Annotated in this window: 46 protein-coding genes and 1 pseudogene (1 of these 47 running past the window's edge); 33 read left to right on the top strand and 14 right to left on the bottom strand. The window is 67.7% G+C overall.

The features are described 5' to 3' along the window. The 7 genes from G3N98_RS11695 to G3N98_RS11665 all read left to right on the top strand — a co-directional run. Nucleotides 1–1,074 carry the 3' portion of a choline dehydrogenase gene (locus G3N98_RS11695; protein ID WP_206148268.1) on the top strand. It extends 582 nt beyond the left edge of the window, so only the last 1,074 of its 1,656 coding nucleotides appear in the window; its start codon lies off the left edge, out of view; the stop codon is at nucleotides 1,072–1,074. 127 nt (nucleotides 1,075–1,201) lie between these two features. Beyond that, a complete protein-coding gene (locus G3N98_RS11690) occupies nucleotides 1,202–2,506 on the top strand; it encodes an MFS transporter (protein WP_089474574.1) in 1,305 nt (434 codons plus the stop codon). 515 nt (nucleotides 2,507–3,021) lie between these two features. Continuing rightward, nucleotides 3,022–4,437 carry an FAD-binding oxidoreductase gene (locus tag G3N98_RS11685; RefSeq protein ID WP_206148267.1) on the top strand — a complete coding sequence of 472 codons (1,416 nt, stop codon included), beginning with the start codon at nucleotides 3,022–3,024 and terminating at the stop codon, nucleotides 4,435–4,437. A gap of 180 nt (nucleotides 4,438–4,617) precedes the next feature. After that, nucleotides 4,618–6,039, top strand: coding sequence for an amino acid permease (locus G3N98_RS11680; RefSeq protein ID WP_206148266.1), 1,422 nt, complete (start codon nucleotides 4,618–4,620; stop codon nucleotides 6,037–6,039). Nucleotides 6,040–6,290: 251 nt separating this feature from the next. Next, nucleotides 6,291–9,227, top strand: coding sequence for a molybdopterin oxidoreductase family protein (locus tag G3N98_RS11675; protein ID WP_206148265.1), 2,937 nt, complete (start codon nucleotides 6,291–6,293; stop codon nucleotides 9,225–9,227). A gap of 16 nt (nucleotides 9,228–9,243) precedes the next feature. Then, complete coding sequence (locus G3N98_RS11670) at nucleotides 9,244–9,990, top strand: 4Fe-4S dicluster domain-containing protein (protein ID WP_206148264.1); 747 nt, start codon at nucleotides 9,244–9,246, stop codon at nucleotides 9,988–9,990. Nucleotides 9,991–10,031: 41 nt separating this feature from the next. After that, nucleotides 10,032–10,979 (top strand): DmsC/YnfH family molybdoenzyme membrane anchor subunit, encoded by a 948-nt coding sequence (locus G3N98_RS11665; protein ID WP_206148263.1) that lies wholly within the window; start codon nucleotides 10,032–10,034, stop codon nucleotides 10,977–10,979. A 32-nt stretch (nucleotides 10,980–11,011) separates the two neighbouring features. On the opposite strand, the gene G3N98_RS11660 is transcribed toward G3N98_RS11665, so the two are convergent. After that, a complete protein-coding gene (locus tag G3N98_RS11660) occupies nucleotides 11,012–11,764 on the bottom strand; it encodes an IclR family transcriptional regulator (protein WP_206148262.1) in 753 nt (250 codons plus the stop codon). Between the two features lie 187 nt (nucleotides 11,765–11,951). Here G3N98_RS11660 and G3N98_RS11655 point away from each other — a divergent pair, with 187 nt between their 5' ends. Next, a complete protein-coding gene (locus G3N98_RS11655) occupies nucleotides 11,952–12,941 on the top strand; it encodes an AAA family ATPase (protein ID WP_206148261.1) in 990 nt (329 codons plus the stop codon). After that, nucleotides 12,938–14,659, top strand: coding sequence for a cobalt chelatase (locus tag G3N98_RS11650; protein WP_206148260.1), 1,722 nt, complete (start codon nucleotides 12,938–12,940; stop codon nucleotides 14,657–14,659). Before G3N98_RS11655 ends, G3N98_RS11650 begins: the two co-directional genes overlap by 4 nt. An 88-nt stretch (nucleotides 14,660–14,747) precedes the next feature. Here G3N98_RS11650 and G3N98_RS11645 read toward each other — a convergent pair whose 3' ends face one another. The 6 genes from G3N98_RS11645 to G3N98_RS11620 form a co-directional block, all read right to left on the bottom strand. Next, a complete protein-coding gene (locus G3N98_RS11645) occupies nucleotides 14,748–15,515 on the bottom strand; it encodes a sulfite exporter TauE/SafE family protein (RefSeq protein ID WP_089427825.1) in 768 nt (255 codons plus the stop codon). Then, nucleotides 15,512–16,546 (bottom strand): phosphate acetyltransferase, encoded by a 1,035-nt coding sequence (gene pta / locus G3N98_RS11640; protein ID WP_089474582.1) that lies wholly within the window; start codon nucleotides 16,544–16,546, stop codon nucleotides 15,512–15,514. Before pta ends, G3N98_RS11645 begins: the two co-directional genes overlap by 4 nt. A 129-nt stretch (nucleotides 16,547–16,675) precedes the next feature. After that, nucleotides 16,676–18,493: a sulfoacetaldehyde acetyltransferase gene (xsc, locus tag G3N98_RS11635; RefSeq protein ID WP_089427823.1), complete on the bottom strand. Its 1,818-nt coding sequence runs from the start codon at nucleotides 18,491–18,493 to the stop codon at nucleotides 16,676–16,678. 160 nt (nucleotides 18,494–18,653) lie between these two features. Then, nucleotides 18,654–19,052 (bottom strand): nuclear transport factor 2 family protein, encoded by a 399-nt coding sequence (locus tag G3N98_RS11630; RefSeq protein ID WP_206148259.1) that lies wholly within the window; start codon nucleotides 19,050–19,052, stop codon nucleotides 18,654–18,656. 375 nt (nucleotides 19,053–19,427) lie between these two features. After that, on the bottom strand, nucleotides 19,428–22,313 hold the full coding sequence (locus G3N98_RS11625; RefSeq protein ID WP_241025868.1) for a GH92 family glycosyl hydrolase: 2,886 nt from the start codon (nucleotides 22,311–22,313) through the stop codon (nucleotides 19,428–19,430). Nucleotides 22,314–22,793: 480 nt separating this feature from the next. Next, entirely contained in the window at nucleotides 22,794–24,320 is a 1,527-nt protein-coding gene (locus G3N98_RS11620) for a PLP-dependent aminotransferase family protein (RefSeq protein WP_206148258.1), read from the bottom strand. Nucleotides 24,321–24,591: 271 nt separating this feature from the next. Between G3N98_RS11620 and G3N98_RS11615 the strand changes: the two genes are divergently transcribed. Then, nucleotides 24,592–24,933: a GNAT family N-acetyltransferase gene (locus tag G3N98_RS11615; RefSeq protein ID WP_175238391.1), complete on the top strand. Its 342-nt coding sequence runs from the start codon at nucleotides 24,592–24,594 to the stop codon at nucleotides 24,931–24,933. Between the two features lie 44 nt (nucleotides 24,934–24,977). Next, nucleotides 24,978–26,432 (top strand): phosphonoacetaldehyde dehydrogenase, encoded by a 1,455-nt coding sequence (phnY, locus tag G3N98_RS11610; protein WP_206148257.1) that lies wholly within the window; start codon nucleotides 24,978–24,980, stop codon nucleotides 26,430–26,432. A gap of 45 nt (nucleotides 26,433–26,477) precedes the next feature. On the opposite strand, the gene G3N98_RS11605 is transcribed toward phnY, so the two are convergent. Beyond that, the gene (locus G3N98_RS11605) at nucleotides 26,478–28,718 is read right to left on the bottom strand and encodes a TonB-dependent receptor (protein ID WP_206148256.1); all 2,241 of its coding nucleotides are present in this window, start codon (nucleotides 28,716–28,718) and stop codon (nucleotides 26,478–26,480) included. 322 nt (nucleotides 28,719–29,040) lie between these two features. Here G3N98_RS11605 and G3N98_RS11600 point away from each other — a divergent pair, with 322 nt between their 5' ends. Continuing rightward, nucleotides 29,041–30,105: an asparaginase gene (locus G3N98_RS11600; RefSeq protein ID WP_206148255.1), complete on the top strand. Its 1,065-nt coding sequence runs from the start codon at nucleotides 29,041–29,043 to the stop codon at nucleotides 30,103–30,105. 88 nt (nucleotides 30,106–30,193) lie between these two features. Here the strand turns inward: G3N98_RS11600 and G3N98_RS11595 are convergent, their stop codons facing one another. After that, the gene (locus G3N98_RS11595) at nucleotides 30,194–31,168 is read right to left on the bottom strand and encodes a LysR family transcriptional regulator (RefSeq protein ID WP_089474592.1); all 975 of its coding nucleotides are present in this window, start codon (nucleotides 31,166–31,168) and stop codon (nucleotides 30,194–30,196) included. Between the two features lie 142 nt (nucleotides 31,169–31,310). Between G3N98_RS11595 and G3N98_RS11590 the strand changes: the two genes are divergently transcribed. Next, a complete protein-coding gene (locus G3N98_RS11590) occupies nucleotides 31,311–32,717 on the top strand; it encodes an aspartate ammonia-lyase (RefSeq protein WP_175238387.1) in 1,407 nt (468 codons plus the stop codon). A 108-nt stretch (nucleotides 32,718–32,825) separates the two neighbouring features. After that, the gene (locus G3N98_RS11585) at nucleotides 32,826–34,337 is read left to right on the top strand and encodes an amino acid permease (RefSeq protein WP_206148254.1); all 1,512 of its coding nucleotides are present in this window, start codon (nucleotides 32,826–32,828) and stop codon (nucleotides 34,335–34,337) included. A gap of 61 nt (nucleotides 34,338–34,398) precedes the next feature. On the opposite strand, the gene G3N98_RS11580 is transcribed toward G3N98_RS11585, so the two are convergent. Next, a complete protein-coding gene (locus G3N98_RS11580; protein ID WP_206148253.1) occupies nucleotides 34,399–35,082 on the bottom strand; it encodes a phospholipase in 684 nt (227 codons plus the stop codon). Between the two features lie 215 nt (nucleotides 35,083–35,297). Here G3N98_RS11580 and vapB point away from each other — a divergent pair, with 215 nt between their 5' ends. The 4 genes from vapB (at nucleotide 35,298) to G3N98_RS11560 (ending at nucleotide 38,266) form a co-directional block, all read left to right on the top strand. Further along, nucleotides 35,298–35,540, top strand: a complete 243-nt coding sequence (gene vapB / locus G3N98_RS11575; RefSeq protein ID WP_206148252.1) for a type II toxin-antitoxin system VapB family antitoxin — start codon at nucleotides 35,298–35,300, stop codon at nucleotides 35,538–35,540. Next, a complete protein-coding gene (locus tag G3N98_RS11570) occupies nucleotides 35,537–35,944 on the top strand; it encodes a type II toxin-antitoxin system VapC family toxin (RefSeq protein WP_206148251.1) in 408 nt (135 codons plus the stop codon). The genes vapB and G3N98_RS11570 overlap by 4 nt, the downstream gene beginning before the upstream one ends. 286 nt (nucleotides 35,945–36,230) lie before the next feature. After that, the gene (locus G3N98_RS11565) at nucleotides 36,231–36,539 is read left to right on the top strand and encodes a DUF485 domain-containing protein (RefSeq protein ID WP_043179330.1); all 309 of its coding nucleotides are present in this window, start codon (nucleotides 36,231–36,233) and stop codon (nucleotides 36,537–36,539) included. Then, entirely contained in the window at nucleotides 36,536–38,266 is a 1,731-nt protein-coding gene (locus tag G3N98_RS11560) for a cation acetate symporter (RefSeq protein WP_175238370.1), read from the top strand. Before G3N98_RS11565 ends, G3N98_RS11560 begins: the two co-directional genes overlap by 4 nt. Nucleotides 38,267–38,425: 159 nt before the next feature. Here the strand turns inward: G3N98_RS11560 and G3N98_RS11555 are convergent, their stop codons facing one another. Further along, nucleotides 38,426–38,665 carry a hypothetical protein gene (locus G3N98_RS11555; protein ID WP_205813934.1) on the bottom strand — a complete coding sequence of 80 codons (240 nt, stop codon included), beginning with the start codon at nucleotides 38,663–38,665 and terminating at the stop codon, nucleotides 38,426–38,428. Nucleotides 38,666–38,722: 57 nt separating this feature from the next. Here G3N98_RS11555 and G3N98_RS11550 point away from each other — a divergent pair, with 57 nt between their 5' ends. The 5 genes from G3N98_RS11550 to G3N98_RS11530 are packed head-to-tail and all read left to right on the top strand — an operon-like array spanning nucleotide 38,723 to nucleotide 43,831. Then, nucleotides 38,723–41,104: an MCP four helix bundle domain-containing protein gene (locus G3N98_RS11550; RefSeq protein ID WP_206148250.1), complete on the top strand. Its 2,382-nt coding sequence runs from the start codon at nucleotides 38,723–38,725 to the stop codon at nucleotides 41,102–41,104. 22 nt (nucleotides 41,105–41,126) lie between these two features. Then, a complete protein-coding gene (locus G3N98_RS11545; RefSeq protein ID WP_206148273.1) occupies nucleotides 41,127–41,855 on the top strand; it encodes a methyl-accepting chemotaxis protein in 729 nt (242 codons plus the stop codon). Continuing rightward, on the top strand, nucleotides 41,852–42,433 hold the full coding sequence (locus G3N98_RS11540) for a hypothetical protein (protein WP_206148249.1): 582 nt from the start codon (nucleotides 41,852–41,854) through the stop codon (nucleotides 42,431–42,433). Before G3N98_RS11545 ends, G3N98_RS11540 begins: the two co-directional genes overlap by 4 nt. A 32-nt stretch (nucleotides 42,434–42,465) precedes the next feature. After that, nucleotides 42,466–43,425, top strand: a complete 960-nt coding sequence (locus G3N98_RS11535) for a chemotaxis protein CheX (protein ID WP_206148248.1) — start codon at nucleotides 42,466–42,468, stop codon at nucleotides 43,423–43,425. Nucleotides 43,426–43,465: 40 nt separating this feature from the next. Further along, the gene (locus G3N98_RS11530) at nucleotides 43,466–43,831 is read left to right on the top strand and encodes a response regulator (protein WP_031401467.1); all 366 of its coding nucleotides are present in this window, start codon (nucleotides 43,466–43,468) and stop codon (nucleotides 43,829–43,831) included. Between the two features lie 40 nt (nucleotides 43,832–43,871). On the opposite strand, the gene G3N98_RS11525 is transcribed toward G3N98_RS11530, so the two are convergent. Beyond that, nucleotides 43,872–44,402, bottom strand: a complete 531-nt coding sequence (locus tag G3N98_RS11525; RefSeq protein WP_206148247.1) for a DMT family transporter — start codon at nucleotides 44,400–44,402, stop codon at nucleotides 43,872–43,874. A 90-nt stretch (nucleotides 44,403–44,492) separates the two neighbouring features. Here G3N98_RS11525 and G3N98_RS11520 point away from each other — a divergent pair, with 90 nt between their 5' ends. From G3N98_RS11520 to G3N98_RS11505, 4 genes are all read left to right on the top strand, one after another. Next, nucleotides 44,493–45,398, top strand: coding sequence for a LysR family transcriptional regulator (locus G3N98_RS11520; protein ID WP_206148246.1), 906 nt, complete (start codon nucleotides 44,493–44,495; stop codon nucleotides 45,396–45,398). A gap of 144 nt (nucleotides 45,399–45,542) precedes the next feature. Continuing rightward, on the top strand, nucleotides 45,543–46,130 hold the full coding sequence (locus G3N98_RS11515; protein ID WP_089474604.1) for a hypothetical protein: 588 nt from the start codon (nucleotides 45,543–45,545) through the stop codon (nucleotides 46,128–46,130). Between the two features lie 10 nt (nucleotides 46,131–46,140). Further along, on the top strand, nucleotides 46,141–46,593 hold the full coding sequence (locus G3N98_RS11510; protein WP_089474605.1) for a DUF3592 domain-containing protein: 453 nt from the start codon (nucleotides 46,141–46,143) through the stop codon (nucleotides 46,591–46,593). A 144-nt stretch (nucleotides 46,594–46,737) separates the two neighbouring features. After that, the gene (locus G3N98_RS11505; RefSeq protein WP_206148245.1) at nucleotides 46,738–47,532 is read left to right on the top strand and encodes an enoyl-CoA hydratase; all 795 of its coding nucleotides are present in this window, start codon (nucleotides 46,738–46,740) and stop codon (nucleotides 47,530–47,532) included. 153 nt (nucleotides 47,533–47,685) lie between these two features. Here the strand turns inward: G3N98_RS11505 and alr are convergent, their stop codons facing one another. Further along, nucleotides 47,686–48,807 (bottom strand): alanine racemase, encoded by a 1,122-nt coding sequence (gene alr / locus G3N98_RS11500; protein ID WP_206148244.1) that lies wholly within the window; start codon nucleotides 48,805–48,807, stop codon nucleotides 47,686–47,688. A 301-nt stretch (nucleotides 48,808–49,108) separates the two neighbouring features. Between alr and G3N98_RS11495 the strand changes: the two genes are divergently transcribed. Further along, nucleotides 49,109–49,480, top strand: coding sequence for an MAPEG family protein (locus tag G3N98_RS11495; RefSeq protein ID WP_089474608.1), 372 nt, complete (start codon nucleotides 49,109–49,111; stop codon nucleotides 49,478–49,480). 27 nt (nucleotides 49,481–49,507) lie between these two features. Here the strand turns inward: G3N98_RS11495 and G3N98_RS11490 are convergent, their stop codons facing one another. Beyond that, entirely contained in the window at nucleotides 49,508–50,482 is a 975-nt protein-coding gene (locus G3N98_RS11490) for a LysR family transcriptional regulator (protein WP_206148243.1), read from the bottom strand. Nucleotides 50,483–50,601: 119 nt separating this feature from the next. Between G3N98_RS11490 and G3N98_RS11485 the strand changes: the two genes are divergently transcribed. The 5 genes and pseudogenes from G3N98_RS11485 to G3N98_RS11465 all read left to right on the top strand — a co-directional run. Further along, nucleotides 50,602–54,141, top strand: a complete 3,540-nt coding sequence (locus G3N98_RS11485; protein WP_206148242.1) for an ABC transporter ATP-binding protein — start codon at nucleotides 50,602–50,604, stop codon at nucleotides 54,139–54,141. A 177-nt stretch (nucleotides 54,142–54,318) separates the two neighbouring features. Beyond that, nucleotides 54,319–55,368 (top strand): C45 family peptidase, encoded by a 1,050-nt coding sequence (locus tag G3N98_RS11480; protein WP_206148241.1) that lies wholly within the window; start codon nucleotides 54,319–54,321, stop codon nucleotides 55,366–55,368. A 15-nt stretch (nucleotides 55,369–55,383) separates the two neighbouring features. Then, nucleotides 55,384–56,718: an aspartate aminotransferase family protein gene (locus G3N98_RS11475; protein ID WP_206148240.1), complete on the top strand. Its 1,335-nt coding sequence runs from the start codon at nucleotides 55,384–55,386 to the stop codon at nucleotides 56,716–56,718. A 32-nt stretch (nucleotides 56,719–56,750) separates the two neighbouring features. After that, nucleotides 56,751–57,305 (top strand): carboxymuconolactone decarboxylase family protein, encoded by a 555-nt coding sequence (locus tag G3N98_RS11470; protein ID WP_089457971.1) that lies wholly within the window; start codon nucleotides 56,751–56,753, stop codon nucleotides 57,303–57,305. Nucleotides 57,306–57,466: 161 nt separating this feature from the next. After that, nucleotides 57,467–57,671: pseudogene (locus tag G3N98_RS11465) on the top strand (extensin); the annotation flags it as partial.

The raw sequence follows: 57,671 nt of genomic DNA, 5'->3' as shown, positions 1-57,671 counted from the left end.
TGCTCGACGGCGGTGGCGTACCTGAAGCCCGCGCGCGGGCGGCCGAACCTGCATGTCGAAACCGATGCGCAGGCGCTGAAGGTGCTGTTCGACGGCGCGCAGGCGTCCGGCGTGCGGTACGTCCAGCATGGCAAGGTGCGTGAGGTGCGCGCGCTGCGCGAGGTGATTCTCGCGGCCGGCGCGCTGCAATCGCCGCAACTGCTGCAGGTGTCGGGCGTCGGGCCGGCCGCGCTCTTGAACCGGCACGGGATTCCGGTCGTCGCCGATCGCGCGGGCGTCGGCGAGAACCTGCAGGATCACCTGCAGATTCGTCTGATCTACGAAGTGACGAAGCCGATCACGACCAACGACGAACTGCATTCGTGGATCGGTCGCGCGAAGATGGGGCTGCAGTGGGCGCTGTTCCGTGGCGGCCCGCTCGCGATCGGCATCAACCAGGGCGGGATGTTCTGCCGTGCGCTGCCGGACGAATCGGCGACGCCGGACATCCAGTTCCATTTCTCGACACTGTCGGCCGATTCGGCGGGCGGCAGCGTGCATCCGTTTCCCGGCTGCACGTATTCGATCTGCCAGCTGCGGCCCGAATCGCGCGGCACCGTGCGCATCCGCACCGACGATGCGCGCGACGCGCCGTCGATCCAGCCGAACTATCTCGACACCGAGCGCGACCGCCGCACGACGGTGGCCGGCGTGCGCTTTGCGCGCCGCGTCGCGGCCACCGAGCCGATGGCGCCGCTGATGAAGCGCGAGGTGCGGCCGGGCGCGGACGCGCAGACGGACGACGAGCTGCTCGAGTTCTGCCGGGAATACGGGCAGACGATCTTCCATCCGTCCGGCACCGCGAAAATGGGCGTCGCGAGCGATCCGCGCGCGGTCGTCGACGAGCGGCTGCGCGTGTACGGCACGCGCGGGCTGCGCGTGGTCGACTGCTCGATCATGCCGACCGTCGTATCGGGCAATACCAACGTGCCGATCGTGATGGTCGCCGAGAAGGCATCCGACATGATCCTCGAGGACGCGCGCGCGGCCGATCGCGGCCACAGCGTCGCGCCGGCCGCCGAGGCGCTCGCGTAGGGCGTCGCAACTTATCACCCGCGTGGCCCGTGCGCCTGCGCCCGGACGGCCGCCGCGCGTTCATCGATGCCCCCGCCGGCAAGGCGCCGGGGCAGGTTGCGGCGCATCCTTACCTGGAGAAGCTCGCATGGCAATCGATTCCCGGGTCGTCCGACGCGTGGCCGCGGCCAGCGTGATCGGCGCGACCGTCGAGTGGTACGACTTTTTCCTGTACGGCGTGGTCGCCGGCATCGTGTTCGACAAGCAGTACTTTCCGGCCGGCGACGCGTTCGTGTCGACGATGCTCGCGTATGCGACGTTTGCGGTCGGCTTCATCACGCGGCCGCTCGGCGGCTTGCTGTTCGGCCATCTCGGCGACCGCGTCGGGCGCAAGTCCGCGCTGATCCTGACGATGCTGATCATGGGCGTGTCGACGGCCGGCGTCGCGTTCCTGCCGACTTATGCGCAGATCGGCATGTGGGCGCCGGTGCTGCTGCTGACGCTGCGCGTGCTGCAGGGCATCGGCCTGGGCGGCGAGTGGGGCGGCGCGGTGCTGATGGCGTATGAGTACGCGCCGCCGCACCGGCGCGGGCTGTATGCGAGCCTGCCGCAGATCGGGCTCGCGATCGGGCTGTGTCTCGCGGCCGGCGTGGTCGCGGCGCTGTCGCGTGCGCTGCCGGATGCCGCCTTTCTCGCGTGGGGCTGGCGCGTCGCGTTCGCGGCGTCGCTGCTGCTGGTCGCGGTCGGCTTCTACATCCGCACCCGCGTGGCCGATACGCCCGAGTTCGTCGCGCTCAAGCGCCAGCGGCGCGATACGAAGCTGCCGGTCGTCGAGTTGCTCGCCAACTATCGTGAGGCGATCCTGCTCGGGATGGGCGCGCGCTATATCGACGGCGTGTTCTTCAACGTGTTCGCGGTGTTCTCGATCGGCTACATGACGCGCAACCTGTCGATCTCGCGCGGCGACGCGCTGCTCGGCGTGATGAGCGCGGCGGTCGTGATGTGCGTGTTCATCCCGGTGTTCGGCGGGCTGTCCGACCGGCTCGGCCGCGCACGCGTGTACCGGTGGGGCGCGACGCTGTGCGGGCTGTCGGTGCTGCCCGCGTTCTGGCTGTTGCAGACGCAGTCGACCCACCTGCTCGCCGTGTGGCTCGCGCTGGTGATCCCGTTCGGGATCTTCTACGCGATGGCGTACGGGCCGGAGGCCGCGCTGTTCGCGGAGCTGTTCGACGCGAACGTGCGTTACACGGGCATCTCGTTCGTCTACCAGGTGTCGGGCATCTTCGCGAGCGGCCTCACGCCGATCGTTGCGACCGCGTTGCTGCGCGTGAACGGCGGGGCGCCGTGGCTCGTCGGGGTTTACGTGATGTTGTCTGCACTCCTGTCGATCGTGTCCGCGCGGGCGATCGAGAAGCGCGGCGGCGTGGACGGCGTCGCAGTGCGCGCGATGTGACAGCGGGTGGGGCGGGGCGCGGGGTCGTATCGGCGGGGCGGTCGTCGGTCGGTGCCATGCCCACACCTGAGCCGACACCCGAGCCAACGACGACGGCCACGGCTACGCCAACGCCCATGCCCATGCCCACGCCTCTGACCGCTGCCGTCAGCCGGTCGTCCGATGCTGCCGGCTGATCGATCTCCCGGTGGTGCCAGGCTCGCGCCGCGTCCCCCTGCCGATCGCGACCCACCACCGTCTGCCCGCCATTCGGCCGCCCACGCGCTGGTCCAAGCGAATCCGGTCCACTGGCCCTACCTGCGAAAAATCGGCCTGCCTACACTTTCCTCGACAGATCGCCGCATTGAAGCATCTGCACACGATCGACCCGAAGAGAACGATCAGGAGACAGGCATGACCAACAGGCAGTCGGCAGCATTCGCCCGTGCGGCGAGCGTGCGCCCCGCATCAGTCAGTCGAATCGCCTCGCGCGCCCGTTGCGGCGCGGCAGGCCAGCCCGCGTCGGAGGTCTGAGCATGTCGACCCCTTCCATCGAACGCACCGCGAGCGGCTTCGCCGGCGGCCGGCCGAACGATACGCGTTACGACCCGACCTACGATCCGCTCGTGTCGCCGGGGCCCGGGTGCGGCCGGCAGTACGCGCCGACCTACTGGGTCGCGACGGCCGGCACCCCGCCGCCCGACGACGGCCCCGTTACGCGCGATCTCGATGTCGACGTCGCGATCATCGGCGCCGGCTACACGGGCCTCGCGACCGCGCTGTGCCTCGCGCGGGACCACGGCATCAAGGCCGTCGTGCTGGAAGCCAACCGCACGAGCTGGGGCTGCAGCAGCCGCAACGGCGGGCAGGGGCAGAACGCATCGGGCCGGCTGTCGCGCTCGCAGTGGATCGAGCGCTGGGGCAAGGACGTTGCGCTGAAGATGCACGACGAGATCCTCGAAGGCTTCGAGAACTTCAAGTCGCTCGTGGCGGAAATCGACTGCGACCCGCAGCCGGGCGGCCATTTCCTGATCGCGCATCGTCCGCGCATCATGGCCAAGCTCGCGGCCGAGGCGAAGGTGTGGAAGGACGTATTCGGCTATCCGTCCGAGCTGCTGAGCGCCGAAACCTTCCGCCGCGAATTCATCAACGACCACGAAGCGGCCGGCGCGCTGCACGAGCCGGAAGGCATCGGCATCCACGCGCTGAAGCTCGCGTTCGGCTACCTGCGCCTCGCGCGCGAAGCCGGCGCGAAGGTGCATACGAGCAGCCCGGTGCTCGGCTTCGAGACGATCGACGGCGTGCATCACCTGCGCACGCCCGGCGGCGTCGTGCGGGCCCGTGCAGTCGGCATCGCGACCGGCGCGTACACCGCGCAGACGCTGCATCCGTCGCTGCGCAGCAAGGTGATGCCGATCCTGTCGAACTCGATGGTCACGCGCCCGCTCACCGACGCGGAGATCGACGCGTGCAATTTCCGCACGACGCAGGTGCTGACCGATACGCGTACGCTGCGCTTCTACTATCGCTTCCTGCCGGATCGCCGCTTGCAGATCGGCAGCCGCAGCGCGATTACCGGTGACGATGCGCCGAACCCGCGTCACTTCGAATTGCTGAAGGACGGGATGGCGCGCAAGTTTCCCGCGCTGCGCGGCGTGGAGATCGACTACTCATGGTGGGGCTGGGTCGACGTGAGCCACGACATGATGCCGCGCGTGTGCCAGCCCGACCCGCGGCAGTCGGTGTACTACGCGCTCGGCTACGGCGGCAACGGCGTGTCGTACTCGCAGCAGGCCGGCCGCCGGCTGGCCGAGCAGATCGCGGGGAAGGGCGCACGGCAGACGCTGCCGATCTTCACGTCGCCGCTGCCTGGCCACCCGTTCGCGCCGTTCCGGCGCCTCGGGCAACGGATGCTCTACCTGTCTTACTTCAGGAACGACGAAAAGCCCTGAACGTAGTGCCTATCGCCCGGCGTGACACAACGCGCGCCGGGCGGTCGAACACAATAAAAGCAATAGAAATCCGTGCGGCCGGGGCTGCAGGCGCCCCTGCACGCGCCGTCGCCGGCGGCGCCCGCGCTCACCCGATGGTGGCGTGCGGGCGGCGTCCGGACAACTGGATATGGAGAAGACATGCAACCCTCGAATCAGAGTGACCTGAAGTGTGGGCTCAAGCAGCGCCACATGACGATGATCGCGCTTGGCGGCGTGATCGGTGCCGGGCTGTTCGTCGGCAGCGGCGTGGTGATTCAGCAGACCGGGCCGGCCGCGATCCTGTCGTTCCTGATCACGGGCGGGCTCGTCGTGCTCGTGATGCGGATGCTCGGCGAGATGGCATGCGCGATGCCGGCCGTCGGTTCGTTCTACGAATACGCGCGGCTCGCGTTCGGCAACTGGCGCGGGCCCGGCAAGATGGCGGGCTTCCTGACCGGCTGGATGTACTGGTATTTCTGGGTGATCGTCGTCGCGCTCGAAGCGGTGGCCGGCGCCAAGCTGATCCAGTTCTGGTTGCCGGATACGCCCGCGTGGATCATCAGCCTCGCGCTGCTGGTCGTGCTGACGCTCACGAACCTGATCTCGGTCGGCAGCTACGGCGAGTTCGAGTTCTGGTTCTCGTCGATCAAGGTCGGCGCGATCATGGTGTTCCTGTTCCTCGGCGGCCTCTACGTGCTCGGCCTGTGGCCCGCGTCGATGCACACGACGTCGGTGCTGCCGACGCTGCTCGGCCACGGCGGCTTCATGCCGCTCGGCATCGGGCCGGTGATGAGCGGGGCGGTCGCGGCGACCGGCTTCTACTTCGGCGCCGAGATCGTCACGATCGCGGCGGCCGAGGCGAAGGAACCAGCGAAAGCGGTTGCGAAGGCCACCAATTCGGTGATCACGCGCGTGCTGGTGTTCTACGTTGGCTCGGTCGCGCTCGTCGTCGCGCTGGTGCCGTGGAACTCGCATCAGATGGCCACGCCGTACGTGAGCGCACTCGAAGTGATGGGCCTGCCGGCTGCCGCCAACGTGATGAACGCGATCGTGCTGACGGCCGTGCTGTCCGCGCTCAACTCGGGCCTCTATGCGGCGTCGCGGATGCTGTTCGCGCTGACCCGCCACGGCGACGCGCCGGCCGCGCTCGCGAAGGTCAACAAGCGCGGCGTGCCGGTGCGCGCGATCCTGCTCGGCACGGTGTTCGGCTACGTGTCGGTGGTGATGTCGTACGTGTCGCCCGATACCGTGTTCGTGTTCCTCGTCAATTCGTACGGCACCGTCGCGCTGTTCGTGTACGTGCTGATCGCGTTCTCGCAACTGCGCCTGCGCAAGCGTCTCGACCCGGTGGCTGCCAGCAAGCTGCGCGTCAAGATGTGGGCGTATCCGTACCTCACCTGGGTCGCGATCATCGGGATGGTCGGCATCCTCGTCGCGATGGCGTTCATCCCCGACCAGCGCAAGCCGCTGTGGCTCGGTGTCGCCAGCCTCGGCGTGCTGGTCGTCGCCTACGGGCTCACGCGCCGCAGCCGCCGCGAGCATCTCGACGACAGCGAACTGCTCGCCTATCCGCCGCGTTGATGCCGGGTAATGCGCTAACCCCTGACGCCGAAGGCCCGGCCCGCGTGCCGGGCCTTCGTGCATGCGGCTTCAGGCCCGAGCCGATGGGTGATCGGGGTAACTATCGGGGCAACTATCGGGCCGACCGATAGCACCGATCAGAGGATGCGACTTTATGTCGGCCGCGTGCCGGCATAGCATGGATGAACCGATTCACGGGTGCGCCCCGCCGGGCGCACCCTCATCCGCGAATCCGCGAACGAGGACAGACGATGGAACATCGGGCACGCGAGCGGGACGAGCAGGCCGAGATCAAGACGACGACGTGCTACATGTGTGCGTGCCGCTGCGGCATCCGCGTGCACCTGCGCGACGGCGAGGTGCGCTATATCGACGGCAATCCCGCGCATCCGCTGAACCAGGGCGTCATCTGCGCGAAAGGTTCGTCCGGCATCATGAAGCAGTATTCGCCCGCACGGCTCACGCAGCCGCTGATGCGCAAGCCGGGCGCCGAGCGCGGCGACGCGCAGTTCGAGCCGGTGTCGTGGGAGGTCGCGTTCGACGTGCTCGAAAAGCGGCTCGCGCACCTGCGCGCCACCGACCCGAAGCGCTTCGCGCTGTTCACCGGCCGTGACCAGATGCAGGCGCTCACCGGCCTGTTTGCAAAACAGTTCGGTACGCCGAACTATGCGGCGCATGGCGGGTTCTGCTCGGCGAACATGGCGGCCGGGATGATCTACACGATCGGCGGCTCGTTCTGGGAATTCGGCGGGCCCGATCTCGACAACGCGAAGCTGTTCTTCATGATCGGCACCGCGGAGGACCACCATTCGAATCCGCTGAAGATCGCGCTCGGCAAGTTCAAGCGGGCGGGCGGCCGCTTCATCGCGATCAATCCGGTGCGCACCGGCTACGCGGCGATCGCCGACGAATGGATTCCGATTCGCCCTGGCACCGATGGCGCGCTGTTCATGGCGCTGATGCACGAGCTGATCGCGCGCGACGCGTTCGACCTCGAATTCGTGTCGCGCTTCACGAACGCGGCCGAGCTGGTCGACCAACGCGATGGCGCCGACACGTTCGGGCTGTTCGTGCGCGACGCCGGCGCGCCGGAGGTCAACGCGCTGTATCCGCAGAACCGGATGTGGTGGGACACGAAGACGAACCGCGCGGTGCTGCATCACACGGAAGGCGCCGAGCCTGCACTCGACGGCCGCTATACGCTCGACGACGGCACGCCCGTCGCGCCGTCGTTCACGCTGCTGCGTGAGCAGGTGGCCGAATGCACGCCCGAATGGGCGGCCGACATCACCGGCATCGCGGCCGACACGATCCGACGCCTGGCGCGCGAGATGGAGACGGTCGCGCGCGACCACGCGATCGCGCTGCCGGTGCGCTGGACGGATTCGTGGGGCAAGGAGCACGAATCGGTGAAGGGCGTGCCGATCGCGTTCCATGCGATGCGCGGGCTCGCCGCGCATTCGAACGGCTTCCAGACGATCCGCGCGCTTGCCGTGCTGATGTCGCTGCTCGGCACGATCGACCGGCCGGGCGGCTTCCGGCACAAGGCGCCGTATCCGCGCGCGGTGCCGCCATCGGCGAAACCGCCGAACGACCCGGCCCAGATCAAGCCGAACACGCCGCTCGCCACCGGCCCGCTCGGCTGGCCCGCGGGCCCCGAGGACTTGTTCGTCCATCCGGACGGCACGCCCGCGCGGCTCGACAAGGCGTTCTCGTGGGAATACCCGCTCGCGGTGCACGGGCTCATGCATTCGGTGATCACCAATGCGTGGCGCGGCGATCCCTATCCGATCGACACGCTGCTGATCTTCATGGCCAACATGGCGTGGAATTCGTCGATGAACACGACGGAAGTGCGCAAGATGCTGGTCGACAAGCGCGACGACGGCGAATACCGGATCCCGTTCCTCGTCGTGTGCGATGCGTTCGCGTCGGAGATGACGGCGTTCGCCGACCTGATCCTGCCCGACACCACCTACCTCGAGCGGCACGACGTGATGTCGGTGCTCGACCGGCCGATCTCCGAATTCGACGGGCCGGTCGACTCGGTGCGGGTGCCGGTCGTGCCGCCGACCGGCGAATGCAAGCCGTTCCAGGAAGTGCTGATCGAGCTTGCGAGCCGGCTGAAGTTTCCGGCCTTCACGACCGCGGACGGGCAACGCAAGTATCGCGACTATCCGGATTTCGTCATCAATTTCCAGACCGCGCCCGATTCCGGCACCGGCTTCCTGATCGGCTGGCGCGGCAAGGAGGGTGACAAGGCCGTCGTCGGCGAACCGAACCCCGACCAGTGGAAGCGCTACGCGGAGAACAACTGCGTGTACCACTACCGGCTGCCGGAGCCGCTGCAGTACATGCGCAACTGCAACGGCCCGTACATGCAGTGGGCGGTCGACAACGGGATGCGCAAGTTCGGCGTGCCGATCGTGATCCAGCTCTACTCGGACGTGATGCAGAAATTCCGGCTCGCCGCGCAGGGCCGCACGTCGGGCCGCCAGCCGCCCGACCATCTGCGCGAGCGCATCGCGCGCTATTTCGATCCGCTGCCGTTCTGGCATCGGTCGCTCGAAAGCGGGCTGACCGATGCGGGCCGCTATCCGCTCGCGGCGATCACGCAGCGGCCGATGGCGATGTACCACTCGTGGGATTCGCAGAACGCGTGGCTACGGCAGATCCATGGCGAGAATCACCTGTTCGTGAACCCGGTCACGGCCGCCGCGCAGCAGATCGACGACGGCGCGTGGATCTACGTCGAATCGCCATGGGGCAAGGTGCGTTGCCGCGCGCGCTACAGCGAGGCGGTCGAGCCCGGCACCGTATGGACCTGGAACGCGATCGGCAAGGCGGCCGGCGCGTGGAACCTGGGGCCGCAGGCGGGCGAGTCGCAGCGCGGCTTCCTGTTGAACCACGTGATCACCGACGAGCTGCCGGATGCGGCGCGCGGCGGTGCGCGGATGTCGAACTCCGATCCGATCACGGGGCAGGCCGGCTGGTACGACGTGCAGGTGCGGATCTATCCGGCCGAAGCCGATGCGGCCACGACCTTGCCGCAGTTCGCGCCGATGCCGGCGCTGCCGGGCACGCCGCGCGTGCTGCAGCGCGTGCAGGCGTATTTCGCGGGAACCGGCGCATTCGCCGCGCGGTTGCGGCGCGCGGCGTCCGCCGGCCCGAAGTCTGAAGATCGCTGATCGAAGGAGCACCACCATGACCCAGATGGCCCTCGTCATCGACCTGAACGTGTGCGTCGGCTGCCATGCCTGCGTGACGAGCTGCAAGGAATGGAACACGTCGGGCGAAGCCGGCAGTCTCGCGGATATGCGCCCGTATGACGACGATCCGTCCGGCACGTTCTTCAACCGCGTGCAGACCTACGAAGCGGGCGTGTTCCCGATGACCGACACGATTCACTTTCCGAAGTCGTGCCTGCATTGCGAGGATCCGCCGTGCGTGCCGGTATGCCCGACCGGCGCGAGCTACAAGCGCAAGTCGGACGGGATCGTGCTGGTCGACTACGACAAGTGCATCGGCTGCAAGTACTGCGCGTGGGCGTGCCCGTACGGCGCGCGCGAGCTCGACGAAGGCCGCAAGGAGATGACGAAGTGCACGCTCTGCGCGGATCGCATCGACAACGAAGCGCTGCCCGAACGCGACCGCAAGCCGGCCTGTGTGCTCGCGTGCCCGACGTCGGCGCGGCTGTTCGGCGACGTGCACGATCCGGAGTCGGACGTGTCGCGCGCGATCCGCGAACGCGGCGGCTATCAGCTGATGCCCGAATGGGGCACGCGGCCGTCGAACCATTACCTGCCGCGCGTGAAGACCGAAGCATCGTGCGGGTGCGGGAGTAGCGGCGGGTGCGGCAGCGCATCGAACGGCCGTGACGAGGACGCGTCGTTCGAAGCTCGCGCGGCACGCGGCGACATCGATCTCGTGTCGCTTGCGACTCAGCGCTGAACGCGCAGCCCCTTACTCATAGTCGAAAAAACGGAGTCCCCATGCGCCCAGCCTTTTCGGTCGTTTTCCTCACCACCCTGTGCGGTGCGGCACAGGGCCTGTTGCTGACACTCGTGATCGTCGAGGCACTGGCGCGCGCGGCAGGCGTCGATATTGCCGCGTCGTTCTACGTGACGGGCGCCGCGCTGTCGGTCGCGCTCGGCGCACTCGGCCTGCTGGCGTCGTTCTTCCATCTCGGCCACCCCGAACGCGCGTGGCGCGCGATCGCGATGTGGCGCACGTCGTGGCTGTCACGCGAATGCATCGCGCTGCCGGTGTTTCTCGCGTGCGCGTTCGCGTATGGCGCAGCGCACCTGTTCGGCTGGCCCGGCACGTTGCTGATCGGCGCGATGGGCGCGCTTGCAAGCGTCGCGCTGTTCGTGTGCACCGCGATGATCTACGCGTGCCTGCGCTTCCTGCAGGAATGGGCGAGCCCGCTGACGCTCGTGAACTTCGTGCTGCTCGGCTGCGCGTCGGGCTGCACGCTGGCGACGGCGTGCGCCGCGTGGCTCGCGCCGTCGCTGGTCGGCCGGCTTGCGGTAGCCGCCTGCGTGCTGACGCTCGCGGGCGGCGTGGCGCGGCTCGCGTCGCTCGCACGCAATGCGCGGCTGCGGCCGAAGTCGACCGTGCAGAGTGCGACCGGGATCCGCAGCGACAAGGTGGAGCAGAAGTCGCGCGGCTTCACGGCCAGCGCGTTCAATACGCGGGAGTTCTTTCACGGGCAGGGCAACGGTACGTTGCGCGCGGTGAAGGCCGGCTTCCTGATCGGCGCATTCGCGGTGCCGTTCGTGCTGACCGGCGCGGGCGCGCTCGCGCCGACGTCGGTCGCGGCCGCCGTCGCGCTCGGCGCGGCGTTCGTGATCCAGTACGCGGGGCTGGTCGCGGAACGCTGGTTCTTCTTCGCAGATGCGCGGCATCCGCAGAACCTCTACTACCAGCGCGCGTCATGACGTTGCGCGTGCGCCGCCACGCGGTGCGGGAGCTAGAACGTTTCCGCGAGCGCGCGCGCCGCTTCCTGCAAACGCGGCACGTGGTCGAGCAACTGCGACAGCGGTGCGCGCGACACGGGTGCATGCACGGCGACCGCGGCGATGCACGCGCCGTCGTCGCCGACGATCGGCGCCGCGATGCACACGATGCCCGCGACGAATTCCTCGTTGTCGATCGCGACGCCCTTGTGAGCGGTGCGGTCGAGTTCGGCTTCGAGCAGTTCGGGGTCCGAGATCGTGTTCGGCGTGTAGCGCGGCAGCGCCAGTGCGCGCACCAGCGCGGCGCGTTCGTCGCGCGGCAGCAGCGCGAGCAGCAGCTTGCCGCTGGCGCTGCAATGCGCGGGCACGCGCGAGCCGGGCTTCAGGTCGAGCCGCAGCGGCCAGTCGGCTTCGACGCGATCGAGATAGACGACTTCCGTGTCGTGCAGCGCGGTGAGGTTGCAGGTTTCGCCGAGATCGGCGACGAGCCGTTCGAGGATCGCGTGGCGCAGCCGGCGCGCGCCCGTATGCAGCATCACGCCGGTGCCGAGCCGCGCGAGGCGCGGGCCGATCGCATACGCGTTCTTGCGACCCGGCTCGCGGATCACGAGGCCGCCGGCTTCGAGCGACGCGAGCATCCGGTGCAGCGACGCCTTCGGGATATCGACTTCACGCACGAGATCGGCGAGCGACACGGCGTCGCCGGCCTGGACGAGATGTTCGAGCAGCGCGAAGGCGCGCAGCGTGGGCGTATCCGCGGGCAGCATGGCAGGCATTCCGAAAACTGGATGGCGGCCATTGTACCGAACGGCCCGGCTGGCCGGCCGCGTGGGGCAGTGGGCGCGGCAACCCGGCACGCATTTTCAGCGATGGAACGAATCGTTCCATAAACGCGACCGGCGCGGGCGCGAAGATCGACGCCCGCGCGGACAGCAACGACAGGAGCGCAACGCAATGGATGGGGTGGCGAACAAGCCGGACTGCATGGTGTCGGTCCGCGAACGGTTCGGGTTCGATTCGGACCTGATGGTGCCCGCGTTCAGCACGCGCGACGATCACGTACCCGATATCGACGATGCATACCGGTTCAACCCGGACGTCACGCTCGCGATCCTCGCGGGCTTCGCACGCAACCGCCGCGTGCTCGTGCAGGGGATGCACGGCACCGGCAAGTCGACGCATATCGAACAGGTCGCGGCACGGCTGAACTGGCCGTGCGTGCGCGTGAACCTCGACGGCCACATCAGCCGGCTCGACCTCGTCGGCAAGGATGCGATCGTCGTGCGCGACGACGTGCAGGTGACCGAATTCCAGGAAGGGATCGTGCCGTGGGCATTGCAGCGCCCGGTCGCGCTGATTTTCGATGAATACGACGCGGGGCGGCCCGACGTGATGTTCGTGATCCAGCGGATTCTGGAGCGCGACGGCAAGTTCACGCTGCTCGACCAGAACCGCGTGATTCACCCGCATCCGTCGTTCCGGCTGTTCGCGACCGCGAACACGGTCGGGCTCGGCAACCTGAATGGGCTCTATCACGGCACGCAGATGCTCAACCACGCGCAGATGGACCGCTGGAACGTGGTCGCGACGCTCGACTACCTGCCGCGCGACGAGGAGATCGGCATCGTCCGTGCGCGCGTGCCGGAACTCGCGGACGAAGCCGGCCGCCCGCTGCTCGAATCGATGGTGAGCCTCGCGGAGCTGACGCGCAACGGCTTCGCGACCGGCGACCTGTCGACGCTGATGTCGCCACGCACGGTGATCAACTGGGCCGAGAACTGCCAGATCTTCCGCGATCCGGCGCTCGCGTTCCGGCTCACGTTCCTGAACAAGTGCGACGACGCGGAGCGGCCGGTCGTCGCCGAGTATTACCAGCGCTGTTTCGGCGAGGAGCTGGCGGTTGCGTCGCGTGTCGGCGGCGGCGAGCCGGGGGCAGGGCGGTGAGCGCTGATCGAGACGCCGCGCGCCGCGCGTCGGCGCGCGAAGCGCTGGGTGCGTCGACGGTACGCGCGCTGACGCGTGACGCGGCGCTGCATTACCGCGCGGGCCGCGTGTGCCGCGACTTGCGGCCGTTGCCGATCCATGCGCCGCACCTGCGCGCGCAGGCCGCCGACGACGATCTCGCGTCATGGCGCGGCGCGGCCGACGGTGCCGCGCTGCGCATCCTGCATTCCGATGCGGACCTGCATCGCGCGCTGTCCGGCGACGATCCGGTCGAACGCGTGCTGTTCGAGATGCTCGAGCAACTGCGCTGCGAGTCGCTCGCGCCGCCTGCCATGCGCGGTGTCGTTCAGAACCTGCGTCATCGCTTCGAGACCTGGTCACGCGCGTTTCACCGGTCGGGGCAGGCCGATACGCATGTCGGGATTCTCGTGTACACGGTCGCGCAGATCGCGTGGTCGCGGCTGACGGGCTGGCCCGTGCTCGAAGAGACGGAAGACCTGATCGAAGCGTCGCGTGCGGCGATCGTGCCCGAGATCGGCGTGCAGCTTGCCGGGCTCAAGCGGTGCCGGCACGATCAGCGCGCCTTCGCGGAACACGCGCTGGCGCTCGCGAAGTGCATTGCGGCGATGATCCGCGACGCGCGTGCAGCCGTCGTGGAGACGGAGACGGAAGACGCACGCGAGCAGGACGATGCACTGACGAATTTCTCGCTGTGGGTCGATTTCGACGAGACGGGCATCGATATGCCGGCACTCGTGGAGACCGGCGACAGCGTCGTGCTGCAGGGCGGCGACGCCGTCTATCGTGCGTACACGACACGCTACGACCGCGAGCTTCGACCGGCCGCGCAGATCCGCGCGGCACTGCTGCGCGAGTATCGCGACCGGCTCGACGCCCAGGTCGCCGCGCAGCGGATCAACGTCACGCGGCTCGCGCGTGTGCTGCGCGCGGCGCTCGTCGTGCCGCAGGCCGACGGCTGGTCGTTCGGTGAGGAGCAGGGCCGCCTCGACGGCCGCCGGCTCGCGCAACTCGTCAGCTCGCCGGCCGAACGTCGGCTGTTCCGGCTCGAACGCGTGCGGCCGCATGCCGACTGCGCGCTCGCGTTCCTGATCGACTGCTCCGGGTCGATGAAGACGTGGATCGACGGCGTCGCGCTGATGGTCGACACGCTGGCCCGCGCGGGCGATGCCGCCGGTCTCGCAACCGAAGTGCTCGGCTTCACGACGCTCTCATGGAACGGCGGCCGTGCCCGGCAGGACTGGCTCGCGCGCGGCAAGCCGCGGCATCCGGGCCGGCTCAACGAAACCGGCCACCTGGTGTTCAAGGACGCGGATACCCGCTGGCGCCATGCGCGCACGGGCATTGCCGCGCTGTTCAAGGCTGATCTGTTCCGCGAAGGTGTGGACGGCGAAGCGGTCGAATGGGCGTGCGCGCGGCTCGCGGCGCGGCCGGAGGCACGCAAGATCCTCGTCGTGATCTCGGACGGCAGCCCGATGGACGGCGCGACGGCGCTCGCGAACGATCCGTTCTACCTCGACAACCATCTGAAGCAGGTGGTTGCGCGCCAGGAGTCGGCGGGCCGCGTCGAAGTGCTCGGGTTGGGCGTCGGGCTCGATCTTGGCCCGTACTACCGGCACCGGCTGGCGATCGATCTTGCGTCGGCGCTCGACATGAAGCGGCTCGTCGAAATCGCCGGATGGATCGGCGCGCGTCGGTGACACGGGCGACTGCATTCGACGCGGATGCGTCGAGTCCGAATCGATCGCCGGGAACAGGGCGGTTCGACGCGGCGCGTGCCGCGAGACATCAAGCGCGATGCAGCAGCGGCGGCAGTGACGTCGCGATCAGCCCGATGCCGATCGCCATCAGCACGCCGAACGCAAGCCGACGCAGCGCGACCGGCGACAGCGGCGGCGGGTACTGGCGCGCGGCCACCGTCGTCAGCATCACGACCGGCGTCGCGATCGCGGCCAGCAGCCAGATGTCGCGATCGAGCTGGCCTTCGCATGCGCTGTACAGCACGCGCGTGGCCGAGGTTGTCGTGAACAGCACGATCAGCGCGCAGCGGATCTGCACGAGCGTCAACGGCTGCCGGTAGAACTGGAAGATCAGCGGCGGCCCCGACACGCCGAACATCCCGCTCAGCAAGCCGCCGAACAGGCCGCTGACGAAGAAGCTGCGGTTGTCCGAGCGCTCGGTGAGCGGCGTCGGCCGCAGCGCCGCGCTCAGGCCGCCGTACAGCACGACCGCGCCGAGGATCAGTTGCAGCAGGTCGGCCGCCGAGCGGCTCAGGCATTCGAGCAGCAGCACGCCCGCGACGACCGACGGCAGGATGCCGAGCGTCGCCGCGCCGACCGCGCGCCAGTCGATGTGATGCAGCCGGCCGGGCAGTGCGGTTGCGCCGTTCGCGAGCGACACGACGCTCATCAGCGTGGCGACGGTGGCGAGCGGCGCGAGCCCGAAGCCGCTCGTCGCGCCCATCACGATCATCCCGAGCCCGAACCCGGTGACGGTCTGGAAATAGCTGCCGGCGCCGATCACCGCGATCAGGATCGCCAGTTTGTCGGCGGTCATGCGTGTGCGGCCTCGCCGGTTGCGGCGCGTTGCGCGGCCGCCTGCGCCTGCACGGTGGTCGCCGCGATCACGTGATACACGTCGTCGGCGCTGCAGCCGCGCGACAGGTCGTTCGCGGGGCGGCGCAGCCCTTGCAGCAGCGGGCCGACGGCCTTCGCGCGGCCGATCCGTTCGGCGAGCTTGTAGCCGATGTTGCCGGCTTCGAGGCTCGGGAACACGAGCACGTTCGCGTGGCCGCCCACCTGCGAATGCGCGATCTTGCGCTCGGCGATTTCCGCGACGATCGCCGCGTCGAGCTGTACGTCGCCGTCGATCGCGAGGGTGGGGCGGAGTTCGCGCACGTGCGCGGTCGCGGCCGTCACCTTGTCGACCGCCGCGTGATGCGCGCTGCCGCTCGTCGAGAACGACAGCATCGCGACGCGCGGCGCCTCGCCGAGCAGCGCGTGCGCGCTGTCGGCGGCGGCCATCGCGATCTCGGCGAGCTGACTGGCGTCCGGATCGACGACCAGCGCGCAGTCGGAGAAGATCAGCCCGCCCTTGATCGTGTGAAACGGCTCGCACAGCATCATCAGGAAGAAGCTCGACACGATCCGGAACGCCGGATCGACGCCGATCAGCTGGATTGCCGCGCGCACGACGTCGGCCGTCGCATGCACGGCGCCCGCGACCGAGCCGTCCGCGTCGCCGAGCCGCACCATCAGGTTCGCGTGGCAGAGCGGGTCGAGCACCGCGTCGCGTGCGGCATCGGCCGTCATGCCCTTGCTCTTGCGCAGCGCGTGCAGCGTGTCGGCATAGGCATCGCGTTGCGTGGCGGTGGCCGGATCGACGAGCGTCATGCCGTCGAGATCGATCGCGTCGCGCGCGGCCGCCGCGTGGATCGCCGCGCGGTTGCCGACGAGCACGATGCGGGCGATGCCGTCGCGCGTCGCGCGCGCGGCGGCCTGCAGCACACGCGGATCGTCGGCTTCACACAGTGCGATGCGCATCGGCTGGCGGCGCGCGGCGTCGAGAATGCGGTCGAGGGCTTTCATCGTTCGCTCGGGTAAGAAAAGAAAAAACGGCCGGATGCGGCGGCCCGCACGGGGCACGGCGTCCGGCCGGAGGGCCGGCCGCGCGAGAGGAGCGCGCGGCCGGCAACGGGTTGCGTCGGCGACGCGGCGTTACACGTAGTCCTTGTACTTGTCGAGCATGCGCACCGGCTTCGACAGCGCGTCGCGACGGAACGGATCGCCGAGTTCGCGCGTGCACATGATCTCGATGATCGTCGTCTTGCCTTCGTTCATCTGCATGTCGATCGCGCGCTTGAGCGCCGGGCCGACATCCTCGAGGCGGTCGACCGTGATCCCTTCCGCACCCATCGCACGCGCGATCGCCGCGAAGCTCTGGTTGTCGAGTTCACCGGCGACGAAGCGGCGGTTGTAGAAGTCGACCTGGTTCTTCTTCTCCGCGCCCCACTGGCGGTTGTGGAACACGACGGCCGTGACCGGGATGTTGTGGCGCACGCAGGTCATCGTTTCCATCAGGCTCATGCCCCACGCGCCGTCGCCCGCATACGACACGGCCGGGCGGTGCGGCGCGGCGACCTTCGCGCCGATGATCGTCGGGAACGCATAGCCGCAGTTGCCCCAGCTCATCGCCGCGAAGAAGCTGCGCGGCTTGTTGAAGCGCAGGTAGCTGTTCGCGACCGAGTTGATGTTGCCGATGTCGGTCGACACCATCACGTCCTCGGGCATCGCCTTCTCGAGCTCGCGCAGCACCTGGCGCGGATGCAGGTACTGGCCGCCGCTGAACGGCTTCTCGTGCTTCTGCTCCTCGATCATGTCGAGGCTGTACGCGTCGCGCTCGTGCGTCCAGTCGTCGAGTTCCTTTTCCCACGCGGCCTTCTCGGTCGCGATCTGGTCGGCGCGCTCGCCGCGCGAGCCGTCGCACGCGAGCGTGCGACCTTCGAGGCGTTGCGTGAGCGCGACCGCCGCGGCCTTCGCGTCGCCGCAGATGCCGACCGAGATCTTCTTCACGAGGCCGAGCATCTTGTGATCGGCGTCGATCTGGATGATCTTCGCGTCCTTCGGCCAGTAGTCCATCCCGTGCTGCGGCAGCGTGCCGAACGGCCCGAGGCGCGAGCCGAGCGCGATCACGACGTCCGCGCGCGACAGCAGCTTCATCGCCGCCTTCGAGCCCTGGTAGCCGAGCGGGCCGCACCACAGCGGGTGGTTCGCCGGGAACGAGTCGTTGTGCAGGTAGCTGTTGACGACCGGCGCGCCGAGCCGTTCGGCGAGCGCCTTGCATTCCTCGATTGCGTCGGCCATCACGACGCCGCCGCCCGAGATGATCACCGGGAATTTCGCCTGCGCGATCAGTGCCGCTGCGTCGTCCAGGCTCTGTTCGCCGCCGGCGCCGCGATCGAGCCGGCGCGGTTGCGGAATCTCGACCTTGACCTTGCCGTAGAAGTAGTCGCGCGGGATGTTCAGCTGGGTCGGGCCCATCTCGGCCTGCGCGCGGTCGAAGCAGCGCGCGGTGAATTCGGCCATCCGCGCCGGGTGCGTGACGTGGCCCTGGTATTTCGTGAACTCCTGGAACATCGGCAGCTGGTTCGCTTCCTGGAAGCCGCCGAGGCCGATGCCCATCGTGCCGGCTTCCGGCGTGACGATCACGACCGGGCTGTGCGCCCAGTACGCGGCCGCGATCGCCGTCACGCAGTTGCTGATGCCGGGGCCGTTCTGGCCGATCACGACGCCGTGGCGGCCCGACACGCGCGCATAGCCGTCGGCCATGTGGCCCGCGCCCTGTTCGTGCACGACCGGGATCAGGCGGATGCCGGCCGGCGCGAAGATGTCCATCGCATCCATGAACGCGGAGCCCATGATGCCGAACATGTCGGTCACGCCATTGGCCGCGAGGGTCTCGACGAAGGCTTCGGACGGCGTCATGTCCTGCGGACCGTTCGCCGATGCACGCAGGGAAGTGGATTGTTCGCTCATGGGTTGTCTCCGATTTTTCAATTAACGGAACGTCTTGTTCCAGATGCTATTTGCTGGGGAAGGCCGGTCAAGTCATTCCGCCCGCTGCCGGGGAATGTGGAATGAAATGAATCGATTCGTTTCAAAATGCGCGCCGGGCACGGTGGCCCGGCCGCTGCGCTCAGGTCGGCTGCTTCGGCCGTTCCTTGCGGAAGGCACGCTTGACGGCGATCAGTCCGTCGCGGAATTCGAACAGGTCGCAGCCTTCGGCCTCGATGCGCCAGCCTTCGGCGTGCGTGCCCATGAACACCCATTCGGAGACGCCGCGCTCGCCGGCGACGGTGTGGCGGCCGTGGCCCCAGTGCGCGTCGGGGAAGGTCTTGAACACGGCTTCGAACGCGGCGCGTACCGCGTCGCGGCCGACGAAGCGCGTGCCGTGGATGTCGGGGCCGCCGGCCGCGTCGAACACGCAGTCCTCGGTCATGAAGCCCATCAACGCATTGGCGTCATGCCGGTTGAAGGCGTCGGAAAAGGCCGCGAGCGTGGCGGCCGTGACGGGGCCGGTGAGCGTATCTGCCATAACGTGTCTCCTGTCGAATGGTGAACGGTGCGCAAGGCGCTGGCGCGCATGCGGTACGCGGTATCGACACGTTAGTGAGCGCTCGTTTTTGGCGGTAGCGCCAGTGGGGGGGATTCGCTTGGGCCAGCGGGAGAAGCCGGGCCGGTGCGCCCGGCTACCGGCGCCCGGTGGCTGCCCGACGGCGGGTTCGTTGACGCGCATCGACGGAAAGCATCGGTGCGGAGCAATGGGTAAAAAGATCGGCCGCAGGGGAGTATCGCGAATCCGTCGCTGTTGCGCGATGAGTCACGGCGGGCGGGAACCGCACGGCAGCAGCGCCGGCCGGCGAGGGGATACATCGGAAGGCCCGATGCATCCCCGACGGTCAGGCGGGCATCAGGAAGCCGCCATCCCGATCCCGAACACATGCATCTTGCCGGCGCTCACCTGGCGCGGCAGCACGATGCTCGTCACCACCTTGCCGGGCGGCACCGGAATCTTCTGCGCGAAGATATAGGTCTTGACGTTGTCCTGCTGGCCGCTGCCCGAATTGCGGTACGCCATCGTGACGGCGACCGTCGCGCTCGCGTGCGCGCTGCCGCCGTTCAGCGTCCAGTCGTCGAACGCCAGCGTAACGGCCTGACTCGAACCGTCGGCGAAATTCAGCTGCGCCGTGCCGCTGCTCGGGCCATTGTTGGCCGAGCCGAGCACCACCACGCCGGTGCCGGCCGATCCCGGCGGCAGCATCACGGTCTGGCCGACGGTCACGGTGTTGTCGAGCGAGAGCGGCCCACCCGCCACCGCGACGCTCGCGCCGGCCACCGCGAACGGCTTGCCGGGCTGCACGCCCGCCGCTGCCAGCGCATTCAGCGAGTAGCTGAACAGGCTGCCGTCGAAGTCCGCGCCCTGGCCGTCGGCATTGGTCGCGCCGTCCGCGCTGAAGCCTCGATTGTTGTAGCTGTCGACCGCGTTGATCGCCACCGGCACGCCGAACGACGGCGGCTGCTTCCGGCTGCCCCATTGCGACGGCGCGCTGCCCATCGCGAAGTGCAGCGTCGCGCCGTTCGCGATGTCGTCGTAGGCGACCCATGGCACATCGTGGGCGCGACCGTTGATCGACAGCGACTGCACATAGCTGGACGCGGGCGCGCCTTCGGCACGAATCCGCCACGTGCGGCCGTTGCCGAGTCGCACATCGATCTGCGGGAACTGCGGGCTGCCGATCGCCAGGCCCGCGACGCCGGGGATCTGCGGATACAGGCCCAGCGCACCCCACACATACCAGCCCGACACGGCGCCGAGGTCGTCGTTGCCCGGCAAGCCGTCGGGGCCGGTGCCGAACGCGCTGGCGAGGATCTGCTGCACCACGCGCTGCGTGCCCGACGGCTGCCCGGCCCAGTTGTAGAGCCAGGGCACCTCGAAGGTCGGCTCGTTGCCCATGTAGAAGTTGGGCAGGCTCAGGCCGGCATTGAGCACCGTGAAGAACTGGTCGAGCCGCGACGTCACCGCCGCATTGCCGCCCAGCTGTGCGAACAGGCCGGCGCCGTTGTACGGCACCATCCACGTGTACTGCTCGGCATTGCCTTCCACGTAGTTGTCGCCACTGCTCGGCGTCTCGGGTATCCACGCGCCGTTCGACTGGCGCGCCGCGATCAGCGGCGGCGTCAGCGTGGTGTTGAGCAGGTTCTGCCAGTAAGCCGAGCGGCTCAGCTGCATGCGCTGCGTGGCGGTATCGCCGAGTGCTCCGGCGAAGCGCGAGATCGCGAAATCGCTGCTCGTATATTCGAGCGTGGACGAAGCCTGTCCCCACTCGCCGTTGGTGATGTAGCCGGTCTGCAGGTAGCTCGCGCGGCCGCCGTTGGTGGTCACGTTGTTGCAGGCCGTGCCGGGGATGTTCGCCATCTTCACCATGTGCTGCAGCGCGGACCGCGTATCGAAGCGCCGCGCGCCGAACGCATACGCGTTCGAGACGATCAGCGAACCGGCGTCACCCGGCATCACGCCGTCCTCGACGTTGTCGTTGACCCAGTGCGGAATCGCGCCGCACTGGTCCGCGTCGTTGATCAGCGACTGGATCATGTCGCTGGTCTCGGACGGGTTGAGGATCGACTTCAGCTGGATCAGCGAGCGGTAGATGTCCCAACCCGAGAACGACGAATACTGGGCCTGCTGGCCCTTGGCGACCTGGTGCACGGTGTTGTCGAAACCGATGTACTGGCCATTCACGTCACTGAAGATGCTCGGTGCCCAGAGCGCGTGATAGAGCGCCGTGTAGAACTTCTTCTTCGCGTCGAGCGTGCCGCCCGCCACGCGGATGCTGTTGAGGCGGTCGTTCCAGATGCGGTCGGCCTGCGCGCGGACACCCGCGAAGTCCCAGCCGCGATTTTCCGCGTCGAGGTTGGCTTTCGCGTTGGCGACGCTGACGTAGGAGAGGCCGATCTTCATCCTGACCGTCTGGCCCGGGCGGAAACCCAGTTGGGCCACGCCGTGCGTAATCGACGCCGACGTAAAAGCCTGGTCGAAGGCGGCGTAGAAGTAGACGGGTACCGGCACCGAGTTGCCGCAGAAACCGCCGCCGATCGTGCTGCCGGAGATGGCGCTGTCGGACACCTGCGTAATGGCGCCGGTGGTCGAGGTCTTGGTGTTGGTGCGGGTCGCGTCGAGTACCAGCAGCGCGGGTTTGCCGGCCGGGTACGCGAACTGGCCGAAGCCGGTGCGCAGCGTGGCGGTCAGCTCCACCTTGATCTGCGAGTCGAGCAGCACGGAATAGTAGCCGGGCCTGGCCGTTTCATTCGCATGACTGAAGGTTGGCGAGAGCTGCGTCGGGTCGGTGGTCGGCATGACAGGAAATTCGCCGTTGTTGCCGCTGCAGCCGGCGCCCGGCATGTGCGTCAGGCTGAAGCCCTGGATCGAATGGATGTCGTAGTAGTAGCCGGCGGGCGAGTTCGGCTCCTGGCTGTTGCTCGGCGCCGGCGTGGTGTTGGTGTCGGGCGCCCACTGCACCATGCCCGACGGCAGGCCGGCGGCCGGTTCGACGCTGCCGGCCTGTCCCGCCGGCACCGGGTTCGGCGAATTGCTCGCGAGCGTGCCGATCAGCGGATCGACGTACTGTGTCAACGACAGGTTGCGGTTGTCATCGAGATTGGTCGTATCGGCCGCGGCGTCCGACGGACGTGCCGCCAATACCGACGCCGCGGTTCCGTCGCTGCCGTCACCGCCTCCGCACCCGCTCAATGCGCACGCCGCGGCCAGGATTGCCGCGAGCGTCGTGAATCGAATCATGATCGCCCCTCCGGTTGTCCACGCATTTTTTTCGTTGGCAATCCAATCGATCGAACCGTTGCTGCGTCGTCGCTTGTTGCCGTCTTTCAGCGTCGTAACACTAGGATTTGGACGAATCCGTTGTCAATCGGATTTGGAGAGTTGTAATGTTTTTATTGGATTTACTAAACGAATCGAAACGGGATGAATCCCGGCGATGGTGTGTTGAAGTCGCGCGGCAGCGGCATGTGAGTGCGGCTGACGCACGTGGTGTCCGATGACGCAGAGGAAAATCACACGCCGGTCGAATCGATACATTTTGCGTTCACACCTGCGGTTCACCGATACCCGGAAAGATGATCCGCAAGGGTGCGGCCGCGAGTCACCCCGCAGGGTGAACACGGCCGATCATTGAAACGGGTTTTCCAGCTGCAGCGCGCAAAACATGCGTGCTTCCAGATGACTACGCCGCGCCGGCGCACGTCGCCTTTTCGCCGCCGGTCAGGCCCCCGGTCGTTGCGAACGCACGCATTGCGCGAGCGCCCGCACACCCGGCTCGATCCGTTCGAGCGGGATCGCGGAAAACCCCATCCGGAAGCAGCGCCGCGCGTCGCCTTCATCGTTCATGAAGAACACGCTGCCCGGCTCGATCAGGATGCGGGCTTCCTGTGCATCGGCGGCGAGGCGCGTCGCATCCAGCCACGGCGGGCCCTCGACCCAGCACGACGCGCCGCCCGTCACCGGCACGTAGCGCGCTTCCGGCAAGTGCGCATCGAGCGCGGCCATCAGTGCCTGCGAGCGCTCGCTGTATGCATGCGCGAGCCGACGCAGCAATGCGTCGTGATGACCGAGCGCGAGAAAGGTCGCGAACGCGCGCTGGATATACGCAACCGGGTGGCGCACCATCAGCCGCCGCAGCGCGCGCAGTTCGCGGATCAGCTCGCGCGGCCCGACCACGTAGCCGAGCCGCAGCCCCGGCGCGAATGTCTTCGACAGGCTGCCGACGTAGATCACGCGGTCGGCCGTGTCGAGGCTCTTCAATGCCGGATGCGGCGTGCCGGAGAACGTGTTCTCGCTCTCGTAGTCGTCCTCGATGATCACGAAGTCATGCTGCTGCGCGCAATCGAGCAGCGCGCGGCGGCGTTCGACCGGCATCGTCGCGGTGGTCGGGCACTGGTGGCTCGGCGTCACGTACACGTAGTCGCAGCGCGAGAGCGTCGCGCCGAGCGCGCCGGGTGCGATCCCGTGGCCGTCGACGGGCAGCGGCAGCAGCCGCGCGTTGCGGTTCTCGAAGATGTTGCGCGCGTCCGGATAGCCGGGGTTCTCGAAGCCGACCGTCGAGTGCTTGCCGCACAGCAGGTCCGCGATCAGGTACAGCGCCTGCTGGCAGCCGTTCGTGACGACGATCTCGTCGGGCATCGCGAACACGCCGCGCCGCGGCAGCACGCGCGTGCGGATCTGCTGGATCAGCGATTCGTCGTCGCGCTCGATCAGGTCGGGCGCCCAGTTGCGGATCTCCATCACCGACAGCGCCTTCAGGCAGCATTCGCGCCAGTCGTTGGTCGGAAACAGCGACTGGTCGAATTGCCCGTAGATGAACGGATATTCGTAATGCTGCCAGTTCGCGGGCTTCACGATGTTGCGCTGCCTCGACGGCGGATGCGCGATGCGCTTGTCCCAAGCGGGGCGGCCCGGCGTGTCGTCGTCGCCGCCGGGCTGCACGGCGGGCTTGGCGGTCGCGAAGCCGGGCACGCCCTCGAGCATCTTCGGGTTCACGAAGTGCCCGCTGCGTTCGCGCGAGATCAGGTAGCCCTCTTCGACGAGCATCTGGTACGCGAGCACGACGGTGTTGCGCGCGACGCCGAGCTGGTCGGCGAGCTCGCGGCTCGACGGCAGCGCGGCATCGGGCGCGAGCTGGCCGTCGAGGATCGCGGCCACGAGCATCCGCCGGATCTGGTCCTGCAGGCTCGACGCCGACGACCGCCGGAACTGCTGGGCCCATAAGGCGGTCGGGGTACGACTCGGCATGCTTCCTCCTGTGATCGGTACGGGAAACGCGAGGCGGTGCGCGTGGCGTGCGTGCGGCCCGCGAGGGGCGCGATGTCGCGAGAATACGCGCGCCGCGCCACGGATGTGGACTCAATGAAAGGTGTCGTCTGGCACTACTGCGCGCCGACGTGGCAAGACGATACTCAAACCGTCGCCGCTGGACGATCCGGATTAGTCCCCGGTTCGCGGGCGCAGGGAGGCGTGCGCGCATCGCGTTCGCCTGCAACGTGATGCCAAGGAGAGCCGCGCCATGCACGTCGTCGTGTTCAGGGATCGCTGCGAGCGCGTGATCCGCATCGTGTTCGACGACGCACGTGCGACGGCGGTCGCGTATCGCGACGACGAGGCGATCGGCGAACTCGGTATCGACGACGACAGTGGCGGTGCCGTGCGATCGCCGTCGCTCACGCGGCTGTACGTCGAACCCGCGTATCGGCGCAGCGGCATCGCGCACACGCTGCTGGCGTGCGCGTCGCGCGAATTCGGGCGGCCGATCCGCATCGATGCCCGCGCGCGTGAATGGCCCGATACGCCGGCCTGGGCGACGCTGTGCCGCTGCCTCGAATACGAAGGGCTGGTGGTGGTGCGCTAACCGGAAGCGTGACCCCGGTCACGCTACACCAAGACGGAGACGACATGAGCACGGTCCTGAAGCCGATTCCCGCATCCGACGTGCGGCACGAAGCGCTGCGCATCGACGGGCAGCGCGTGTGGCGCGACGCGGTCATCGACGTGCGCAACCCGTACGACGGCGCGCTGGTCGGCACCGTGCCGAAGGCGACGCTGGACGATGTGCGGCGTGCCTTCGCGGTCGCACGCGCTTACCGGCCGACGCTCACGCGCCACGATCGCGCGGCGATCCTGCGCCGTGCGGCCGACATCGTGCGTTCGCGCACGGTCGAGATTGCAGCGTTGATCACGGCCGAGTCTGGCCTGTGCATCAAGGATTCCACATACGAAGCCGGCCGCGTGGCCGACGTGCTGACGTTCGGCGCCGCAGAAGTGCTGAAGGACGACGGGCAGATCTTCTCGTGCGACCTGACTCCGCACGGCAAGAAGCGCCGCGTGTACACGCAGCGCGATCCGCTGCTCGGCGTGATCTCGGCGATCACGCCGTTCAATCACCCGATGAATCAGGTCGCGCACAAGATCGTGCCGTCGGTGGCCACCAACAACCGGATCGTCGTGAAGCCGTCGGAGAAGGTGCCGCTGTCGTGCTACCTGTTCGCGGACATCCTGTACGAAGCCGGTTTGCCGCCGCAGATGCTGCAGGTGCTCACCGGCGACCCGAAGGAGATCGCCGACGAGCTGATCACGAACCCGGCGATCGATCTCATCACGTTCACGGGCGGCGTATCGATCGGCAAGTCGATTGCGTCGCGGATGGGCTACCGGCGCGCGGTGCTCGAACTCGGCGGCAATGATCCGATCATCGTGATGGAAGATGCCGATCTCGACGAAGCGAGCACGCTTGCGGTATCGGGTTCGTATAAAAACTCGGGGCAGCGCTGCACCGCGATCAAGCGGATGCTCGTGCACGAGTCGGTGGCCGATCGCTTTACGGAACTCGTGGTCGAGAAAACGCGTGCGTGGTCGTACGGCAATCCGTCCGATCCGTCGATGGACATGGGCACGGTGATTGACGAGGCCGCCGCGAAGTTCTGCGAGCAGCAGGTGAACGATGCGATCGCGCGCGGGGCGCGGCTCCTGGTCGGCAACGTGCGCAGCGGTGCGCTGTATTCGCCGACGGTGATCGATCGCGTGACGCCCGACATGCCGCTCGTGAAGTACGAAACCTTCGGCCCCGTGTCGCCGATCATGCGTTTCCGCGACATCGACGACGCGATCCGGATGTCGAACAGCACCGACTATGCGCTGTCGTCGTCGGTCTGCACGAACCGCTTCGACCACATCACGCGTTTCATCACCGAGCTGGAAGTCGGCAGCGTGAACGTGCGTGAAGTGCCGGGCTACCGGCTCGAAGTGACGCCGTTCGGCGGCGTGAAGGATTCGGGGCTGGGCTACAAGGAAGGCGTGCAGGAAGCGATGAAGAGCTTCACGAACGTGAAGACGTATTCGCTGCCGTGGTGAGCGCGGCGGGGAAGGGCGCATCGCGCCCGCCCGCCGCCAACCGCGTTACTGATAGAAGTTGAGCGTGACCATCGCCGAACGGCCCGGCGCCCACGTCGCGTAGATCGGATACGCGCTCGAGTAATACTTCTTGTCGAACAGGTTCTGCACGTTGAGCTGCACGTCCATCGTCTTGTTCACGCGCCACGTCGCGGCCGCGTCGAAGCGTGCGTAGCCGGGCGTCCATTTCTTCGTCGTCGCCGACACCGACGCATAGGTCTGGCTCATCACCGTCGCACCCGCGCCGAGCGTGAGCTTCGGCATCACGTCGTAGCTCGTCCACAGCGTGAAGTTGTGCTTCGGCACCATCACCATCGGCAGGCCCGATGCGCCCGGGCTGCCGGGGCCGGCGTCGGTCGTGATCGCGTTCAGGTACGAGTAGCCGCCGAACACGTGCCACTTCGGCGTCAAGTTGCCCGCGAAGCCGAATTCGACGCCGCGCACGCGCTGCTTGCCCGCGTTGACCGTGTGACCGAGGCCGTCGCTCACGCGCGCGTTGGTCTTCTCGGTCTGGAACAGCGCCGACGTCAGCGACAGCTGGTCCTGCAGCACGTCCCACTTCGCGCCGATCTCGATGTTGCGCGAGCGCTCCGGTGCGAGATCCTGGTTCGTCGCGGTGATCTGATCGGTGCCGCCGCCGAGGCCGCCGTTCGAACCCGGCGGGTTCGACGACGTGCCGTACGACGCATACAGGCTCACGTTGCTCACCGGCTTGAACACGAGGCCGAACTGGTAGCTGAACAGGTTCGACGTGTTCGACAGGTCGGCCACGCCGGCCTGCTTGCCGGTCGTGTCGTAGCGGTCGAAGCGCAGCCCCGTGTTGAACTGCCAGCGCTCGGACAGCTTCACGGTATCGAAGAGGTACGCGGAAACCGTGTCGGTGCGCGTGTTCGTCGTCGCACCGGGGAAGCCCTTGTCGCCGTTCAGCACGATGTTGCCGGTCCACGGCATGTTCGGGTTCCAGCCGCCCGCGAGCGGCGTGCAGTTGCCGGCCACCGAGCACGGGCCGCCCGAGCGGATGTTGTTGCCGGCCGCATCCGACACGAGGTAGCCCTCGTAGCGTGCCTGTTCATGGTTGAACTCGACGCCGGCCGTCATCGTGTGCTTCATGCCGAACAGGCTTGCGCTGCCGGTCACTTCGGTCTGGTTCGAGAAGCCGTTGAGCGCGTACTTGCCGCTCTTCGCCTGCAGGCTCAGCATGGTCGGATTCGACGCGAGGATCTGCGGATTCGTCGCCACGTAATCGAGCGTCGAGCGGCCGAACATCGTCGTGTTCTTCAGTTTCCAGTCGTCATTGAGCTTGTGCTCGACGCGCACCTGGGCGGTGTCGGTCTGCCCGTAGCGGTAGTCGCGCGTGTTCAGCCCGAAGAACTGGCCGCGATCGGTCGGCACCGGCGTGCCGCCCGACGCGCGGAACGGCACGCTGAAGTCCGGCATGTCGTACGAGTTCATGTGGTAGTAGCTGACCGTGACCGTGGTCGGCGTATTCAGCCCGAACACGATCGACGGCGCGACGCCCCAGCGCTTGTTGTACACGTCGTTGCGGCCGGCCTGGTTCGCGTCGTGGCCCATCACGTTCAGGCGCACGGCCGTCGTGTCGTTGATCTTGTGGTTCGCGTCGACCGTCGCGCGCTTGTAGCCGTCGGTGCCGAAGCCGATGCTGCTGTTGATGAAGTTGTCGTTCTTCGGCGTCTTCGTGACGATGTCGATGCTGCCGCCCACCGAGCCGCGGCCCGCGTAGACCGAATCCGGGCCCTTGATCACGCTGATCTGCTCGACCGCGAACGTTTCGCGGTTCTGCAACCCCGAGTCGCGCATCCCGTCGACGAAGATCGAGTTGCGCGATTCGAAGCCGCGGATCACCGGGCGATCGGCCGATGGGTTCGCGGCCGCATCGCCGCCGAGGAACGTGATGCCCGGCACCGAACGCAGCGCGTCCGCGAACGACGTGACGTTCTTTTCCTTGATGAGTTGCTCGGGGATCACCGTGACCGAGCGCGGCGTGTCGAGCAGCGGCGCGGTGAATTTGTACGACGGCGAACGTTTCACCTGCATGTCCGACGGCGCGGTCGACTGGACGTGGATCGTCGGCAGCGTCGCCTGCACGTCGGCGGACGGGGCCGGCTGGTCGGCGGCGGATGCGGGAGCAGGGGCGGTTTCGGCGGAAGCGAGCAGCGGGGTCAGGAACACGGAGCAGGTCAGCGCCGACACGAGGGCGCGAGGCCTCGTCTTGAACTGGGCGGGCATATCGAGAGGCAGCAGAAGGTTCGGTGAGCAGGTGCGTCTTCTCGATGCCGGGCGGGCGGCACGGAACATCGGAAAACGTCAATGTAAATGCGTATGATTCGCGTTTGCGATCGCAATTGTACGGATTGGTACTAATTCTGTAAACGATCGAATGGTTTTTGTACTAATTTGGTCAGGCTTTCGTGGGGGACGGCGTGCCTTTGCGTGGCGTGCAACACCACTTTCCATCCCCCGGCCGTGCGCGGCGGCGACGACTCGATACACTGCCGTACCGGTTGGACGGGCCCCGGCAAGCTGGCCCCGAGCATGGAGACAACACAAGATGGACACCCAACGCGCAGCAGTCGTCACGTACCGAGGCGATGCGATCGAGAACACGCACGTCGCCCATGTGGCGGTGGTCGATGCACGCGGCCGGCTGCTGGCCCGGTTCGGCGATCCGTTCCGGATGACGCTCGCGCGCTCGGCGGCCAAGCCGGCGCAGGCGCTGTCGGTGCTCGAGACGGGCGCGCCCGAGCGCTTCGGCTTCGACGATGCGGATATCGCGCTGATGTGCGCGTCGCACAGCAGCGAGGACCGGCACATCGAACGCACGCGCGCGATGCTCGCCAAGGTCGCCGCGCACGAATCGGACTTGCGTTGCGGCGGCCATCCGCCGTTGTCGGACGCGGTGTACCGCGCGTGGATCAAGCGCGACTACACGCCGACCGGCGTGTGCAGCAACTGTTCGGGCAAGCATGTCGGGATGCTGGCCGGCGCGCAGGCGATCGGCGCCGCGATCGCCGATTACCATCTGCCCGAGCATCCGATGCAGGTGCGCGTGAAGCACGTGGTGGCCGATGCGTGCGGGCTGCGCGACGACGAGGTCGAGTGGGGCATCGACGGGTGCAACCTGCCGACGCCGGCGTTTTCGCTGGACCGGCTCGCGCGGCTTTACGCGTCGCTGGCCGACGGGGCGGATACGGTGGAAGCGGGCGGTGACGCAATCACCGATCGCGTCCGCGCGCTGGCGCGCATTCATCATGCGATGACCGCGTATCCGGAGCTGGTTGCCGGCGAAGGGCGCTATTGCACGGTGCTGATGAACGCGTTCGACGGGCAGGTGGTCGGCAAGCTCGGCGCCGATGCGTGCTACGGGATCGGCGTGCGGGCGTCCGAGCGCACGCGGGCGCTGGGCGCCGATGGCGCGCTCGGCATCTCGGTGAAGATCGAGGACGGCAATCTCGACGTGCTCTACATGGTCGTCAGCGAGCTGCTCGAGCGGCTGCAGATCGGCACGGCCGAGCAGCGCGCGCCGCTGGCCGGCTTCCATCGGCCGCGGATGCTCAACACGCAGGGTGTCGAGATCGGGCACGCCACGTTCCCGTTCGAATTGCAGGCGGCTTGATCGGCCTGAACGGCGCGGATGCGCTGCTGCCGGTGGTCCGCGACGCGGGCCGTGCGCAGCGGCGCGAACCCGACCCAGGGCGCGTGCGCTACACGCTCGCGCCGCGAATCTTCGTCAGCTCCAGCGCCGACAACTCGCCGATATGCGCGAGGTGTTCCGCGAGAAAGTCCTTCAGCACGCGCAGCTTCGCCGAGCTGCGCCGGTTCGCCAGGTACGCGATGTAGATGTATTCGCCCGTCAGCCGGTTCTGCAGCCGGTAGCGCGGCAGCACGGCTTCGAGCCGGCCGCTCGCGAGCAGGTCGCGCACCAGCCAGATCTCGAACTCCGCGATGCCGAGCCCGGCGCAGGTCGCTTCGAGCAGCAGCTCCGAATGGTCGGTGACGAGGTTGCCGGCCGGCAGCACGCTGTGATGCGCGTCGCCGTTCACGAGATCCCAGCGCGGATCGCCTTCCGGATGCACGTAGCGCAGGCAGTTGTGTTGCTTGAGGTCGTCGGGCGTGACCGGGCGCCCGCAGCGGTCGAGATAGCCGGGCGTCGCGCACAGGATGCTGTCGTTGCGCGACAGGCGGTGGACGACGAGGTTGTCCAGGTAGTTCTCGCCTTCGTGAATGTCGAGATCGAAGCCGCCGGCCACGAGGTCGTTGTGGTTGTCGGTGAGCCGCACGTCGAGCTGGATCGTCGGGTAGCGCGCGAGGAACGGCGCGACCAGCGGCGCGAGATGGCGGCGGCCGAACGCCACCGGCGCGGTGAGCTTCAGCGGGCCGCTCGGCTGCGCATTCAGCTCGGCGACCACGCGCAAGGTGTCGTCGAGATCGGCGATCAGCGTGACGGCGCGTTCCAGGTAGATATGGCCGGCTTCGGTGAGCGTCACGCTATGCGTGGAGCGGTGCAGCAGCGCGACGCCGAGCGCCTCCTCGATCGCGGTGACCTTGCGTGCGACGGTGGACGTCGACACGTGCATCTCCTTGGCGACCGCCGAAAAACTCCCCGTTTCGACCACTCTGACGAACGCGCGCATCGCGCCCATGTGATCGATGCCGGTTTCCCTTGCGCCTTTTTTCATCCGATTCTCATTGTTGCGTGCCACGCAAAACCGCTTTCGATAATACAGAAGTGAGCTTGTTTTTGCAAAGGCATAGAATGCGAACCCGTCGCGTCGGGAAGCGGCGCACGACGAGCGGCACGAGACATCCAGGAGGGGCACGATGACAGAAAACGGCTTCCGCGTCGAAGCGGATCTTTTAGGTAAGCGAAGCATCCCGAATGAGGCCTACTACGGCGTCCATACGCTGCGCGCGAAGGAGAATTTCGACATTTCGGGCCGCACCATCGCGTCGCTGCCGTACTTCGTGATGGCGCTCGCTGCAGTGAAGGAGGCCGCGGCCGACGCGAACTGCGAGCTCGGGCTGCTGCCGCGGCCGTACCGCGATGCGATCGCCGCCGCGTGCGTCGAGATCCGCGAAGGGCGCCTGCACGACCAGTTCGTCGTCGACATCATCCAGGGCGGGGCCGGCACGTCGACCAACATGAACGCGAACGAGGTGATCTGCAACCGCGCGCTCGAAATCATGGGGCACGCGCGCGGGCAGTACGAATACCTGCATCCGAACGAGCACGTGAACCTCGCGCAGAGCACCAACGACGTTTATCCGACCGCGATCCGCGTGGCGACCTGCTTCGCGGTCGAGCACCTGCTCGAAGCGATGGCGCGCCTGCGCGATGCGTTCGCGGAGCGCGCCGACGCGTTCGCCGGCTTGCTGAAGCTCGGGCGCACGCAGCTGCAGGACGCGGTGCCGATGACGCTCGGCCAGGAATTCTCGACCTACGCGGTGATGCTGACGGAAGACATCGCGCGCCTGCAGGAAGCCGGCTGGCTGATTCGCGAGATCAACCTCGGCGCGACCGCGATCGGCACGGGGATCACCGCGCATCCGCAGTACGCGGAGAAGGCGCTCGCGGCGCTGCGGCGCATTACCGGGCTCGACCTGAGCACCGCGCCGAACCTGATCGAAGCGACCCAGGATTGTGGCGCGTTCGTGCAGGTGTCGGGCGTGCTCAAGCGGATCGCCGTGAAGCTGTCGAAGATCTGCAACGACCTGCGGCTGCTGTCGAGCGGCCCGCGCGCGGGGTTCGGCGAGATCAACCTGCCGCCCGTGCAGGCCGGCTCGTCGATCATGCCCGGCAAGGTCAATCCGGTGATCCCGGAAGTCGTCAACCAGGTTGCCTTCGAGGTGTTCGGCAACGACCTGACCGTGACCTTCGCGGCCGAGGCCGGGCAGCTTCAGTTGAACGCGTTCGAGCCGGTGATCGCCAGCGCGCTGTTCCGCAGCTTCAGCCACCTGACGGCCGCCTGCACGACGCTCGCGCAGCGTTGCGTGAGCGGGATCACCGCGAACCCCGAGCGGCTGCGCGAAACGATGGAGCGCTCGGTCGCGCTCGCGACCGCGCTGAACCCGTACATCGGCTACAAGCGCGCGACCGCCGTGGCGGCCGAAGCGCACGCGACCGGCAAGTCGATCCGCGAGGTCGTGCTGGAGCGCGAGTGGATGACCGCTGCGCAGGTCGAGGAAGCGCTGCAACCCGAAGCACTGATCCGGCCGCGCGTGCTTTGACGCCGGCTGCGCGGGCCGTCGGTGCGTGACGCCGGCGGCTTGCATGCGACTGCATCCGACGCGCCCCCGCGCGGGGCGCGACACATCAAGAAACAACGGAGACACACGATGACCCACAGCAGCGAGCGCCTGGCCGATTCGGCCGGTGGCGCGGATTCCCGACATGCCGACCCGGATGCGATGTTCGCGTCGCACGAAGCCGGCTATGCGAAGCAGTTGAAGCCCCGGCACGTGCAGATGATCGCGATGGGCGGCGCGATCGGCACGGGCCTTTTTCTCGGTGCGGGCGGGCGCCTGCAGCACGCGGGGCCGGCGCTCGCGCTCGTGTACCTCGTCTGCGGCGTGTTCGCGTTCCTGATCATGCGCGCGCTCGGCGAGCTCGTGATGCACCGGCCGACCAGCGGCAGCTTCGTGTCGTATGCACGGGAGTTCATGGGCGAACGCGCCTCGTTCGTCGCGGGCTGGATGTACTACCTGAACTGGGCGACCACCGGCATCGTCGACATCACCGCGGTCGCGATCTACATGAAGTACTGGGCCGTGTTCACGGACGTGCCGCAGTGGGTGTTCGCGCTCGGCGCGCTCGGGATCGTGTCGGTGATGAACATGATCGGCGTGAAGGTGTTCGGCGAGATGGAGTTCTGGTTCTCGCTCGTCAAGGTGGGGACGCTCGCGGTGTTCCTCGCGGTCGGCGCCGTGTTTCTCGCGAGCGGCCATCCGGTCGCCGGGCAGATGCCGGGGCTTCACCTGGTCGCGGATCACGGCGGGATCTTCCCGCACGGCATCCTGCCGGCCGTGCTGATCGTGCAGGGCGTCGTGTTCGCGTACGCGAGCATCGAGCTCGTCGGCGTCGCGGCGGGCGAGACGGCCGATGCGCGCAAGGTCTTGCCGAAAGCCATCAACAGCGTGATGTGGCGCATCGCGCTGTTCTACGTGGGCTCGGTCGTGCTGTTGACGATGCTGCTGCCGTGGACGGCGTACAGCGCGCACGAAAGCCCGTTCGTGACGTTCTTCAGCAAGCTCGGCGTGCCGTACGTCGGCACCGTGATGAACGTAGTGGTGCTGACCGCCGCGCTGTCGAGCCTGAACTCCGGCCTCTATTCGACCGGGCGCGTGCTGCGCTCGCTCGCGATGGGCGGATCGGCGCCACGCTTCGTGTCGCGGATGAACGCACGCGGCGTGCCGTACGGCGGGATCCTGATCACGGTCGCGATCAATGCGATCGGCGTGCCGCTGAACTACATCGTGCCGGCGCAGGCGTTCGAGATCGTGCTGAACATGGCGTCGCTCGGGATCATCACGACGTGGGGCTTCATCGTCATGTGCCAGATCCTGTTCCGTCGCGCGGTCGATCGCGGCGAGCTGAAGGCCGTGTCGTTCCGGATGCCCGGCGCGCCGTTCACGGCGTGGCTCACGCTGGCCTTCCTCGTCGGCGTGCTGGTGCTGATGGCCTTCGACTATCCGGGCGGTACGTGGACCATCGCGACGATTCCGGTCGTCGTGCTCGCACTGGTGGTCGGCTGGAAGCTGGCAAAGCGTGGTGCGGCGCGCGAGCAGGCGGCGGATGCGCTTGCATCTTCGGCCACGCGCGCCGTTGCCGATCCGGTGCGGGGCGCCTGAAGACGGTATGCGCCGGGCGCGCCGGGGCGTTCGCGGCCGGCGCCCCGGCGCCTCGTGACGGTCAGTTCAATCCGGTGCGTTCGCCGACCCAGCGGCCGAAATCGCCGGCCATCTCCGCGGTCAGCTCGTGACCGGCCGCGTACAGCCGCGTATCGTGCGCGACGCCGAGCGCCGTGAGTTTTGCGTCGGCGGTGTCGGCCCACGCGACGGGCAGCTTGTCGTCAGCGCGGCCGTGCATGATCAGCGCATGGAGCGGGCGAAGGGCATCGCGCGGCGCGATCAGCGGATCGATTTCGGGCAGGATGCGCCCGCACAGCACTGCAAATGCGGTGACGTCCTGCGGCGACGTGAGGCCGACGCTCGCGCTCATGATGCCGCCCTGGCTGAAGCCGGCAATCACCGTCGGCAACGCGGTGCCTGCGTCATCGTTGCCACGGAAGCTGCGCAGCAGCGTGATCAGCTTGAGTCGGCTCGCGTCCGCGCGGGCCGCGTCGATTTCGGGGCCGTTCGGGCCGAAGCGCACCGGAAACCACGCGTGCTGGTCGGGCCCGAACGCGAGCGGGGCGCGCAGGAAGGCGATCTCGATGCGCGGATCGATGACGTCGGCCAGGTTCAGCAGGTTGGTTTCGTTGCCGCCGACGCCATGCAGCAGCAACAGGCGGGCAGCGGGGCGGCCGGTGGCCGGGCGCAGCCGGTACTGGAGGCCCGACTCGGGATCGGTGGTCAGCGGCAGGACGTCGGTCATTGCGTGGGGTCCGGGAAGGGGAGCGATGCGACAGTCTAGGGCGTGCGGGCGGTGACGTGAATCGCCTGCGTGCGATTGATTGTTTCCTGGCAGGAATGAATCGGGTGTTCCGCGACGCCACGTTGCTCGTTGTTCATATACCGATCGGTTGACTCGTCATCGGCGCACGGAGTGGTTAAAGTAGATACATTCCGTAGATACACGAGGGGGCGAAGATGGATACTGCCAAGCTTTTCAAGCATGGCGGATCGCAGGCTGTCCGTCTGCCGAAGGATTTCCGCTTCGACACGACCGAGGTCCGGATTCGTCGCCACGGTTCATCCGTGATTCTCGAGCCGGTGCCGCAAGACTGGGCCTGGCTCACACCGCTGATCGGCCCGGTCGACGCCGATTTCGAAGCCGCCGCCACGACCGGGCCTGCCGCTCAGGAGCGACCGGATCTGGACGTATTTGAATGAAATTTCTGCTGGATACCCATGCGGTAATCGCCATCCTGAAAGGCGAGCCAGCCATGCTGGCCCGGCTGCGCGCGTATCAGCCAGCAGATTTCGGCATGCCGGCGATCGTCGCGCATGAACTCTATTACGGCGCCTACAAGAGCCAGAGAGCGGCTGCGAACGTGGCACGTGTCGAGGCACTTCAGTTCGAGGTGGTGTCGTTCGATGTCGAAGATGCTCAGCACGGCGGCGAGATTCGTGCGCATCTGACTGCGGCGGGCACCCCGATCGGTCCGTACGATGCGTTGATCGCCGGGCAGGCACGCGCTCGGCGTCTGGTGCTCGTCACCCATAACGTGCGCGAGTTTGCGCGAGTCCCGGGGCTACAGGTCGAGGATTGGCTCGCCGAAGCGCGTGAAAACTGATCGCGTCTAGTTCGCATCGATCGATGCGAGTGACTGTCCTTGCGCGGAAATGTCCGTTTATTGAGGACTATCGATAAATTGCGTCCTGACTAACCCGCATCGTTACGCTGAAACCGCATCGCCGTTGCAGCGCGCCCCGCACACGCATCCAGTGCCCCGCGTGCGGCAGCACCCCCTGCCGCTAGGGAAAACCATAGCGCGCACACGCAAGACCGAGTAAGCCCGCAGTCAGCTTCGCTCTTCAGAATCGCCACACTCATTCAAAAAGCAAACCAGGAGACAGGCGATGCATGATGGGTTGGTGAAAAAAATCGAAGCGCATCCGAAGTATGCGCAGCTCAAGCGACGGCGCAACACGCTCGGTATCTGCCTGACCGTGCTGATGCTGATCGTGTACTACGGCTACATCGCACTGATCGCATTCGACAAGTCGTTCCTCGCGAAGCCGGTGAGCACCGGCGTGACGAGCGTCGGCGTACCGGTCGGCATGGCGGTGATCGTGTTCACCGTCGTCATCACCGGCATCTACGTGCGCCGCGCGAACAACGAATACGATCAACTGACGCAGGACATCCTGCAGGACGTCGCCCAATGAAGAAGACACTTTCGATGACGCTGGTCGCGCTGCTGGCCGTGGGCGTGTGCGGCGTGGCCGTCGCGGGCGGCGGCGATGTCGGGCAGACCGCCAAGCAGGCCACCAACACCACGGCCATCGTCCTGTTCGCGCTGTTCGTGGCAGGAACGTTGTGGATCACCAAGTGGGCGGCGTCGCGCACGCGTTCCGCGGCGGATTTCTACACGGCCGGCGGCGGGATTACCGGGTTCCAGAACGGCCTGGCGATCTCGGGCGACTACATGTCGGCGGCATCCTTCCTCGGCATTTCCGCGGCGGTGATGACGTCGGGCTACGACGGCCTGATCTACTCGATCGGCTTCCTGGTCGGCTGGCCGATCATCACGTTCCTGATGGCCGAGCGGCTGCGCAACCTCGGCAAGTTCACCTTCGCCGACGTCGCGGGCTATCGCTTCGAGCAGGGGCCGATCCGCAGCTTCGCCGCGATCGGCACGCTGGTGGTGGTGGCGTTCTACCTGATCGCGCAGATGGTGGGCGCGGGGCAGCTCATCAAGCTGCTGTTCGGTCTCGACTACTGGGTGGCGGTCGTCATCGTCGGCGCGCTGATGATGGTCTACGTGCTGTTCGGCGGCATGACGGCCACCACCTGGGTGCAGATCATCAAGGCGTGCATGCTGCTCGCGGGCGTGACCTTCATGGCGATCATGGTGCTCGCGCAGTACGGCTTCAGCCCGGAGGCGCTGTTCGCCCATGCCGTGGAAGTCAAGACCGCGATCGCCGCGAACGCCGGCAAGTCGCCGGACGACGCGACGCGAATCGGGCTGTCGGTGATGTCGCCGGGCGGGTTCATCAAGGATCCGATCTCGGCCATTTCGTTCGGCATGGCGCTGATGTTCGGCACCGCCGGCCTGCCGCACATCCTGATGCGCTTCTTCACGGTGCCGGATGCGAAGGAAGCGCGTAAATCCGTGTTCTGGGCCACCACGTGGATCGGCTACTTCTACGTGCTGATCTTCATCATCGGCTTCGGTGCGATCACGCTGGTGCTGACCAATCCGGAACTGGCCGACGTGGCCAAGGGCGTGATCAAGGGCGGCGCGGGCACGGCCAACATGGCCGCGGTGCTGGTGGCCAAGACGGTGGGCGGCGACGTGTTCTACGGCTTCATCTCGGCCGTGGCGTTCGCGACGATCCTGGCGGTGGTGGCCGGGCTTACGCTGTCGGGTGCGTCCGCGGTGTCGCACGATCTCTATGCGACCGTCTTCAAGAACGGCAAGGCCAACAGTGCCGACGAGCTGAAGGTGTCGCGCATCACGACGCTGGTGCTCGGCGTGATCGCCGTGCTGCTGGGCATCGCGTTCGAGAAGCAGAACGTCGCGTTCATGGTGTCGCTGGCGTTTGCCGTGGCGGCATCGGCCAATTTCCCGGTGCTGTTCCTGTCGATGATGTGGAAGGGCTGCACCACGCGTGGCGCGGTCATCGGCGGCTTCCTCGGGCTGGTCTCGTCGGTGGGGCTGACGATCGTGTCGCCGTCGGTGTGGGAGGCGACGCTCGGTTATCCGAAGGGTTCGGCGTGGTTCCCGTACACGTCGCCCGCGTTGTTCTCGATGACGATCGGCTTCGTCGGCGTGTGGCTGTTCTCGGTGCTCGACACGAGCCTGCGCGCGAAGGCGGAGAAGGGCGCGTTCGCCGCGCAGCAGGTGCGTTCGGAAACGGGGCTGGGGGCGACGCGCGCCAGCAGCCACTGACCGGTCGGTAGTCGCTCACGCCCGCGCCGGGGCCCCCGATGCAGTCCATCGCATCGCGGGCCCCGGGCGGGCGGAATCGTTTTCATCCGTCCGTAGAATCACGCCAGGGCAATAAAAAATCGCGAATTCGACTGAATTCGTCGATAATGCGCAAACGTTTTACGAAAGCCCGATTGCGGCTAATTCGCGGATTAAATAAATAAAAATAAAATATCCGAGCGTGGAATTCAAAGGCCGCGCAGGATCGCCGATCGAAGCCTTGTGGCATGAGGTTAACGGCAGATCCCGGCAAACCTTTAGGGTGCTTTCGTCACAATTATTCATTTCATTTTTATCAATGAATGAATGATTTTCGGTCATCGGAGCGTCATACACCATCCCCGATAATTCGGCGCTCACATTCTTTCAATAGACCAAACGGCGATCGAAGCCGGATCGCTGCGGGGAGCTGTACTCATGACCATCCGTCATCGCATTACGCTGCTAGTCGTCCTGACGTTCTTCGCGCTGTCCGCGATCGGCATCTATGCCGTGTACCAGACCCGCAAGAGCGCGTCCGAGGTACGCCAGGTCACCCAGGGAATCGTGCCGAGCGCGCTCGCGTCGGCGGATCTCGTCGCCGATGTGAAGAACATCCAGATCGCGACGATGACGCTCGTCTATGCGCCCGACGCGAACACCGCCGCGCAGGCGCGCGACGAGCTGAAGGCGAAGCAGGGCGCGCTGCGCGCCGCGCTCGACGTGCAGGCGAAGTCGGCGGTCGGCCAGGCGCAGGTCGGGCTCGTCTCGCAGGCGAAGGAGAGCGCCACGAACTATTTCGCGGCGATCGACGACACCGTGAAGATGAAGGCCGACGGCAAGCCCGAGATGGCGCAGGCGTACCTGTTCGCGAACGTCGCGCAGTATCGCGACGAACTCGAAAGCATCGTCGACACGTTGCGCGTCGAGAAGAACCGCCAGAAGGACGACGCGATTAGCGCGCTGAACGGGATGCTGTCGACCACGGCGACCGCGATCGCGGGCGTCGCCGGCACGGTGATCGTGCTGCTGACCGCACTGGGCTTGCTGCTGTATCGCCAGATCACGCGCCCGCTGATCGGGATGCAGACGGCGATGAGCGAGATCGCGAAGAGCCAGGATTTCACGCGCCGCGTGCCGGTGGGCCGGATGGACGAAATCGGCCATTCGATCGTCGCGTTCAACGGGATGATCGAGAAGATCCAGGAGAACTCGGCGCAGCTCAAGCAGAAGACGGCCGACATCCAGGCGATGCTGCAGAACATGCAGCAGGGGATCCTGACCGTCGTCGAAGGCGGCGTCGTGCATGCGGAGTATTCGGCGTACCTCGAAACCATCTTCGAGACGAGCGACATCCCGGGCCGCGACCTGATGGCGCTCGTGTTCGACGACTCGAACATCGGTTCCGACGCGCGCTCGCAGGTCGATGCGGCCGTGCACGCATGCCTCGGCGAAGACAGCATGAACTTCGCGTTCAACGAGCACCTGCTCGTGAACGAAGTCGCGAAGCGGATGCCGGACGGCCGCGACAAGTGGCTCGACCTGAGCTGGTCGGCGATCACCGACGAGACCGACACGGTCGTGCGCCTGATGCTGTGCGTGCGCGACGTGACCGAGATTCGCGAGTTGACCGCGCAGGCCGGCGAGCAGCAGCGCCGCCTCGAAATGATCGGCGAGATTCTGTCGATCAGCCAGGACAAGTTCCACGACTTCGTCCACAGCGCGAAGGGCTTCCTCAGCGAGAACGAGCGGATGATCCGCCAGCACGAGCGCGCCGATCACTCGATCGTCGCGGCGCTGTTCCGCAACATGCACACGATCAAGGGCAATGCGCGCACGTACAGCCTCCAGCACCTGACCAACATCGTCCACGAAGCGGAGCAGGCGTACGACTCGCTGCGCCGCGCGGACGGCGGCCCGGAGTGGAACCGCGACGCGCTGATGGACGACCTGGCCCGCGTGCGCGACGCGGTCGAGCACTACGCGACGATCAACGCGGTCACGCTCGGCCGCAGCGGCGAAGCGGTGCAGGGCGCCGACTTCCTGATGGTCGAACGCGCGCACATCAGCGAGAGCCTGCGCGTGCTCGACGGTGCCGATCCGGCGAACGCGTCCGACTGGCACGCGGCGCGCGACGCCGTGCGCCGCATGCTGAGCCAGCTCGGCACGCAGGGCATCGGCGATGCGCTCGGCGGCGTGATCGAGTCGCTGCCGTCGCTCGCGGCTGAGCTCGGCAAGCCGGCGCCGGTCGTGCATATCGACAGCCACGGCCACCGCGTGCGCAGCGAAATCGCCGCGACGCTGAAGAACGTGTTCATGCACCTGCTGCGCAATTCGATGGACCACGGGATCGAATCGTCCGACGAGCGGCGCGCGGCCGGCAAGGCGGCGTCCGGCACGATCGACATCGCGGTCGGCGTGGGCGGCGGCGAGCTGTGGTTCGTGCTGAGCGACGACGGCCGCGGCCTTGCGCTCGACCGGATTCGCGGCATCGCGCGCGAGCGCGGCTGGATCGATGCCGGCCACGACGCGGCGCTGTCCGACGACGAGGTGGCCGAGCTGATCTTCCGGCCGGGTTTCTCGACCGCGAGCACGGTGACCGAAGTGTCGGGGCGCGGCGTCGGCATGGACGCGGTGCGCAACTTCCTGAAGCGCGACGGCGGCGACATCGCGCTGCGCTTCACCGACGATCGCGTCGGCGCGCCGTATCGCGCGTTCGAGACGATCGTGTCGCTGCCGGCCCGCTTCGCGGCGGACGGTGCCGCCCAGGGCGTCGTGCACGAGCATGCGCGCAGCGCGGATATCGGCGCGGCGGAGTGACGACGTGATCGGGCAGGCGTGGATGATCCAGATGGCCGCCGCACTGGCGGGCGGTGTCGTCGTCGCCATCGTGGCGGCGGTGGTGTTTCGCGTGACGCGCACGCGGTTCGTCGCGGCGCACGAGCGCGATACGGCGCAGTTGCGTGGCGCGCTCGACGCAGCCGACGCGCGCGTCGCCGACGCCGCGTCGGCGCATGCGGAGGCGGCCGACGCATGGGCGCAGCGCGAGGCGGCGCTCGAGGATGCGCTGGCGCGCGAGACGTCCGCCGCCGGCTCGCAGCGCGACGCGATGCAGGCGCTGTCGGCCGATCGCGCGGCGCTCGCGCAGCACGCGCTGAAGATCGCCGACGAAGCCGCGCGCCTGCGTGGGCTCGCCGGCACGTTCGAGCGCTGGCACGAGCAGATGATCTCGCTGACCACGCAGAACCAGGACATGCGTGCGAAGAACCAGGAGCTGTCGGCGATCGTCGCGCACGTGTCGATCGTGTCGCTGAACGCGTCGATCGAGGCCGCGCGCGCCGGCACGGCCGGGCGCGGCTTCTCGATCGTCGCGAGCGAGGTGCGCGGGCTGGCCGCGCGCTCGCAGCAACTGTCGAACAGCTATCGCGACAGCCTGAACCGCAACGATCTCGTGACGGCCGCGACGTTCCAGGACATCCAGGCCGGCGGCAAGATGATCACGGCCGCGCTCGCGACCGTCGAGACGCTGGCCGGGCAGTTGCACGCGCGGATCGAGGGAGAAGCCGCGTGATCAGTGCGCAGGCGAGGGCCGGGTTCGAACGGATCTTTTTCGATGCCGCGCGCACGCGGCTCGCGGCAGGCGGCGCGTGCGACATCCGGCCGCGAGCCGGGCACGAACACGACGCGCCGGACCACGCGCACGCGAAGTCGCGATCGAAGCCGCAGGCGCCCGAACATGTGGTTGTGCTGACGATCTCCGCACTGCATTTCCGCCTGCTGCTCGCGCTGCGCTTCAGCGACGACGACGCGACGCGCCGCCATTTCGCCGGCGCGACAGCGGGCGCGAACAGCCAGCGATCGTTGACCGACGCGTTCATGGAAGTCGCGAACCTGTGTTGCGGCGCGATCAACCAGGCGCTGACCGCGTCGTTTCCCGACCTCGGGATGTCGACGCCTTACCTGCTGAGCGGCGCGAGCATCGACTTCATGCACGCGCTCTCGCCCGATTACGTGGCCGCCTACGACTTGACGCTCGATGGCGACGTGCGGGTCGGCGCGACGTTGTGCGTGTGCGCGAACGCGCCGGTCGATTTCCATGTGCCGGAGACGGCCGTGATGGAAACCGGCGGCGAACTCGAACTGTTCTGACCGACCCTGATCGACCATGAGGAAACCTTGAGATGACCCTGGACAAACCCGTCAGCAAGGTGCTCGTACTCGACGACAGTCGCGCGCACGCCGACGCGATCAAGCGCTTCTGCGACGAGCACAACCTGGTCGGCCTGACCGTGCGGCGCAGCCGGTTGCTGAAGGTGCTGCGCTCGAACATCGACCTGGGCGCGATCCTGCTGGCCGAGGATTACGGCGGTTCGGCGGCCGAGAGCGCGATCATCGCGACGCAGATCGATGCGCTGCGCCCCGAATTGCCGATCATCCTGCGCCGCGAATCGCTCGCGTCGCGCGACGGGCTGCCGGAGGCGCTCGCGCGCGTCGCGTGCGCGGCCTACGTCGCGGACGACATGACGCCGCTCAAGCGCGCGATCGACGAATACCTGTTCGGCCGCGACTACCCGAACGCACTCGTGCGCGGCATCTCGGAGATCACCGAGGCGCGCATCGACAGCCTGTTCCCGGGCATGACGATCGAGCACGAAACGCCGTGCATCGTGCGCGACCAGATCATCTTCGGCGAAGTGTTCAGCCTGATCGCGCTCGAAAGCGCATGGTGCCGCGGCTACATGCTGCTGCAGACGAGCGAGCAGCCGCTGCTCGACATGATTGGCGGCACGCGCGAAGACGGCCGCGCGCCGGATTTCCGCGACGTGAACAGCGTGCTCGGCGAGCTGACCAATCTCGTATGGGGCGCGTTCAAGAACCGCTATCTCGGCGACGCCGAGGCGCTGGCGCGCCATCCGGTGCAGGTGCCGCTCGTCGTCAATCACAAGCAGAAGTTCATCTCGTTCGGCGGCGATTGCCCGCAGCTCTGCTTCAAGTACCGGATGACCGATCCGGCATCGGGGCGCTCCGTGTGCCTCGACCAGCGCTTCGTGTTCAGCCTGAGCTGGTCGCCGGAGGATTTCCGTGAATCGGTGCAGGACGTGGGGCCGATGGTCGAATCGGGTGAACTCGAACTGTTTTGAATACTGAAGTCAGCAACAAGGAAAGGAAGGGGAATACGACATGGCAAAGATTCTGGTGGTCGACGATTCGGGCACGGTGCGCGACGAGGTCGCGGGCTTCCTGCGCAATCACGGGCTCGACGTCGCGACGGCCGTCGACGGCAAGGACGGGCTCGCGAAGCTCAAGGCAACGCCCGGCGTGCGCCTCGTGATCAGCGACGTGAACATGCCGAACATGGACGGCCTGACGATGGTCGAGAAGATCCGCGGCGAGCTGGCGAACGCGACGGTCAACGTCGTGATGCTGACGACCGAAAGCAGCCCGGCGATGAAGGAGCGCGGCAAGGCCGCCGGCGTGAAGGGCTGGATCGTGAAGCCGTTCAAGGGTGACGCGGTGCTCGACGCGCTGAAGAAGCTCGCGGGCTGACGCCCGTCGGGCGGCGGCGCACCCGCGCCCGCCCGCGCATTCAGCGCTGCGGTTCGGGTTGCGCGGCCGCCGCGTCGCCGGTCGCGGCCGGCACGCGTGGTGCGGGCGTCTGCCATTGCACGACGATCATTCCCGCGAAGATCAGCGCGACGCCCGCGATGCGGCCGGGGGTCGCGAGCCGCTGCGCGAGCCCCATCAGCCCGTAGTGGTCGATCAGCAGCGACGCGAGCATTTGCCCGGCGACGACGCAGACGATGAAGGTCGTCGCGCCGAGCCGCGGCGTCAGGATCAGCGCGAGCGTGATGTAGATCACGCCCGCGAGGCCGCCGAGCCACATCCACAGCGGGCGCTGCAGCGCGTCGCCGACGAGCGGCGCGTTCGCACGCGTCGCCAGCAGCACGGGCAGCACCGCGAGCAGGCTCACCGTCAGCGACGCGACGCTCGCCCACAGCGGGTGGCCGAGCGCGCGCCCCAGCGCGGCATTGCTGCCGCCTTGCAGCGGCACGAGCGCGCCGGCGACGAAGGCCGCGACGGCGAGCGGAAAGGTGGCGAAGGACAGGGAAGTCGTCATCTTGGTCGGTCGTGAAAGGATGTTGAAATGATTGTTGTCCATTAAGATCACGAATGGAAATTCGTTCTTCGGATGCTTCATATTCCTTTCATGAATAATCTGGCCCGCATCGACCTGAACCTGCTCGTGACGCTGCATGTGTTGCTGAGCGAAAAACACATCTCGCGTGCCGCCGTTCGGCTGCACCGCAGTCAGCCGGCCGTGAGCCATGCGCTCGCGCGGCTGCGCGACATCTTCGGCGATCCGTTGCTCGTGCGGCGCGCGGGCCGGCTCGAACTCACCGCGCGTGCGAACGAACTGGTCGAGCCGCTGAACGACGTCCTCGGCCGGCTCGGCGCGCTGATCGAGCCGCCGGCGTTCGATCCGTCCGCGGCCACGCGCGTGTTTCGCATCGCGATGTCCGACTACGGCGCGCGGATCGTGCTGCCGGCGCTCGTGAAGACGCTGCGTGCCGACGCGCCGGGCATCGAGCTGATCGTGTCGCAGGCCACCCGCGAGGCGATGCGGATGCAGCTGATGGACGGTGAGGTCGATCTCGCGCTCGGCGTGTTGCCCGCGATGCAGCGCGACCTGCACGCGCAACCGTTGTTCGTCGAATCGTTCGCGTGCGTGGCCGATGCGAGCCGCCTGCCGCGCCGCGGCGAACTCGCGCTCGATGCGTGGCTCGCGCGGCCGCATGCGCTCGTCGCGATGCGCGACGGGATGGACAACGAAGTCGATCGCGCGCTCGCGCGGCTACGGCGCGAGCGGCACATCGCGGTGATCCTGCCGTTCTGGGGAGTGGCGAACGACCTGATCGCCGGCACCGACCTCGTGCTGACCGTCGCGCGGCGCAACCTCGATCGCGTGCGCGACGATGCGCGGCTGCGCGTGTTCGCGCCGCCGTTCCCGATCGATTCGTTCGAGTTCGCGCAGCACTGGCACGAGCGCCGGCACGGCGACGCCGCGCACATCTGGCTGCGGCAGACGATCGCGCGCGTCGCGAGCGGCGGGTAGCCGCGCGGTGTGGCCGGCGGGACGCGCGTGCAATTTACAGCGCGCCGCGATCTCCGTATCCTGCCGGATGCCGAGGGCGGCGTGCCTGCGCGACCTGCGCGGCACGCACGGCATCCACAACAATCAGGAACGGGACACCTTCCCATGACAATCAAGATCGATCGGGCAGCGCTCGCGCGCGGCGCATGCGTGACGCTGATGGCCGCGCTGGCCGGCGGATGCGCGAACACCACCGGGCAGCCGAATGCCCAACAGGCTGCCGTCAGCAGCGGTTCGTCATACACGTGCAACCCCACGCAGGCCGATGGGCTGGTGACGGCCGGGAAGGGCGTCAACGGGTGCTACTTCGTGCTGCACGATCCCGCGACGAAGCAGCCGCTGCCGAACACGCGCTATGCGTTCGCGCTGTACACGAGCGCGGCCCAGGACAACCGTGAACTCGAAGTCGAAGGATCGACCGACGCACAAGGGCGCACGGCCTACATGCGTTCCTCGGCGCCGATCGATGCGGCGCGCATGGTGCTCGTCCGCACGATCGGCGACGGCCCGACGGGGCGCATCCCGGTGCTGGTCCGGCCGCAGGACGGCAAGCGCATTCCGTTCGCGACGTACAGGATCACCGGCTGCAACGGCCCGTACGAAGGTGTGACCGACGAAACGGGGCGCGGGGTGATGTACCGCTGCAAGACGAAGTCGAAGATCGACGTGTCGTTCCAGCAGTCGCGACCTTGAGGTGAGCGCAATGGTGTCCGGATCCGGTCGCACCGACGCGCAGCAGACGGAAACGCTGATCGCGAAGGGCGTCGTCTTTACCATCGTCGGTACGTGCCTGCTGATCGGCGCTGCCCTGTACGCGCAGTCGACGCGCGAATTCCTGCGGACGTCGGTCGTCGTGCCGGGGCGGGTCATCAAGCTGAACGCGGGCCCGCATCATCCGGAGATCGCGTTCACGACGCTCGCGGGCGAGCACGTCGAATACCCGCAGGGCGGCGAGGTCAGCGTGGAGGAGGGCGCGACGGTCGAGGTGCGCTACGCACCCGATGCGCCCCATATGACGGCGCGGATGAATACGTTCGGCGCGATCTGGGGGAGCGTACTGACCTTCGGCGGGATGGGCGCCGTCTTTTTCCTCGTCGGCGCCAGTCAACTGCGCTCGGGCGTGCGCGCGTGGCGCGGCGGGCGCAAGCGGACATGACCGTGTGAGCCTGTTGCACCCCGACTGGACGTCGCACGGAATGTGGAGGAGCATTTCATCATCACGGTGCCGTGAACGTGCACGCATCATCGCCGCGCGTTCGCGCCGCATCGAATCCTGCCGAACCCCATCGAGCGGAACATCATGAAATCCGATCAAGACACGGCCGAGCCGATCCTGTTGCGCGACGCGCACGACGGCGTCGTCACGCTGCGGCTAAACCGTCCGCAGCAATTCAATGCACTGTCCGAGGCGATGCTGGCGAGCCTGCACGATGCGTTCGAGTCGCTGGCGGCCGATCCGCACGTGCGCTGCGTCGTGCTGGCCGCGCAAGGCAAGGCGTTCTGCGCGGGCCACGACCTGCGGCAGATGCGCAGCCAGCCCGAACTCGATTACTACCGCACGCTGTTCGCGCAGTGCAGCCGCGTGATGCTCGCGATGCGCGCGTTACCGGTGCCGGTGATCGCGCGCGTGCAGGGCATCGCGACGGCCGCCGGCTGCCAGCTCGTCGCCGCGTGCGACCTGGCGATCGCGGCCGATACCGCGCGCTTCGCGGTATCGGGCATCAACGTCGGGCTGTTCTGTTCGACGCCGGCTGTCGCATTGAGCCGCAACGTCACGACGAAGCGCGCATTCGACATGCTCGTGACCGGGCGCTTCGTCGATGCGGCAACGGCCGCCGCGTGGGGCCTCGTCAACGAGGCCGTGCCCGAGGATGCGCTCGATGCGGCCGTTGCACGCAAGGTCGCGGAGATCGTCGCGAAGAGCCCGGCGGCGGTGCGGTATGGCAAGCAGATGTTCTATCGCCAGCGCGAGTTGCCGCTCGACGAAGCCTATGCGTATGCGGGCGACGTGATGGCGCGCAACATGATGGAAGAGGATGCCGGCGAAGGGATCGACGCGTTCCTCGAGAAGCGCAAGCCGACGTGGCGTTCGTAGTGCGTTATTAACGGAGTGCGGCGAGCGACGCGGAAGGGCCGTCACCCACGCCATTCGCTCGCACGGAAAAGCAAACGGGCCGCCCGAGGCGACCCGCAACCGAAGCGCACGTCAGGCGACGCAACAGCACGTGCGCCGCCGCATCCAAGCCGGTCAGCGCCCGTAGCTCCCGGTCCGCAGCGTCGGCTGCTCGCTCGACGCACCCGGCGGCACGATCACGACCGGCACGCGGCGCGCGAGCGCGCACATCAGCTCGTAGCCGATCGTGCCGCTGGCTTCCGCCACGTCATCCACCTTCACCTGGTCGCCCCACAGCTCGACAGGCGATCCGATGCCAGCGTTCGGGCATGGCGTCAGATCGACGGTCAGCATGTCCATCGACACACGGCCGACGACGCGTGTCATCACGCCGTCCACCGCGATCGGCGTGCCGGTCGGTGCGTGGCGCGGATAGCCGTCCGCATAGCCGCACGCGACGACGCCGATCCGCATCGGCCGGTCGGCCGTGAAGCGGCGGCCGTAGCCGACGGTCTCTTCCGGCGACAGCGTCTGCACACCGATGATCTTGCTCGTCAGCGTCATCGCGGCCATCAGCGGCGTGTCGGCGATAGCCCGCGCCGCACCCGTCGGCGACGCACCGTACAGGATCGTGCCGGGCCGCACCCAGTCGCGGTGCGCGCGCGGATGCCACAGCACGGCGGCGGAATTCGACGTCGAGCGCTCGCCCGGAATCCCCGCGGTGGTCGCATCGAACTGGTCGAGCTGCCAGTCGACTTCGCCTTCGTCGGCGTTCGCGAAATGCATCATCAGCGTGATCTTGCCGATCGACGGCGCGCTCGCCGCGCGCTCCCACGCGGCCCGGAAAACGGCGGGGCGGTAGCCGAGCCGGTTCATCCCGGAGTTCATCTTGAGCTGGATGCCGATCGGCTGCTGCGGCTTTGCGGCGATCAGCAGGTCGAGCTGCTCGTCGCAGTGCACGGCCACCGTCAGGCGGTGGCGATCGGCCAGCTCGACGTCGGCCGGCTCGAAGATCCCTTCGAGCAGCAGCATGGGCTTGTCCCAGCCGAGTTCGCGCACGCGCACGGCTTCGTCGAGATCGAGCAGCGCGATGCCGTCGGCGGCGGCGAGGCCCGGGTAGATCCGCTCGATGCCGTGACCGTACGCATTGGCCTTGACCACGGCCCACACGCGCGATTGCGCGGCGGTGCGGCGGATGAAGTCGAGGTTGTGGCGGACGGCGTCAGGGCGGATATGGGCGACGATGGGACGGGGCATGGCGATGTCTCGGATCGGATGTCGTTCGGCGCGCGCGACGGCGCGGGTTCGGCGGCCTGGCGCGACAACGTGCCGGGCCAGTGTTGAACGCTATCTTATTGGTGTTCGACCAGTTTTAATTAACGTTTTTGTCGATGATTTGGTGGAAATTTTGGTGTCGAGCCAGGCTGGCCGCGGCCGTCGGCGGGCCGTGCAGCCGAGTCTCCCGTCTAGAAAACCGGTGCGCGAACAGCACGACGCAATGCTAAGCTCTCGGCGATCTTGTCATTGATCAATGTAATCATAAAGGAGGAGACTTTTGATGACGACGTCCCAGCTGTGCCTGTTCATCGTGGCGCTGTTGCCGTTCTCGATGACGTTTCTCGCGAAGGCCCGCAAGGGCTACGACAACCGCGCGCCGCGCGACTACCTGGCGAAGCTCGAAGGCTGGCGCGCCCGCGCGCAGGCCGCGCACCAGAACGGGTGGGAAGCGCTTGCGCTGTTCACGGCCGCGCTGGTGGTGGCATGGCACAACGGCGCGAACGTGCATCGCGTCGACCAGCTGGCGATGGCGTTCGTCGCGATCCGTGTCGTCTATATGCTGTTGTACCTGCTGAACTGGGCGTCGCTGCGTTCGCTCGTGTGGTTCGGCGGGATGGCGTGCGTGGTGGCGTTGTTCTTCGCTGCGCCGTAAGCGGCGCATGCGGGCGAGGCCGGCGCGTTACTTGCCGGTCGCGCCGCCCGTGCCCCGCACGCGGCTGTCGTTGGATGCGGGCGCAACGATCGGGCCCGCGATGGGCGCTGCTTCCGCTTCCGCGTGGGCTTCCGCTTCGCGGCGCAGGAACGCGATCAATGGATCGAGCAGCCGGTGCCGTGTCGACGGGTTGCGGCGCAGCACGAAGCGCCACGACGCGGTGCGTTCGAGGCCCGGCCTCAGCGGCACGAGGCGCCCGCTGCGCAGCTCGGGCTCGATCAGCGGCGCGCGCCCGAGCGCGATGCCCGCGCCGCCGACCGCCGCGCCGATGACCTGGCTGAAACTGCTGTAGCGGACGATCTTCGTCTCGAAGTCGCCCGGCAGGCCGAACTCCGTGGACCAGTTGCGCCAGTCGATCTCGGGGCTGTGCTCGTGCATCTCCTGAAGCAGCCGGGAGCGGCACACGTTCACGGACGCATACGGATGCAGTTCGGGGCTGCATACCGGGAACACCGTTTCCTGCAGCAGGATGTCGTCGTCGGCCTGCAGCCGGTGCGCGGGCACGTGCACGATCGCCAGATCGACGCCGCTGCGCGCGAAATCCGGTTCGTCGTCGAGCACGACGGCATGCAGCGGCGTGTCGGGATGAAGCGACGAGAATTCCGCGAGGCGGCGGGCGAGCCACATCGCCGAAAACGGCGCGTTGGCGGATACGGTGAGCCGTTGCGCGGTGCCGCGAATCTCGGCACAGGCGTCGGTGAGCCGCGACAGCGCATCGCTGACGGCCGGCAGCAGGCGTGCGCCGGCCGGCGTGAGGCTGATGCCGCCGAGCCCGGTGCTGCGTTCGAGCAGCCGCGCGCCGAGCGATTCCTCGAGCGCGCGAATCTGGTGACTGACCGCACTCGTCGACACGTTCAGCTCCGCCGCCGCGCGCGCGAACCCGCCGAGGCGGACGGCCGCCTCGAAAGCTCGCAATGCGCTGAGGGGAGGGAGGTGCGACATGCGGGGTATTGTAGTTGACTCAACACCCGTTGAAAAATCATCTTTTGCCGCGCACGGGCGGCGCGGGTAGCCTCGATCCGGTCAAGAAAAAACATCATCGGACACCACCGGAGGGCTTCATGTATTTCGACCGACGACTATGGGCAATGATGGCGGGACTGCGCTGGCGGGTGGCCGCGGCCGTCGCGCTCGGCCTGCTCGCGATGGGTGTCGGGATCCTGCGTTTCGTCTTTCTCGGCCGCGTGCTGGCGCTGGTCTTTTCCGTTGCGCCGGCACGCAGCATCGGCGAAGCCGTCGTTGCAACGGCGGCATGCGTGCTGCTGCGCGCGTGGCTCGACCATCGCCGCACGGTGCTCGCGCAGCACACGGCCGGGCGCGTGCAGGCCACGTTGCGCGCGCGGCTGTTCGACCGGATCGCCGCACTCGGCCCTGCGTGGTTCAGCGGCGAACGCACGGGCGGCGTGATGCTGGCCGTCGTCGATGGCGTCGAACAATTGCAGACCTTTTTCGGCACCTATTTGCCGCAGCTCGTGATCGCCGCGTGCGCGCCGGTGATGATCTTCGCGGTGCTCGCATGGTGGGACGTGCCGACGGCCGCGATCCTGCTGGTCGCGGCGCTCGTCACGCTCGCGCTGCCGCAACTCGTGCATCGCGCCGACAAGCGCGCGGCACTCGCACGCTCGGCCGCCTTCAAGGCGTTCGGCGAGGAGTTTCTCGACGCGGTGCAAGGCCTGCCGACGCTGAAGGCGTTCGGGCAAAGCACGGCATTCGGCGCGAAGCTGGCCGCGAAGGCGCGCGCACTGTCCGACAGCACGTTCTGGGTGCTCGCGCTCGGCCTGCTGACGCGGTTCTTCACCGATCTCGGCACCGGCCTCGGCGCGGCCGCCGCGATCGCGGTCGGCGCGTGGCGCGTGCGGCACGGCGACATGAGCCTCGAGGCGCTGCTGATCGTGCTGATGGCCGGCAGCGAAATCTTCCGGCCGCTGCGCGACCTGCGTGCCGTGCTGCACCAGGGGATGATCGGCCAGTCGGCGGCGAATGCGATCCACGCGCTGCTCGACGCGCAGAGTCATGCACCGGCCACCGATGCGCCGCGCGTCACGGGCCTGCGGCCGGAGATCGCGTTCGACGCCGTCCGCTTCGCGTATCCGGGGCGCCGCGCGGACGCGCATGCGGCGCTGAGCTTCTCGGTGCGCGAAGGCGAGACGGTGGCGATCGTCGGGCCGAGCGGCGCGGGCAAGTCGACCATCGTGCGCCTGCTGTTGCGCCAGCACGATGCGCAGGGCGGCGCGATCCGCATCGGCGGCCACGACGTGCGCACGCTCGATGCCGGCCAGGTGCGCGAGATGATCGCGGTCGTCGCGCAGGATGCGACGCTGTTCGACGGCAGCGTGGCCGACAACCTGCGGCTCGGCCGCCCCGACGCGAGCGACGCGGACATGATCGCCGCCGCGCGCGCGGCCAACGCACACGATTTCATCTCGGCGCTGCCCGACGGCTACGCGACGCGCATCGGCGAACGCGGGCTCATGCTGTCGGGCGGCCAGCGCCAGCGTCTCGCGATTGCCCGTGCGCTGTTGCGCGATGCGCCGATCCTGTTGCTCGACGAGGCGCTGTCGTCGGTCGACGCGGAGAACGAAGCGCTGATCCAGCAGGCGCTCGACCGGCTCACGCGCGGGCGGACCACGCTCGTGCTCGCGCACCGGCTGTCCAGCGTGATCGGCGCCGACCGCATCCTGGTGCTCGACCAGGGGCAGGTGGTCGACGAAGGGACGCACGCGGCGCTGATCGCGCGCGACGGCCCGTATCGCCGGCTGATGGGGCCGCAACTGGAAGCGGTCGCCGAATCGGTCGGCGTGGCGGCAACGGCCGGCGCGACCGCGCGCGCGTCGTCGGGCCCGCAGGTGCGGCCGTTGAACGACGATGCGGCGGAGATCGGCTGGCCGGAAACCCTGCAGACGCTGCTGCGCTTCGTGCGTCCGTGGACGGGCAAGGTCGTGCTGACGGTGCTGTTCGGGATCGGCCGCGTGCTCGCATTCATCGGCGTCGGCGTGATCGGCGCGCTGGTGGTCGGTGCGGTACCGAGCGGCCACGTGAGCCCGACGCTCGTCACCGCGCTGCTCGTGATCGCGCCCGTGGCGGCCGTGCTGCACTGGCTCGAATCGTGGCTCGCGCACGACATGGCGTACCGGCTGCTCGCGGAAATGCGCATCGCGCTGTTCGCGACGCTCGAGCGTCTCGCGCCGGCCGGGCTGCTGCGCCGTCGTTCCGGCGATCTCGTGTCGCTCGCCACGCAGGACGTCGAGACCGTCGAGTATTTCTATGCGCACACGCTGGCGCCCGCGTTCGTCGCGGTGCTCGTGCCGGCTGCCGTGCTGGTGCTGCTCGCGTCGGTCGCCTGGCCGCTCGCGCTCGTGCTGCTGCCGTTCCTGTTGTGGGCCGGGCTTGCGCCGGTGCTGGCGCGGCGCGACGTCGACCGGCTCGGCACCGGCGCACGCGAAGCGCTCGGCCAGCTCGGCGCGCACCTGACCGAAACGATCCAGGGGCTCGCGGAGCTGACCGCGTTCCAGGCCATTGCGCGCCGGCGCGCAGCGTTCGTGGCCGAAGTCGACGCGTACCGCAAGCAACGCGCAAAGCTGCTCGACGATCTGTCGGCGCAAAGTGCCGCGCTGGAAATCGCGAGCGGGCTCGGCGGGCTGGTCGTCGCGGCGCTCGGTGCGCTGCTGTGCGCACGCGGCTGGTTTCCGCGCGAGTCGTTGCCGCTGCTGGTGCTGGTGGCGGTGGCCGCGTTCATGCCGGTGGCCGAAATCGGCCAGGTCGCGCGCCAGCTCGCCGATACGATCGCGTCGACGCGCCGCTTGCGCGCGCTGGAGAAGGAGCCGGTGCCGGTGACGGACGGCACGCATGCGATGCCGGCCGATCCGGCGGTGCGTTTCGAGACTACGTCCTTCACGTACCCGGGCCGCAGCGTGCCCGCGATCGACCGCGTGAGCTTCGAGGTGCCGCCCGGCAGCACGGTCGCGCTGGTCGGCGCATCGGGCGCCGGCAAGTCGACGGTCGCGAGCCTGCTGCTGCGCTTCTGGGATCCGCAGCAGGGCCGCGTGACGCTCGGCGGCGTCGACCTGCGCGACCTGCGGCTCGACGACCTGCGCCAGCACATCGCACTGGTTGCGCAGGATACCTACCTGTTCAACGACACGCTCGAAGCGAACATCCGGCTCGCCGCGAGCGATGCGTCCGACGCGGACGTGCAGCGCGCGATCGACCATGCGGCGCTCGGCGACTTCGTCGCGCGGCTGCCGGACGGGCTGGCAACGCGCGTCGGCGAGCGCGGCGTGCAGCTGTCGGGCGGCCAGCGCCAGCGTGTCGCGATTGCGCGTGCGTTCCTCAAGGATGCGCCGGTGCTGATCCTCGACGAAGCGACGTCCCATCTGGACACGATCAGCGAGCAGCAGATCCGCGCGGCGCTGGAAGACCTGATGACGCAGCGCACGTCGATCATCATCGCGCACCGGCTGTCGACCGTGCGCAACGCCGACCTGATCCTCGTGATGGAGCACGGCAGCGTGATCGAGGCCGGACGGCATGCGGACCTGATGGCGCGGCAGGGCGCGTATGCGCGGCTCGTGTCGCATCAGGCGAGCGGGGTGGCGGCGTAGCGAAGTAACGCGTCGACGATCGAGGCCGTCTCTCGTGTTGCCAGGGCCCTGCTATTGACAACATATGTTGTGTGATTGTTTAATTCTTCATCGCGTGTTGCGATCCACTGGCGGTGGATGCGCCGTCATCATTTGACGGGGCCCGCCAGCCACCGGAATTCGACCCTTTCACTCGACATGCCGCTTTCCCTTTCCCCCGTCATCGCCGGTGCGCCGTTCGACATCGGCGTGCGCCTCGGCGAGCTCGCCCGCCCCGTGTTCGATGAATACATGCAGCAGAGCAGCGCGTGGCAGGCCGTGCGTCGCTGGCGCGGCCATCCGTTCGTCGCCGCGCTGCGGCAGGCTGCGCTGGCCGCGTATCCGGATCTCGTCGCGGAGCTGGACGGGATCGCGGCCGGTGTCGGCTGGCCGGCCGAGGACATCTTCTTGTGGAACTGCCGCGGCGAGCTGATCCATAACGCGCCGGACGGCTGCACGACGCTTGCCGCGCGCGACGCGGCCGGCACGCGCTGGATCGCGCACAACGAGGACGGCGATCCGTACCTGCGCGAGCGCTGCCTGCTCGTCGACGTGCAGCCGGCGGGCAAGCCGGGTTTCATCAGCTTCTACTACCCCGGTTCGCTGCCGGGCCATACCTTTGCGGCGAACCGCGCGGGCATCGCGCAGGCGATCAACAACCTGCGGATCCGCACGCCGGCAGCGGGCGTGCCGCGCATGATCCTCGCGCGCGCCGTGCTCGATGCGACGTCGCTCGACGCGGCGGCCGACGTGCTGCGCGGCCATGCGCGTGCAAGCGGCTTTCATCACACGCTGGGCGCGACCGGCGATGCGCGGCTGCTGAGCATCGAGGCAAGCGTCGCGCGCTGTTCGGTGGTCGACGTCACGCGGCTCGCGGGGCATGCGAACCATCTCGTGCATCCCGGCTGCGACGCGGAAGCGCAGATCGTCACGCAATCGTCGGCCGACCGCCAGCGCCGCGTCGATGCGCTCACGCCCGCCATCGACGCGATCGACGAAGCCGCGCTGCTGCGCGTGCTCGGCGATCGTGCGCCGCAAGGGCTGCCGATCTACCGCGACGATCCGGCCGACCCCGACGACGAGAACACGCTGGCCACGGCCGTGTTCGCGATCGGCGCGGCATCGATCGATTTCACTCTTCACCAACACGGCACGCAGCGTTTCGCGACGCGCATCGTGCCGTCCGGACGCGCGCACGACGCGTCCTGATCCATGAGGCAACGCATGACGACCGTTTTCCATCGCGCTCCGCGCGCCACCTTGCCCGTTGCCGTCGCAGGCGACGGCATCGAGATCATCGATTCGACCGGCAAACGCTATATCGACGCGTGCGGCGGCGCGGCCGTTTCGTGTCTCGGCCACAGCAACCAGCGCGTGATCGACGCGATCAAGCGGCAGGCGCAGCAACTGGCGTACGCGCATACGTCGTTCTTCACGACCGACGTGGCCGAGGAACTGGCCGACCGGCTCGTCGACGCCGCGCCGGCCGGCCTCGAACACGTGTATTTCGTGTCGGGCGGCTCCGAGGCGGTCGAGGCCGCGCTGAAGCTCGCGCGCCAGTATTTCGTCGAGAAGGGCGAGCCGCAGCGCCGCCATTTCATCGCGCGACGCCAGAGCTATCACGGCAACACGCTCGGCGCGCTCGCGATCGGCGGCAATGCGTGGCGGCGCGAGCCGTTCCTGCCGCTGCTGATCGAGGCGCACCACGTGAGCCCGTGTTATGCGTACCGCGACCAGCAGGCGGGGGAAACCGACGAAGCGTATGCGCAACGCCTCGCGGACGAACTCGAGCAAAAGATCGTCGAACTCGGCGCGGACAACGTCGCGGCGTTCGTCGCGGAAACGGTGGTGGGCGCAACGGCCGGCGCGGTGCCGCCGGTGCGCACGTACCTGAAGAAGATTCGCGCGGTGTGCGACAAGTACGGCGTGCTGCTGATCCTCGACGAGATCATGTCGGGGATGGGGCGCACGGGCTACCTGTATGCGTGCGATGAAGACGGCGTCGCGCCCGACCTGCTGACGATCGCGAAAGGGCTCGGCGCGGGCTACCAGCCGATCGGCGCGACGCTCGTCAGCGACCGCATCTACCGGACGATCGTCGACGGCTCGGGCTTCTTCCAGCACGGCCACACGTACCTCGGCCACGCAACCGCGTGCGCGGCCGCGCTCGAAGTGCAGCGCGTGATCGCCGAGGAGAAGCTGCTCGACAACGTGAAGGCGCGCGGCGAGCAACTGCGCGCATCGTTGCGCGAGCATTACGGCGCGCATCCGCATATCGGCGACGTGCGCGGCCGCGGGTTGTTCGTCGGCGTCGAGCTCGTGCGCGATCGAGACAGCAAGGCGACGTTCGATCCGGCGCTGAAGCTTCATGCGGCGGTCAAGCGCGAAGCGATGCAGCGCGGCCTGATGGTGTATCCGATGGGCGGTACGATCGACGGCGTGCACGGCGATCACATCCTGGTCGCGCCGCCGTTCATTTGCACCGCGCGGCAGATCGATACGATCGTCGAGCGGCTGTCGGGCGCGATCGGTGCGGCGCTCGCGTCGGCCGGCGCATGACCGCATTTGTCGAACCTTGTCCGGACTTCGCCATGACCAACAGATTGCCTCCGTTCGATCCCGCATCGGCCACCGATGAACAGAAGGCCGTGCTGGCCGACATTCTCAGCGGCCCGCGCGGCAACCTGAACGGGCCGTTTCTCGGCTGGATCGCGAGCCCCGAGCTGGCGCAACATGCGCAGAAGCTCGGCGCGTTCTGCCGCTATCGCACGGGCCTGCCGCTGCGCCTGTCGGAACTCGCGATTCTCGTGACGGCCGCGCGCTGGCGCTCGCAGGCCGAGTGGCACATCCACCATCCGATCGCACTCGACGCGGGCGTGCCGGCCGCGACGGCCGACGCGATCCGGCGCGGCGTCGCGCCCGCCTTCGAGTCGGACGACGATGCGCTGATCCATGCGTTCGCGAGCGAGCTGTACGACACGCGGCGCGTGAGCGACGCGACGTTCGCACGCGCGCAAGCGCGCTTCGGCCACGAAACCGTCGTCAATCTCGTTGCATTGCTCGGCTACTACGCGCTCGTCGCGATGACGCTGAACACGTTCGGCATGCGCGCGCAAGGGCAGACCGAATTGCCGTTTCCGGAGTGATGCCCGTGCGTTGATCGTGCCGGAACGACGGAGGCGATACGTCTGACGAACGGTTTGCCAAACGTGTTCCGGCACAATGCAACCAAATGTATTCGTGCGGGATCGACGGCCGATCGCCGGGTATGATGGCTTGTTCACGTCGATATGAGCGGTGAGCAAGCATGACGAGTACCCGCAAGACCTTGATGATCGCCGGTGGGCTCCTGGTAGCCGCGGCCGGCACTGCCTACGTGATGCTCCTGCGTGCGGATCACCGCGCGATCGAGGATGCCGGCATCGGCGATTCGGCCGCGCCCGTTGCCGCGGCGCCCGCGGGCAACGATCACGCCGTGCAGGGCACCATCGCGCCGCCGGCCCCGGCCGCCA

It is taken from the genome of Burkholderia sp. Tr-20390 (genome assembly GCF_017104595.1).
In the GTDB taxonomy this organism is placed as follows: Bacteria; Pseudomonadota; Gammaproteobacteria; order Burkholderiales; family Burkholderiaceae; genus Burkholderia.
The sequence above is the reverse complement of the archived record's forward strand: the minus strand, read 5'-3'. Positions and strand labels throughout refer to the sequence as shown.

What these genes read in the sequence shown, in the direction of transcription:
- G3N98_RS11690 (WP_089474574.1), top strand. Translation starts at nt 1,202, where the DNA reads ATGGCAATCGATTCCCGGGTCGTCCGACGCGTGGCCGCGGCCAGCGTG.
- G3N98_RS11685 (WP_206148267.1), top strand. Translation starts at nt 3,022, where the DNA reads ATGTCGACCCCTTCCATCGAACGCACCGCGAGCGGCTTCGCCGGCGGC.
- G3N98_RS11680 (WP_206148266.1), top strand. Translation starts at nt 4,618, where the DNA reads ATGCAACCCTCGAATCAGAGTGACCTGAAGTGTGGGCTCAAGCAGCGC.
- G3N98_RS11675 (WP_206148265.1), top strand. Translation starts at nt 6,291, where the DNA reads ATGGAACATCGGGCACGCGAGCGGGACGAGCAGGCCGAGATCAAGACG.
- G3N98_RS11670 (WP_206148264.1), top strand. Translation starts at nt 9,244, where the DNA reads ATGACCCAGATGGCCCTCGTCATCGACCTGAACGTGTGCGTCGGCTGC.
- G3N98_RS11665 (WP_206148263.1), top strand. Translation starts at nt 10,032, where the DNA reads ATGCGCCCAGCCTTTTCGGTCGTTTTCCTCACCACCCTGTGCGGTGCG.
- G3N98_RS11660 (WP_206148262.1), bottom strand. Translation starts at nt 11,764, where the DNA reads ATGCTGCCCGCGGATACGCCCACGCTGCGCGCCTTCGCGCTGCTCGAA.
- G3N98_RS11655 (WP_206148261.1), top strand. Translation starts at nt 11,952, where the DNA reads ATGGATGGGGTGGCGAACAAGCCGGACTGCATGGTGTCGGTCCGCGAA.
- G3N98_RS11645 (WP_089427825.1), bottom strand. Translation starts at nt 15,515, where the DNA reads ATGACCGCCGACAAACTGGCGATCCTGATCGCGGTGATCGGCGCCGGC.
- pta (WP_089474582.1), bottom strand. Translation starts at nt 16,546, where the DNA reads ATGAAAGCCCTCGACCGCATTCTCGACGCCGCGCGCCGCCAGCCGATG.
- xsc (WP_089427823.1), bottom strand. Translation starts at nt 18,493, where the DNA reads ATGAGCGAACAATCCACTTCCCTGCGTGCATCGGCGAACGGTCCGCAG.
- G3N98_RS11630 (WP_206148259.1), bottom strand. Translation starts at nt 19,052, where the DNA reads ATGGCAGATACGCTCACCGGCCCCGTCACGGCCGCCACGCTCGCGGCC.
- G3N98_RS11625 (WP_241025868.1), bottom strand. Translation starts at nt 22,313, where the DNA reads ATGATTCGATTCACGACGCTCGCGGCAATCCTGGCCGCGGCGTGCGCA.
- G3N98_RS11620 (WP_206148258.1), bottom strand. Translation starts at nt 24,320, where the DNA reads ATGCCGAGTCGTACCCCGACCGCCTTATGGGCCCAGCAGTTCCGGCGG.
- G3N98_RS11615 (WP_175238391.1), top strand. Translation starts at nt 24,592, where the DNA reads ATGCACGTCGTCGTGTTCAGGGATCGCTGCGAGCGCGTGATCCGCATC.
- phnY (WP_206148257.1), top strand. Translation starts at nt 24,978, where the DNA reads ATGAGCACGGTCCTGAAGCCGATTCCCGCATCCGACGTGCGGCACGAA.
- G3N98_RS11605 (WP_206148256.1), bottom strand. Translation starts at nt 28,718, where the DNA reads ATGCCCGCCCAGTTCAAGACGAGGCCTCGCGCCCTCGTGTCGGCGCTG.
- G3N98_RS11600 (WP_206148255.1), top strand. Translation starts at nt 29,041, where the DNA reads ATGGACACCCAACGCGCAGCAGTCGTCACGTACCGAGGCGATGCGATC.
- G3N98_RS11595 (WP_089474592.1), bottom strand. Translation starts at nt 31,168, where the DNA reads ATGAAAAAAGGCGCAAGGGAAACCGGCATCGATCACATGGGCGCGATG.
- G3N98_RS11590 (WP_175238387.1), top strand. Translation starts at nt 31,311, where the DNA reads ATGACAGAAAACGGCTTCCGCGTCGAAGCGGATCTTTTAGGTAAGCGA.
- G3N98_RS11585 (WP_206148254.1), top strand. Translation starts at nt 32,826, where the DNA reads ATGACCCACAGCAGCGAGCGCCTGGCCGATTCGGCCGGTGGCGCGGAT.
- G3N98_RS11580 (WP_206148253.1), bottom strand. Translation starts at nt 35,082, where the DNA reads ATGACCGACGTCCTGCCGCTGACCACCGATCCCGAGTCGGGCCTCCAG.
- vapB (WP_206148252.1), top strand. Translation starts at nt 35,298, where the DNA reads ATGGATACTGCCAAGCTTTTCAAGCATGGCGGATCGCAGGCTGTCCGT.
- G3N98_RS11570 (WP_206148251.1), top strand. Translation starts at nt 35,537, where the DNA reads ATGAAATTTCTGCTGGATACCCATGCGGTAATCGCCATCCTGAAAGGC.
- G3N98_RS11565 (WP_043179330.1), top strand. Translation starts at nt 36,231, where the DNA reads ATGCATGATGGGTTGGTGAAAAAAATCGAAGCGCATCCGAAGTATGCG.
- G3N98_RS11560 (WP_175238370.1), top strand. Translation starts at nt 36,536, where the DNA reads ATGAAGAAGACACTTTCGATGACGCTGGTCGCGCTGCTGGCCGTGGGC.
- G3N98_RS11550 (WP_206148250.1), top strand. Translation starts at nt 38,723, where the DNA reads ATGACCATCCGTCATCGCATTACGCTGCTAGTCGTCCTGACGTTCTTC.
- G3N98_RS11545 (WP_206148273.1), top strand. Translation starts at nt 41,127, where the DNA reads ATGATCCAGATGGCCGCCGCACTGGCGGGCGGTGTCGTCGTCGCCATC.
- G3N98_RS11535 (WP_206148248.1), top strand. Translation starts at nt 42,466, where the DNA reads ATGACCCTGGACAAACCCGTCAGCAAGGTGCTCGTACTCGACGACAGT.
- G3N98_RS11530 (WP_031401467.1), top strand. Translation starts at nt 43,466, where the DNA reads ATGGCAAAGATTCTGGTGGTCGACGATTCGGGCACGGTGCGCGACGAG.
- G3N98_RS11525 (WP_206148247.1), bottom strand. Translation starts at nt 44,402, where the DNA reads ATGACGACTTCCCTGTCCTTCGCCACCTTTCCGCTCGCCGTCGCGGCC.
- G3N98_RS11520 (WP_206148246.1), top strand. Translation starts at nt 44,493, where the DNA reads ATGAATAATCTGGCCCGCATCGACCTGAACCTGCTCGTGACGCTGCAT.
- G3N98_RS11515 (WP_089474604.1), top strand. Translation starts at nt 45,543, where the DNA reads ATGACAATCAAGATCGATCGGGCAGCGCTCGCGCGCGGCGCATGCGTG.
- G3N98_RS11510 (WP_089474605.1), top strand. Translation starts at nt 46,141, where the DNA reads ATGGTGTCCGGATCCGGTCGCACCGACGCGCAGCAGACGGAAACGCTG.
- G3N98_RS11505 (WP_206148245.1), top strand. Translation starts at nt 46,738, where the DNA reads ATGAAATCCGATCAAGACACGGCCGAGCCGATCCTGTTGCGCGACGCG.
- alr (WP_206148244.1), bottom strand. Translation starts at nt 48,807, where the DNA reads ATGCCCCGTCCCATCGTCGCCCATATCCGCCCTGACGCCGTCCGCCAC.
- G3N98_RS11495 (WP_089474608.1), top strand. Translation starts at nt 49,109, where the DNA reads ATGACGACGTCCCAGCTGTGCCTGTTCATCGTGGCGCTGTTGCCGTTC.
- G3N98_RS11490 (WP_206148243.1), bottom strand. Translation starts at nt 50,482, where the DNA reads ATGTCGCACCTCCCTCCCCTCAGCGCATTGCGAGCTTTCGAGGCGGCC.
- G3N98_RS11485 (WP_206148242.1), top strand. Translation starts at nt 50,602, where the DNA reads ATGTATTTCGACCGACGACTATGGGCAATGATGGCGGGACTGCGCTGG.
- G3N98_RS11480 (WP_206148241.1), top strand. Translation starts at nt 54,319, where the DNA reads ATGCCGCTTTCCCTTTCCCCCGTCATCGCCGGTGCGCCGTTCGACATC.
- G3N98_RS11475 (WP_206148240.1), top strand. Translation starts at nt 55,384, where the DNA reads ATGACGACCGTTTTCCATCGCGCTCCGCGCGCCACCTTGCCCGTTGCC.
- G3N98_RS11470 (WP_089457971.1), top strand. Translation starts at nt 56,751, where the DNA reads ATGACCAACAGATTGCCTCCGTTCGATCCCGCATCGGCCACCGATGAA.